53 protein-coding genes and 5 pseudogenes (1 of these 58 cut by a window edge) are annotated in these 56,866 nt (G+C 70.1%); 27 read left to right on the forward strand and 31 right to left on the reverse strand.

Annotated features, from left to right (window positions below):
- Nucleotides 1-135 precede the first annotated feature (135 nt).
- Nucleotides 136-1,620: a glycosyltransferase family 87 protein gene (locus tag I3F54_RS25330; protein WP_240121221.1), complete on the forward strand. Its 1,485-nt coding sequence runs from the start codon at nt 136-138 to the stop codon at nt 1,618-1,620.
- Nucleotides 1,621-2,092: 472 nt separating this feature from the next.
- On the opposite strand, the gene I3F54_RS25335 is transcribed toward I3F54_RS25330, so the two are convergent.
- Complete coding sequence (locus I3F54_RS25335) at nt 2,093-2,266, reverse strand: hypothetical protein (RefSeq protein ID WP_240121222.1); 174 nt, start codon at nt 2,264-2,266, stop codon at nt 2,093-2,095.
- A gap of 484 nt (nt 2,267-2,750) precedes the next feature.
- Between I3F54_RS25335 and I3F54_RS25340 the strand changes: the two are divergent.
- A pseudogene (locus tag I3F54_RS25340) lies at nt 2,751-3,119 on the forward strand (isocitrate lyase/phosphoenolpyruvate mutase family protein).
- A gap of 106 nt (nt 3,120-3,225) precedes the next feature.
- On the opposite strand, the gene I3F54_RS25345 reads toward I3F54_RS25340, so the two are convergent.
- The 7 genes and pseudogenes from I3F54_RS25345 to I3F54_RS25370 all read right to left on the reverse strand — a co-directional run bounded on the left by I3F54_RS25345 (nt 3,226) and on the right by I3F54_RS25370 (nt 6,973).
- Nucleotides 3,226-3,402, reverse strand: coding sequence for a hypothetical protein (locus tag I3F54_RS25345; protein WP_240121223.1), 177 nt, complete (start codon nt 3,400-3,402; stop codon nt 3,226-3,228).
- A gap of 157 nt (nt 3,403-3,559) precedes the next feature.
- The gene (locus tag I3F54_RS32595) at nt 3,560-4,180 is read right to left on the reverse strand and encodes a transposase family protein (protein ID WP_374205964.1); all 621 of its coding nucleotides are present in this window, start codon (nt 4,178-4,180) and stop codon (nt 3,560-3,562) included.
- Between the two features lie 378 nt (nt 4,181-4,558).
- Complete coding sequence (locus I3F54_RS25350) at nt 4,559-5,089, reverse strand: GNAT family N-acetyltransferase (protein ID WP_240121224.1); 531 nt, start codon at nt 5,087-5,089, stop codon at nt 4,559-4,561.
- Between the two features lie 120 nt (nt 5,090-5,209).
- Nucleotides 5,210-5,317 (reverse strand): annotated as a pseudogene (locus I3F54_RS32600) (IS5/IS1182 family transposase); the annotation flags it as partial.
- Nucleotides 5,318-5,483: 166 nt separating this feature from the next.
- Nucleotides 5,484-5,657 (reverse strand): hypothetical protein, encoded by a 174-nt coding sequence (locus tag I3F54_RS25360; protein WP_240121225.1) that lies wholly within the window; start codon nt 5,655-5,657, stop codon nt 5,484-5,486.
- A 104-nt stretch (nt 5,658-5,761) separates the two neighbouring features.
- A complete protein-coding gene (locus tag I3F54_RS25365) occupies nt 5,762-5,935 on the reverse strand; it encodes a hypothetical protein (protein WP_240121222.1) in 174 nt (57 codons plus the stop codon).
- A 357-nt stretch (nt 5,936-6,292) separates the two neighbouring features.
- The gene (locus I3F54_RS25370) at nt 6,293-6,973 is read right to left on the reverse strand and encodes a hypothetical protein (protein ID WP_240121226.1); all 681 of its coding nucleotides are present in this window, start codon (nt 6,971-6,973) and stop codon (nt 6,293-6,295) included.
- Nucleotides 6,974-7,247: 274 nt separating this feature from the next.
- Between I3F54_RS25370 and I3F54_RS25375 the strand changes: the two genes are divergently transcribed.
- Genes I3F54_RS25375 through I3F54_RS25385 form a run of 3 tightly spaced genes read left to right on the forward strand, consistent with a single transcriptional unit; the run spans nt 7,248 to nt 8,655 of the window.
- Nucleotides 7,248-7,631, forward strand: a complete 384-nt coding sequence (locus tag I3F54_RS25375; protein ID WP_240121227.1) for a hypothetical protein — start codon at nt 7,248-7,250, stop codon at nt 7,629-7,631.
- 17 nt (nt 7,632-7,648) lie between these two features.
- Complete coding sequence (locus I3F54_RS32435; protein WP_240121287.1) at nt 7,649-8,173, forward strand: helix-turn-helix domain-containing protein; 525 nt, start codon at nt 7,649-7,651, stop codon at nt 8,171-8,173.
- Nucleotides 8,119-8,655: an integrase core domain-containing protein gene (locus tag I3F54_RS25385; protein WP_240121278.1), complete on the forward strand. Its 537-nt coding sequence runs from the start codon at nt 8,119-8,121 to the stop codon at nt 8,653-8,655. Before I3F54_RS32435 ends, I3F54_RS25385 begins: the two co-directional genes overlap by 55 nt.
- Here I3F54_RS25385 and I3F54_RS25390 read toward each other — a convergent pair.
- Nucleotides 8,650-8,880, reverse strand: a complete 231-nt coding sequence (locus I3F54_RS25390; protein WP_240121228.1) for an RICIN domain-containing protein — start codon at nt 8,878-8,880, stop codon at nt 8,650-8,652. The two genes, I3F54_RS25385 and I3F54_RS25390, sit on opposite strands and share 6 nt — an antisense overlap.
- A gap of 61 nt (nt 8,881-8,941) precedes the next feature.
- On the opposite strand from I3F54_RS25390, the gene I3F54_RS25395 reads away from it, so the two are divergent.
- Together I3F54_RS25395 and I3F54_RS25400 are read left to right on the forward strand one after the other, a co-directional pair.
- Entirely contained in the window at nt 8,942-11,368 is a 2,427-nt protein-coding gene (locus I3F54_RS25395) for a helix-turn-helix domain-containing protein (protein ID WP_240121279.1), read from the forward strand.
- Nucleotides 11,369-11,773: 405 nt separating this feature from the next.
- Nucleotides 11,774-12,823, forward strand: coding sequence for an alpha/beta hydrolase-fold protein (locus tag I3F54_RS25400; RefSeq protein ID WP_240121280.1), 1,050 nt, complete (start codon nt 11,774-11,776; stop codon nt 12,821-12,823).
- Nucleotides 12,824-13,362: 539 nt separating this feature from the next.
- On the opposite strand, the gene I3F54_RS25405 is transcribed toward I3F54_RS25400, so the two are convergent.
- From I3F54_RS25405 to I3F54_RS25425, 5 genes are all read right to left on the reverse strand, one after another.
- On the reverse strand, nt 13,363-13,536 hold the full coding sequence (locus tag I3F54_RS25405) for a hypothetical protein (RefSeq protein WP_240121222.1): 174 nt from the start codon (nt 13,534-13,536) through the stop codon (nt 13,363-13,365).
- 448 nt (nt 13,537-13,984) lie between these two features.
- Nucleotides 13,985-14,746 carry a trans-aconitate 2-methyltransferase gene (locus I3F54_RS25410; RefSeq protein WP_240121229.1) on the reverse strand — a complete coding sequence of 254 codons (762 nt, stop codon included), beginning with the start codon at nt 14,744-14,746 and terminating at the stop codon, nt 13,985-13,987.
- Nucleotides 14,747-15,169: 423 nt separating this feature from the next.
- Complete coding sequence (locus I3F54_RS32440; protein ID WP_240121230.1) at nt 15,170-16,438, reverse strand: sensor histidine kinase; 1,269 nt, start codon at nt 16,436-16,438, stop codon at nt 15,170-15,172.
- A gap of 23 nt (nt 16,439-16,461) precedes the next feature.
- Complete coding sequence (locus I3F54_RS25420; protein WP_240121231.1) at nt 16,462-17,109, reverse strand: response regulator transcription factor; 648 nt, start codon at nt 17,107-17,109, stop codon at nt 16,462-16,464.
- A gap of 259 nt (nt 17,110-17,368) precedes the next feature.
- Nucleotides 17,369-19,159: an ABC transporter ATP-binding protein gene (locus I3F54_RS25425; RefSeq protein WP_374205962.1), complete on the reverse strand. Its 1,791-nt coding sequence runs from the start codon at nt 19,157-19,159 to the stop codon at nt 17,369-17,371.
- 513 nt (nt 19,160-19,672) lie between these two features.
- Between I3F54_RS25425 and I3F54_RS25430 the strand changes: the two genes are divergently transcribed.
- From I3F54_RS25430 to I3F54_RS25445, 4 genes are all read left to right on the forward strand, one after another.
- Nucleotides 19,673-21,598, forward strand: a complete 1,926-nt coding sequence (locus tag I3F54_RS25430) for an alpha/beta fold hydrolase (protein WP_240121232.1) — start codon at nt 19,673-19,675, stop codon at nt 21,596-21,598.
- Between the two features lie 13 nt (nt 21,599-21,611).
- Nucleotides 21,612-22,223, forward strand: coding sequence for a hypothetical protein (locus I3F54_RS25435; protein WP_240121233.1), 612 nt, complete (start codon nt 21,612-21,614; stop codon nt 22,221-22,223).
- 629 nt (nt 22,224-22,852) lie between these two features.
- Nucleotides 22,853-23,035, forward strand: a complete 183-nt coding sequence (locus I3F54_RS25440) for a hypothetical protein (protein WP_240121234.1) — start codon at nt 22,853-22,855, stop codon at nt 23,033-23,035.
- A 724-nt stretch (nt 23,036-23,759) separates the two neighbouring features.
- Nucleotides 23,760-25,229 (forward strand): NAD(P)/FAD-dependent oxidoreductase, encoded by a 1,470-nt coding sequence (locus tag I3F54_RS25445; protein WP_308373916.1) that lies wholly within the window; start codon nt 23,760-23,762, stop codon nt 25,227-25,229.
- A gap of 324 nt (nt 25,230-25,553) precedes the next feature.
- Here the strand turns inward: I3F54_RS25445 and I3F54_RS25450 are convergent, their stop codons facing one another.
- Together I3F54_RS25450 and I3F54_RS25455 are read right to left on the reverse strand one after the other, a co-directional pair.
- On the reverse strand, nt 25,554-25,733 hold the full coding sequence (locus I3F54_RS25450) for a hypothetical protein (protein ID WP_240121235.1): 180 nt from the start codon (nt 25,731-25,733) through the stop codon (nt 25,554-25,556).
- 222 nt (nt 25,734-25,955) lie between these two features.
- Complete coding sequence (locus I3F54_RS25455; RefSeq protein WP_240121236.1) at nt 25,956-26,789, reverse strand: helix-turn-helix transcriptional regulator; 834 nt, start codon at nt 26,787-26,789, stop codon at nt 25,956-25,958.
- A 110-nt stretch (nt 26,790-26,899) separates the two neighbouring features.
- Here I3F54_RS25455 and I3F54_RS25460 point away from each other — a divergent pair.
- Together I3F54_RS25460 and I3F54_RS25465 are read left to right on the forward strand one after the other, a co-directional pair.
- Nucleotides 26,900-27,189: pseudogene (locus tag I3F54_RS25460) on the forward strand (Atu4866 domain-containing protein).
- Nucleotides 27,186-27,920 carry an SDR family oxidoreductase gene (locus I3F54_RS25465; RefSeq protein ID WP_240121237.1) on the forward strand — a complete coding sequence of 245 codons (735 nt, stop codon included), beginning with the start codon at nt 27,186-27,188 and terminating at the stop codon, nt 27,918-27,920. Before I3F54_RS25460 ends, I3F54_RS25465 begins: the two are co-directional and overlap by 4 nt.
- Nucleotides 27,921-28,209: 289 nt before the next feature.
- On the opposite strand, the gene I3F54_RS25470 is transcribed toward I3F54_RS25465, so the two are convergent.
- The 7 genes from I3F54_RS25470 to I3F54_RS25500 form a co-directional block, all read right to left on the reverse strand.
- A complete protein-coding gene (locus tag I3F54_RS25470; protein WP_240121238.1) occupies nt 28,210-29,133 on the reverse strand; it encodes a carbamate kinase in 924 nt (307 codons plus the stop codon).
- A 4-nt stretch (nt 29,134-29,137) separates the two neighbouring features.
- Complete coding sequence (gene argF, locus I3F54_RS25475; protein WP_240121239.1) at nt 29,138-30,139, reverse strand: ornithine carbamoyltransferase; 1,002 nt, start codon at nt 30,137-30,139, stop codon at nt 29,138-29,140.
- 120 nt (nt 30,140-30,259) lie between these two features.
- Nucleotides 30,260-31,474: an arginine deiminase gene (locus I3F54_RS25480; RefSeq protein ID WP_240121240.1), complete on the reverse strand. Its 1,215-nt coding sequence runs from the start codon at nt 31,472-31,474 to the stop codon at nt 30,260-30,262.
- A gap of 29 nt (nt 31,475-31,503) precedes the next feature.
- Nucleotides 31,504-32,919: an amino acid permease gene (locus tag I3F54_RS25485; RefSeq protein ID WP_240121283.1), complete on the reverse strand. Its 1,416-nt coding sequence runs from the start codon at nt 32,917-32,919 to the stop codon at nt 31,504-31,506.
- A 609-nt stretch (nt 32,920-33,528) separates the two neighbouring features.
- The gene (locus tag I3F54_RS25490; protein WP_240121241.1) at nt 33,529-34,191 is read right to left on the reverse strand and encodes a hypothetical protein; all 663 of its coding nucleotides are present in this window, start codon (nt 34,189-34,191) and stop codon (nt 33,529-33,531) included.
- The gene (locus I3F54_RS25495) at nt 34,188-34,826 is read right to left on the reverse strand and encodes an RNA polymerase sigma factor (RefSeq protein ID WP_240121242.1); all 639 of its coding nucleotides are present in this window, start codon (nt 34,824-34,826) and stop codon (nt 34,188-34,190) included. Before I3F54_RS25495 ends, I3F54_RS25490 begins: the two co-directional genes overlap by 4 nt.
- Nucleotides 34,827-34,887: 61 nt before the next feature.
- Nucleotides 34,888-35,043 (reverse strand): hypothetical protein, encoded by a 156-nt coding sequence (locus tag I3F54_RS25500; protein WP_240121243.1) that lies wholly within the window; start codon nt 35,041-35,043, stop codon nt 34,888-34,890.
- Here I3F54_RS25500 and I3F54_RS25505 point away from each other — a divergent pair.
- Nucleotides 35,040-35,297 (forward strand): annotated as a pseudogene (locus I3F54_RS25505) (cupin domain-containing protein); the annotation flags it as partial. The gene I3F54_RS25500 and the pseudogene I3F54_RS25505 overlap by 4 nt on opposite strands.
- A 95-nt stretch (nt 35,298-35,392) precedes the next feature.
- Nucleotides 35,393-35,546 (forward strand): annotated as a pseudogene (locus tag I3F54_RS25510) (trans-aconitate 2-methyltransferase); the annotation flags it as partial.
- 324 nt (nt 35,547-35,870) lie between these two features.
- On the opposite strand, the gene I3F54_RS25515 reads toward I3F54_RS25510, so the two are convergent.
- From I3F54_RS25515 to I3F54_RS25525, 3 genes are read right to left on the reverse strand one after another with little or no spacing between them, the layout of a single operon-like run.
- Nucleotides 35,871-36,497, reverse strand: coding sequence for a hypothetical protein (locus I3F54_RS25515; protein ID WP_240121244.1), 627 nt, complete (start codon nt 36,495-36,497; stop codon nt 35,871-35,873).
- Nucleotides 36,494-37,996, reverse strand: a complete 1,503-nt coding sequence (locus tag I3F54_RS25520; protein WP_240121245.1) for an ATP-binding protein — start codon at nt 37,994-37,996, stop codon at nt 36,494-36,496. Before I3F54_RS25520 ends, I3F54_RS25515 begins: the two co-directional genes overlap by 4 nt.
- Entirely contained in the window at nt 37,993-38,685 is a 693-nt protein-coding gene (locus I3F54_RS25525; RefSeq protein ID WP_240121246.1) for a response regulator transcription factor, read from the reverse strand. Before I3F54_RS25525 ends, I3F54_RS25520 begins: the two co-directional genes overlap by 4 nt.
- Nucleotides 38,686-38,812: 127 nt before the next feature.
- Between I3F54_RS25525 and I3F54_RS25530 the strand changes: the two genes are divergently transcribed.
- A complete protein-coding gene (locus I3F54_RS25530) occupies nt 38,813-39,709 on the forward strand; it encodes a DUF3152 domain-containing protein (protein ID WP_240121247.1) in 897 nt (298 codons plus the stop codon).
- A gap of 511 nt (nt 39,710-40,220) precedes the next feature.
- Here the strand turns inward: I3F54_RS25530 and I3F54_RS25535 are convergent.
- On the reverse strand, nt 40,221-40,658 hold the full coding sequence (locus tag I3F54_RS25535) for a helix-turn-helix domain-containing protein (RefSeq protein ID WP_275676812.1): 438 nt from the start codon (nt 40,656-40,658) through the stop codon (nt 40,221-40,223).
- Between the two features lie 140 nt (nt 40,659-40,798).
- On the opposite strand from I3F54_RS25535, the gene I3F54_RS25540 reads away from it, so the two are divergent.
- Nucleotides 40,799-41,671: an aldo/keto reductase family oxidoreductase gene (locus tag I3F54_RS25540; protein ID WP_240121249.1), complete on the forward strand. Its 873-nt coding sequence runs from the start codon at nt 40,799-40,801 to the stop codon at nt 41,669-41,671.
- Between the two features lie 434 nt (nt 41,672-42,105).
- Here I3F54_RS25540 and I3F54_RS25545 read toward each other — a convergent pair whose 3' ends face one another.
- The 3 genes from I3F54_RS25545 to I3F54_RS25555 form a co-directional block, all read right to left on the reverse strand.
- Complete coding sequence (locus tag I3F54_RS25545) at nt 42,106-43,245, reverse strand: NAD(P)/FAD-dependent oxidoreductase (protein ID WP_240121250.1); 1,140 nt, start codon at nt 43,243-43,245, stop codon at nt 42,106-42,108.
- Nucleotides 43,246-43,493: 248 nt separating this feature from the next.
- Nucleotides 43,494-44,189: a TetR/AcrR family transcriptional regulator gene (locus tag I3F54_RS25550; protein ID WP_240121251.1), complete on the reverse strand. Its 696-nt coding sequence runs from the start codon at nt 44,187-44,189 to the stop codon at nt 43,494-43,496.
- A gap of 149 nt (nt 44,190-44,338) precedes the next feature.
- Nucleotides 44,339-44,545: a YozE family protein gene (locus tag I3F54_RS25555; RefSeq protein ID WP_240121252.1), complete on the reverse strand. Its 207-nt coding sequence runs from the start codon at nt 44,543-44,545 to the stop codon at nt 44,339-44,341.
- A 280-nt stretch (nt 44,546-44,825) separates the two neighbouring features.
- Here I3F54_RS25555 and I3F54_RS25560 point away from each other — a divergent pair, with 280 nt between their 5' ends.
- From I3F54_RS25560 to I3F54_RS25595, 8 genes are all read left to right on the forward strand, one after another.
- Entirely contained in the window at nt 44,826-45,041 is a 216-nt protein-coding gene (locus I3F54_RS25560) for a three-helix bundle dimerization domain-containing protein (protein WP_240121253.1), read from the forward strand.
- A 338-nt stretch (nt 45,042-45,379) separates the two neighbouring features.
- A complete protein-coding gene (locus I3F54_RS25565; RefSeq protein WP_240121254.1) occupies nt 45,380-46,135 on the forward strand; it encodes a GntR family transcriptional regulator in 756 nt (251 codons plus the stop codon).
- A gap of 130 nt (nt 46,136-46,265) precedes the next feature.
- On the forward strand, nt 46,266-47,390 hold the full coding sequence (locus I3F54_RS25570; protein WP_240121255.1) for a TIGR03364 family FAD-dependent oxidoreductase: 1,125 nt from the start codon (nt 46,266-46,268) through the stop codon (nt 47,388-47,390).
- Complete coding sequence (locus I3F54_RS25575) at nt 47,387-48,094, forward strand: HAD family hydrolase (protein WP_374205963.1); 708 nt, start codon at nt 47,387-47,389, stop codon at nt 48,092-48,094. Before I3F54_RS25570 ends, I3F54_RS25575 begins: the two co-directional genes overlap by 4 nt.
- A gap of 1 nt (nt 48,095) precedes the next feature.
- The gene (locus tag I3F54_RS25580) at nt 48,096-49,142 is read left to right on the forward strand and encodes an ABC transporter ATP-binding protein (RefSeq protein WP_240121256.1); all 1,047 of its coding nucleotides are present in this window, start codon (nt 48,096-48,098) and stop codon (nt 49,140-49,142) included.
- Complete coding sequence (locus I3F54_RS25585) at nt 49,135-49,953, forward strand: 2-aminoethylphosphonate ABC transporter permease subunit (protein ID WP_240121257.1); 819 nt, start codon at nt 49,135-49,137, stop codon at nt 49,951-49,953. Before I3F54_RS25580 ends, I3F54_RS25585 begins: the two co-directional genes overlap by 8 nt.
- A complete protein-coding gene (locus tag I3F54_RS25590; RefSeq protein ID WP_240121258.1) occupies nt 49,940-50,737 on the forward strand; it encodes an ABC transporter permease in 798 nt (265 codons plus the stop codon). Before I3F54_RS25585 ends, I3F54_RS25590 begins: the two co-directional genes overlap by 14 nt.
- 81 nt (nt 50,738-50,818) lie before the next feature.
- Nucleotides 50,819-51,874 carry a 2-aminoethylphosphonate ABC transporter substrate-binding protein gene (locus I3F54_RS25595; protein WP_240121259.1) on the forward strand — a complete coding sequence of 352 codons (1,056 nt, stop codon included), beginning with the start codon at nt 50,819-50,821 and terminating at the stop codon, nt 51,872-51,874.
- Between the two features lie 210 nt (nt 51,875-52,084).
- On the opposite strand, the gene I3F54_RS25600 is transcribed toward I3F54_RS25595, so the two are convergent.
- Nucleotides 52,085-52,657, reverse strand: coding sequence for an HD domain-containing protein (locus I3F54_RS25600; RefSeq protein ID WP_240121260.1), 573 nt, complete (start codon nt 52,655-52,657; stop codon nt 52,085-52,087).
- 610 nt (nt 52,658-53,267) lie between these two features.
- Between I3F54_RS25600 and I3F54_RS25605 the strand changes: the two genes are divergently transcribed.
- Nucleotides 53,268-56,033, forward strand: coding sequence for a phosphoenolpyruvate synthase (locus tag I3F54_RS25605; RefSeq protein WP_275676815.1), 2,766 nt, complete (start codon nt 53,268-53,270; stop codon nt 56,031-56,033).
- A protein-coding gene (locus I3F54_RS25610; protein WP_240121261.1) for a hypothetical protein crosses the window boundary here: on the forward strand, nt 56,030-56,866 show its 5' portion. It continues 816 nt past the right edge of the window; 837 of the gene's 1,653 nt are visible here — the first part of the coding sequence; the start codon lies at nt 56,030-56,032; the stop codon falls past the right edge of the window. The genes I3F54_RS25605 and I3F54_RS25610 overlap by 4 nt, the downstream gene beginning before the upstream one ends.

Consider the following 56,866-nt stretch of genomic DNA (forward strand, 5'->3'; position numbering starts at 1 on the left):
CTCGTTGATCACTAACTGCCTTGGGAAGCCGTCAATAAACGCTGTCCCCAGACATCAACGAAGCCACCCGGACCGAGGGCAGCCCCCCAGGACACACGAAGAGCACCTCACGGCCCACAGAAGGCCCACACACCCATGACCGACACCGCATCCCCTCACCGACAGGACTCCGGACCTTCCGCGCCGCCGCCTCCTCCTCGACCCGCCACTCCGGCGAAGCGCCGCCGGTCCCGGATCGCCGCCACCGCGACCGCGGTGCTCCTGACCGCGCTCACCGCCGTCGTCGTCGACACCCTCAGGGCAGGCGACAACCTGAGCAACCCCGGCCGCCTGCTGGCCGGATACGCCGCCGCCTGGGCGCTGTTCGCCGCCGCCGCGTGGACCGTACGGCGGGTTCCGGCCCGCGCCGCGAGCGTCCTGGTGCTGCTCGGCGCGGCGGCCGTGGCGCTGGCCGGGCTGGCCACGCAGCCCCGTACCAGCAACGACATGTACCGCTACGCCTGGGACGGTCGCGTCCAGGCCGCCGGTATCTCCCCCTACGCCTACCCACCCGCCGCCCCCGAACTGGCCCCCTTGCGCGACGACTGGCTGTTCCCCAGCGGCCCGGCCTGCGAGGGCTGGAGGCTGACGCACACCGACAGTGGCCTGTGCGTCAGCATCAACCGGCCCACCGTCCCCACCATCTACCCGCCCGTCGCGGAAGGCTGGTACCTGGCCGTCCACGCCGTCTCCCCGCCTGACAGCCGCCACAAGCCACTCCAAGTCGGCGGCGCAGTCCTGGCGTTCGGCACGACCATGGCCCTGCTCGCCGTCCTGCGCCGGCGCGGGGACCCGGAGCGGGCACCGGCCCGGGCCGCTCTGTGGGCGTGGTGCCCGGCCGTGGCCTTCGAAGCGGTCAACAACGCCCACATCGACACGCTCGGCGTCCTGTTCGCCGTACTCGCGCTCGGTACCACGACCGCGGGAGCCCGCCGCGGCGCGCTGCTCGGCGCCGCCATCGCCGTGAAGATCCTGCCGGTCCTCGCGCTGCCGGGCGCCCTGTCCGGGCAGCGCGGTCCGGCACGCGTGCTACGCGTCCTCGTATCCACCGTCACGGCGGTCGCGGTCGCCTACCTGCCCTACGTCCTCGCCTCCGGCACGGGCGTCCTGGGCTACCTACCCGGATACCTCCACGAGGAGGGATACGACCAGGGCCACGTACGTCGCTTCGCCCTGCTGCGACTCCTGCTGCCGAACGCCGCCGCGGGCGCCACGGCAGCCGTACTGCTCGCCCTGACCGCCCTGTACGTGTGGCGGCGCGGCGACCCGGCCCGCCCATGGCGCGGCGCCCTGCTGCTGACCGGTACGGCGCTGCTCCTCTTCTCGCCCAGCTACCCCTGGTACTCCCTGCTCGTCATCGCTTTCGTCGCCCTGGACGGCCGTTGGGAGTGGCTGACCGTCACCCTCGCGGGGACCGTTCTGTACCTCGCGGGCCGGCTCCTTCCGGGCTTCCCCCTTCAGGCGTGGGCGTACGGGGTCGCCGCTCTGGTGGTCACAGCGGGCGCTTGGCTGCGGTCCGGCCGGACACCGCGACTGGTACGCGGTTTCGCGTCCGCGGGGCCGACGGCGCGCCTGCCGTGATCGCCTCGTGCCCGTGAACCGGACACCCTCACCCGGCACGTCCACTCCTTCGCGACGCTGCTCACCGAGCGCCAGGGCGAACGCCTGCCGGACTGGCTCGAAGGCGTCCGTCAAGACGACCTGCCCAGCTTCCGCGCCTCGGCGCAGGCATCGACCGCGACGCCGTCATCGCCGGCTTCACCCTGCCCTGGAGCTCGGACGCAATCGGAGATCATGTCAACGGGATCAAGAAGCGTCAGATGTACGGGTCGGCCGGATTCGACCTGCTGCGCAGGCGAGACGTCGGTGGCGCAGTGGCGCGCCGACCGGCAGGCGCACCGCCCCTGACCCGGCAAGCACGCAGAATGACCGGGCTGGGCGAGTACATCCACACCGGCTGGGACGTGCCGTTCAAAGGGATGGCGGCAAGGTGACAGGCCCGGCCGGGCCATGGAGGAAACGACGCCACGGCAGGCGTCCGGCCCGGCGGCGCTCAGCCTTCCGCCGCGGCGTAGGCGACACCGCACACGACCGCAACCGTGACCAGCACCACAGCACCTGCAGGGGTCGCCGCCACCGGGAGCTGAGCCGACTTGAACATTCCCTCGTGCTCCTCGTGCAGCTCACCCAGGTCCCTGGCCTGAACGTCGATCATGTTCTCCAGCATCGGTACCACCTCTCCTGATCTTCTCTGTTGGGGTCACCTCCCACCCTAGGGAAGACCATGATGCGCGACCGTCCTACGAACGCCTCGCGACCAGGACGAATGCCATGTCCCCCGACCGGCGGACACGCACGGACCACCCGGTGGTCCGCGGCAACGGCGTACCAGCCCCCCTGCCAGTGATCAGTACCCGACCCGGACCCGTTCCCAGCGGATGAAGCCCTGCGTGGCGTTGCGCCCGGGTCGACGGACGCTCCCGAGGCCGCGTACGACTTCGGGTCGGGGATGGCGTCCAGGTTGACGGATCATCGTGGTGGATCCAGCGGAGGGGCAGCCCTCCACCTGCCCATGCCAGATCTTGGTGGTCGGCGCCTGAAATCCTTCGGGGGTTGACTCCCGAACCGAGGCCCTGCCCATCAATGCAGGTGGGGCCGACGTATGGGTCGTCTTCTCGCCAGCGGGCAGCACTCGATGCCTGACTGCGCGCATGACCATCACACCTGCGGACAGCGCCCGCCTCGTCCGCTCCCTGCACACCCCAACCGAACCTCTGGCGCTCGCCAACGCGTGGGACGTTGCGGGCGCCAGGGGCATCGAAGCCGCGGATGCCTGCGCGATTGCCACGACCAGTGCCGGCGTCGCCTGGTCGCTGGGTTCTCCGGACGGTGACGCCCTGCCCCGCGACCGAGTGCTGTAACTGATCGCCCGGATCGTCGCTGCGCTCGCCATTCCGGTAACCGCTGACGTCGAAGGTTGGTACGCCAAGGACGCCGCCGACGCTGCGGAGACCGTCGCCGAGGTGCTCGCTGCGGGCGCCGTCCGAGTCGCCATCACCGGGACTCAGTCGACAGTGTGAACACAAATGCGACACCGTGACCACGAAGACCCTGGCGGCCCGACGGCCGCCAGGGTCGTTTCACACCACCTCGTCCAGAACGAGGACGTCGCTTTCATGCGCATCTTCAGCGTCGCTCGACAACACCTCCGGATCCGAAGAGGCCCGCGATGGTGAAGACAGTCGGGCAGAGCGTGACGTGACGAGGCCGGTTGTCGAACCAGCCGGCATAGTCCTCACGCAGAACGCCCAGACGGGCTGTCCGCTTGTTGATAGCAACTTCGAGAACTCGGTTCTCATTCATGGCGTCTCCCTTCTCTTTCGCCTCCGGTCGAGCTGAGGAGGTGTGGGGGCATTGGGCACTCTCAAGTGTGCGGGACGTTGTTCAGGCTTCGTGTCCTCCGAACGGTCCTCCATCCGGAGGACACCCCCAGCCTCCACCCGGCGGACAGCCAAACCTCTCAAGAGGGCATCCCCAGTGGGCAGATTGCCGTTGATGCGCTGAAGACATGGTCCGCCATCGAGGTTTGGGCGTGCTGGCACCCTGTCGGGTCGGCTGGTGCTGGATCAGCAGGCGGCCTGCCGAGCGAGCACGAGCTTGGTACTCGGCTTGCGGCGGGTCGGCCGGCGAGCCGAACGGTTCGAACCAATGAAGCGATCGCCTGGTGGAGCCGGAACTGCTCGGCGATGCGCTCGGTGCGCATCGCGGTGGTCGTGCATGCGGCCCGGGCGGCCCGCCCCCGAGCACAGCAGACGGCCCTGGCCCTCGCTGATGGTGGTGGTCTTGATGGTGTTCCGCCTCTTCTTGCCGGAGACGGAGCCCCGCCGTCCGGGCCTGCCTGCCTTCGGTCGGCGAACCTGGGTCTCGGCGCCATCCGTCCGCAACCGGAGCCCCGCGGCCTCCGCGTGGGCAACACGTCCGCCAGGGTCCGAAGTCGCACGCCGGAGTGGTCGGGAACTGCGAAGCCACGCACCGCCGGCAACGGGCGGATCTCCCCGATGGCGCGGGAGATCGTGGAGCAGGCAATGCCATACAGCTCGGCGAGCGCGGCATGCGGGAGCCCGGTGCGTAAGTGGACCAGAGGACGAGCAGGCGGTCGGTGACGACCAGGTCGCGCTTCGGGCCGGCATTGGCCTCTCGCTGCCGCTCGGCACCACTCCGCTCACGAAGCTCCGACTCGCGCCGGGGGAGCCACAGATCGGCCGACTCTGCGATCAAATCGCCGAGATGTGCATGCGAGACGCCGCAGAAGGCAGGATGGCCAAGGCCGCACGGGCCACTTCCTGGTCACGCTCGAAGAACCCGTGCAGCCATTGCCACGCCACGGCTGCCCGCCGGTGGCCAACGGGTGCGGCTCTTCTGCGGGAACCACCACCCGAGCTGAGCACTTCCGTGCAAGAGAGCAAACGCAGCCAGCGAGGCACCGGCCCGGGCCTCAGGGCCTCAGGGCCTCAGGGCCTCAGGGCCTCAGCAGTCCGCCTACCCACCAGTCGTGCGGCTTGCCGTCGTTGGCGATGCCGCGGCTACGCAGTGTCCCTTCGACAGTGAAGCCGAGTTTCCCGGCGACGGCACGCGAGCCGGTGTTCCCGGCCATGGCCCACCACTCGATGCGGTGGACGTCGAGGGTGGCCCAGCCCCAGTCGCACAGGGCCCGAGCGGCCTCCACTGAGTACCCGCGTCCGCGCTGCTCCTTGACCGCCCAGTAGCCGAGTTCCCAGACGCCGCGGCTGATGAAGGTCAGGCAGTACGAGCCGACCAGGGCACCGGTGTCCTTGCGGAACGCGCCGAGGGTGTAGTCCCTGTCCGCGGCCCACTGAGCGGGCAGCTTCTCGCCTACGAGGTGCTCCGCGTCCGCACGCCGGTACGGCACCGGCACCGGGGTGTAGAACTGGATGTCCTCGTCCTGGCAGGCTGCGTACACCGCATCCACGTCGGCAGGTGCGAAGGCCCGCAGCACCAGACGGTCGGTCTCAAGAGTCACCGGATCCATCGCGGCAGTATGACCACCGCCGCCATGCGGCGACCAGCGCATATCCCGGCCGAGCATCGCCCATCACAACGCGCCGGGCTGGTCAACGGTCGTCCCGACACCCCAGATCAGCTGCCCCGGGATGTCGTCGCGGATCTCCCACCGGATGCGCAGGCGGCGGAGCCAGTGCAGCAGCGCGAAGCTCTGCTCGACCACCCAGCGGTGTGTGCCGAGCCCTGAGCCGTACGTCGAGACACGCACCCGGATCAGGTGGGAGCCTGTACGCCACTGCCCAGGACGCGACCCGACGTCGCTCGAAGCGTCCCGAATGCGATCCAGTTCACCACCACGCTCGAAATCCGGGGCACTGGGTGATCGACCACGGGATGTCCGCACCGCGGAGTCGCCCTGAAGGTCAACCGGCGACCGTCACGACCAGCACACCAGCAGTGGTGACCGCGGCCACTGCGAGCACACCATGAATAAGCGTGGCGACTGGCGGAGACACCGGTGACACAGTTCCGGGAGCGTCTTCGCGCAGGTCCCCCACGTCGGCCAAAGCTCGATCGAACGCCTCGATGTATGTCATTCCTCCACCTCCCCGGTCCGCTGCCGCTGCAGTGCAGCGGCAGTTGGATTCGGATCTCCCCTCCCCCGGGATGTGCAGCGACCAGTCGTCCGGCCCGGCGGCGCTCAGCCTTCCGCCGCGGCGTAGGCGACACCGCACACGACCGCAACCGTGACCAGCACCACAGCACCTGCAGGGGTCGCCGCCACCGGGAGCTGAGCCGACTTGAACATTCCCTCGTGCTCCTCGTGCAGCTCACCCAGGTCCCTGGCCTGAACGTCGATCATGTTCTCCAGCATCGGTACCACCTCTCCTGATCTTCTCTGTTGGGGTCACCTCCCACCTTAGGGAAGACCATGATGCGCGACCGTCCTACGAACGCCTCGCGACCAGGACGAATGCCATGTCCCCCGACCGGCGGACACGCACGGACGGCATGGTCCGGGCGTTGAACCTCGATCCGTAGCCGTGGGCGAACTCGGCGACGTCGAACTGTCGGGCCGACCAGGCGGGGCGGCCACCGCGAGGGCCTCCAACGCTGTCCGCACGCTCTCTCCAGCCAGCCCCAGGCGATGTCCTCGGGTGCCGCTCGGCCGAGCATGGACATGGCGCCCCAGCGCTGGCCGGGCCACCATGTCCAGACTGTGCCGGCGCTGCTACGCGGTCCCGGCGCAGTTGGTGAACGACGTCCTGGCTCGTGCGCTGTAGATGCTCGCGCCGCCGTTGGGGTCGCACTTGAGGGGCACGGTGATGGTGTCCTCGGCGGTCCACGGAAAGCCTTGGGCATCGAAGGTCCAGGCGCCGGTGGCCTTCGTCGCGGGCTCCGGCAGCGTGACCCATCCGTACTGGCGTGGAGGTACGGACACGGTCAGCGTGTTGCCCAGTTCCTGTTGGAGGTTCACCGTGGTCTGGCCGGAGACCTCAGCGGTGACCTGGAGCTGGAGAGAAGCGATTTCGGCCTCGATTCCGGCGCTCAGGCTCGCCCCCATTTTGAAACCGATGCTGTTGGTCCGGCCCGTGGTGGTGGTCGGTGAGAACACCCACGGGATCGTGGAGGTGGTGTCGTTGTACCAGACCGGAGAGACGCACGCCTCGGGCAGGGTGAAGGCCGGCGTCTGGGTGGTCGTGGACCACGAGCAGGTGGAGGTGTCCTTGGCACACCGGGTGGCGGCGTAGTCCACGGCCATGTTCCACGCCGTCTGGTAGACGGCAGCGGGCAGCGTCCACTGCTGGTACTGCGTGCTGTCGCAGTGGTTGGTGTATGCCCAGTCGTCGTTTCCCGGAGGGATCTGCACGGTCGGGCAGCGGTTGTCGCTGACCTTGCGGACCCTGAACACCTTCTGAGCCGATCCGGCGACCGGCTGGAAGTACCTCTACTCGCTCGCACGTCCGCCGCAAGGCCGCTCCCGCATCGTGTAGCCGGGCGCGCCATCGTCCGGGCACTTGCCGGTGGTGACATCGGCGATGGAGAACCCCGAGCCGAAACCTGTGCCGGTGTTGATCCGCCACTCCGTGGCGGAGCCGGGCGGATGCCCTCTCTGTCAGCCTTGGGTGAGACGTCCCGCTTCGTCGTATCAGCCTGAGAGGGCACGACAGGAGAACCACCCCCTCATGACCAGCACCACCCCCGTCGGGTCCGACCCGGCTCCCCGGCCGAAGCGCCGCACCTTCAGCCCGGAGTACAAGCTGCGGATCGTCGCCGAATACGACGCCGCCCCGAAGAACGAGAAGGGCGCGGTCCTGCGCCGCGAGCGTCTGTACCACTCGCACGTCAAGGAATGGCGGGCCGCACGGGATGCCGGGGCACTGAAGGAAGTGGTCGACAAGCGCACCAGCCCGGCGAGGCCGAAGAAGCCGGCCGCTGAGGCGGAGAACGAGAAGCTGCGCCGCCAGGTGGAACGCCTGGAGAAGGAACTGGCCCGGAACAAGGCCGCGTTGGAAGTCATGGGAAAAGCTTCCGCGCTCTTGGAAATGATCTCCGAGGGCGCGGACTGAAGGCTGCCGTCGGCCCGGTGGCCGACGAGGCGTTCACCGGCATCGAGGCAGAGCTGGGCGTCACGGCAGCGTGTCGGCTGACCGGCCGCTCCAGGGCCACCCACTACCGCCAGCTGCGGCCCCCATCGGAGCGAAAGCCCAGGAAACCGCAGGTCCAGCCCTCGGCCCTCACGCCCGAGGAGCGGGCCGCAGTGCTGGAGCTGATGAACAGCGACGAGTACGCCGAACTGCCGCCCGCGCAGATCTGGGCCCGCGAGCTGGATGCCGGGCGCTACCACTGCTCCATCTCCACGATGTACCGGATCCTGCGCGAGAAGGGGCAGTCCGGCGAACGCCGACGACAGGCCACCCACCCGGCGAAGACGGTGCCCGAGCTGGTCGCCACCGCACCGTCGCAGGTCTTCACCTGGGACATCACCAAGGCGGCCGGACCGGTCAAGGGGTCTGGTATCACGCCTACGTCATCATCGACATCTTCAGCCGCTACATCGTCGGCCACACCGTCGAGCGGGCCGAATCAGCGGTACGCGCCGAGGAATTGATCCGCGAGACCATCATCCGCAACGGCATCGTGCCCGAGACCGTGCATGCCGACCGCGGCACCTCGATGACCTCCAAGAAGGTCTCGCAGCTGCTGACCGACCTCGGCGTCACCCGGTCGCACTCGCGGCCGAAGACCTCCAACGACAACCCCTACATCGAGGCCCACTTCAAGACCACGAAGTACATGTCCGACTACCCCGAACGCTTCGACTCGCTGGCCCATGCCCGTGAGTGGTTCGAGGCGTTCATCGCGTACTACAACCACGAGCACCGGCACTCGGGCATCGGCTGGCACACGCCCGCCGGCGTGCACTTCGGCACCGCCGAGGAGGTCCGCGATCAGCGTGCCGTCACCCTCGCCGAGGCATACGCCCGCCACCCCGAACGCTTCGGCTGCCGCCCCCGACCACCCCGGATACCCCAGCAGGCATGGATCAACGACCCGGCCAAGCGCAGGGAACCCGCACCACAAACCTCATAGCGTCACGACCGTCTCACTGGACTTGAAATCTTCCGACCCCACCGGGCTCCCCGAAAGCGCCCCCGCACTCCCCAACACCCCGAACGCGCCCACCGATTGATCCCCTACACCACCACGCGGGACACCATCGCCGGGCGCCGCGCTGACGGAAACCGGCGCATTGTCGGCGGTGGAACCGTTCTGGACATCCAGGAGCTTGCCGTTCTGGACGGACGTGAACGTCACCTATCACCATGGCCATACTGGCGAGTAGTGAAATGGGGGGACCGTGGCGGATCCGCTCGGTGTGCTGTTACGACGGCTGCGTCGGCAGGCGGGGCTGACGCAGGAGGAGGCGGCGGAACGGTCCGGGGTGAGTGTGCGCACCATTCGCCGTCTGGAGACCGGTACGTCTGCCGATCACCGGGTGGGAACGGTCAACCTGCTCGCTGACGCGCTCGGCATCGGGCTCGAGGACCGCAGGACCTTGGCGGCCATTCTCACGAAAGCACAGAACGCCACAGCTTCACCTCCGCCGCCCGGAGCAGATCCTGATCCCGAGCCCGGCGAATGGGCTGTCAAGTCACCTGGGCGGGCCCACGAGCCGCCTGCCGCGCATTCCTTCCCGACGCCCGGACCACCGCTGCCGGTACACGACGTCCTTGCCGTGGCCGCACAGGAACTGGCGAGAGAGGTCAGCCGCAGCTGGCGGCACGAGGAGGAGCAGCGCCAGGTCCACGATCCGTATCCGCTGCCGGTTCGGTGGCAGCAGGCCCCCGCACATCTGGTGGACCGCTGGGAGAACATCCGGCGCCTCGGACCGGGGGCCGTGTCACCTCCTCTGGACCTGAGCGGTGACGTGCGCAGCGTGGCGGAGGTCTACCAGCGGATACCGTCGGGACGGCTGGTGATCCTCGGGCAGGCAGGCTCAGGCAAGTCGATCCTCACCATCAGGTTCGTCCTGGACCACCTCGAGCACCCGGGCGTTGATGGCCGGGTACCGGTCATCTTCGGTCTCAGCGACTGGGACCCGACGGCCACTGCGCTGCACGACTGGCTGACCGGCCGGCTGCTGCGCGACCACCCGCATCTGTCCCGCACCGTCCCCAGCGGCTCAACCCTGGCCGCCGCACTCGTCGACGCCGGCCTCATCCTCCCCGTCCTGGACGGGTTCGACGAGATCGCACAAGGGCTGCGAGCCGAGGCGCTCAAGGCGCTCAACGCCTCGTCACTGCCGCTCGTCCTCACCAGCCGACGGGGTGAGTTCACCGAGGCCGTCCGCGCGGTACACGCACCGCTCGTCTGGGCCGCCGGCATCGAACTCACCGCCCTGACCCCCGACGATCTCGCCGCATACCTGCCCCGGGCCACCCGAACCGTCACCCCCGGCAACGGCAAAGGTGACCGCGGCGCCGGCGGACGGAAGACGGCATCGGTGTGGGACGCGGTCCTCGAGGCGCTGCGCACCCGGGAAACCCCAGCGAGCACCAACCTCGCCGAGGTGCTGACCACCCCGCTGATGGTCGTCCTGGCGCGCACCATGTACAGCCAGACGCCCGACCCGAGTCCGGCAGAGCTGCTGGACTTCGCACGTTTTCCCACCAGAACGGCCCTTGAGGAGCACCTGTTGTCGGGGTTCGTGCCGGCGGTCTACCGGCGTCGCGCCCCTCGGCAGTGCGTCCCCGGCCATCGACGCCGGCAACGGAACTGTGGCCCCGAGCGTGCCGAGCAGTGGCTCGGCTACCTCGCCCATCACCTGACCCGCCCTGGCCATGGCCGGCAGGATCTCGCCTGGTGGCAGATCGGCGACTGCCTGCGGCGCCCGGCCCGGGTCACGGCCGTGGTACTGGCGACCGCGCTGTGCATCACCACGGCTGACTGGCTCGTCAGCCCGTTCTTCCCCCTGCCCGACATCGGCTCGACGCTCCTGATGGCAGCCTTCGCGGGGCCCGTCGCAGGCATGGCTTTCGGATCCATCTACGCGGTCCTCATGTCCTTCCGTGACTGGGCCGCGATCGAACCTGCCCGCGCAGTACTGCGGCTGCTCGCCACACACCACCGCGAAGGCCGCAGGCTGCTCCCCGTGTTCATCTCGCGGTTCGGACACGGCCTACTCGGCGGGTTCCTTCTGGGCATCGGGTACGCGTGCGCCCTCGCCCTGGCGCGCAAACTCTATGGGGGGACCCCGCTCACCAGCCCCCACGCCATCGAAAGCACCCTGATCAACATGCTGCTCTTCGGGCTGCTCTTCGGCTCAGCCGCAGGACTCGCCTTCGGTCTCGTCGCCGCACTGGAAATGCCCCTGGACGTCAGCACCGCAGCCACCCCGGCCACCCTCCTGTCCTCGAACCGCTCGACGGTGGCCCGGCAGACCCTCCTCCTCGCACCCTTCCTCACCCTCACCATCACCCTCGGCGGGCACCTGGCCGCCGAACTGCTCGACGGCTTGCTCGGTCCACTGCAATGGGGAATGTGGGACGGGCTCCTCATCGGCTCGGTCGCAGGGATCGGCGGTGGGGTCTCCTACGCACTCGCCTTCACCGCCTGGGGCCAGTGGTTCCTCCTCAGCGGCATCTGGCTGCCGCTGACCGGCAAGCTGCCCTGGAACACGCTCGCCTTCCTCGATGACGCCCACCACCGCGGAGTCCTGCGCCAGACCGGCGCCGTCTACCAATTCCGCCACATCCGACTCCAGCACCACCTCGCCGACGCCTACCGGCACCGGTCCACCTGACGCACTCCTTCCCGGGAGCGGAGGCATCCGGCCGTGGCTTTCCCCTGAGGTCCAGGAGTGCTGTTGTCTCGGTGACGGCACGTCACGTGCACAGCAGCCAGAGGGAGGCCGGCGAGGAACCCCACCGGCCACGAATGACCGGCGCCATGGCCTGTCCGCCCCGCAACACGAACACCACCATCAAAGGTGCGCGACCGGTACCGCCGTCCCGGGAGACAGCTCGCGGTATACCGGCGGCGAACAGGCCGGCTCACGTCTTCCCCCGGTCGGCGGGAAGAACTTCGCGCCGCCAAGCATGTGTTCGACGGGAATGCAGTCCCGTCCTGTCCGGATCCGAGGTATCGAGTGTTCACCCTGCTACGCAAAGCCCTGACCGCCGGCACTGTCAGCGCCGCAGCGCTGGCGATGTTGTCCGCCACGCCGTCGGCCGCGCACGCCGACACCGACGCCCCGCCGCCGCTGACCGACGGGAACGGCCTGACCCAGGTACCCACCGAGAGGGCGATCGCCGACAACAACACCGGTACCGCCTTCGTCATCACCGTGACCACGCCGCAGGTCGCCAACGACCCCGGCACGACCGGGCACCACATCAAGATCCTGCTGCCCGCCGACTACGCGGCCAACCCCACCAAACGCTACCCGGTGCTCTACCTCCTGCACGGCGTGGGAGGCAACCCCATCGAGGCGAGTTCCTACGCCGCCCTGCAGAACCCCACCTCGATGATCGAGGTGATTCCGGACGGCGGAACCCGGGGCTGGTACACCAACTGGCTCTACCAGACGACCGCCGCGGGCGCGCAGAACTGGGAGAACTTCCACATCAACCAGGTGATCCCGTTCATCGACGCCAACCTGCGCACCATCCCCGACAGAGCCCACCGGGCCATCGCCGGCATATCGATGGGCGGCTTCGGCGCGTTCCACTACGCCCAGAACCATCAGGGACTGTTCAGCCAGACCGCCTCGCTGTCGGGTGCCATCGACCTGTCCCGCGACGCGATGGACGTGCGTATGGCCGCTGTCGGCACCCTGACCAACGTGGGCGGAGTCTGCGGCTCGAGCTCCCCCGTCTGCCAACTCTCCTTCGGCCCCACGGTATCGAGCGACGCGCTGTTCGGCACCCCGTACCTCTTCTCGATCTACTACCCCTATTCCGACACCCTGTGGAACAGCGCCGACCCCTCCACCCACATGGCCAAGATGGCCGGCATGGGGATCTCGATCTACGTCGGCAACGGCAACGGCGACCCGAGCAGCATGGAATTCTGGGCCGAAAGCGCCTCCAAGCACGTCAAGGACCACCTCGACGCCCTCAAAATGCCCTACCACTACGTGGACTACGGCAACGGTGCGGGCTGGGGCAGCTGCGACGGCGGCCACGACGGACTGTGCTGGGCACAGGACCTCCAGGACTGGATCCCCCGCCTTGAGCAGGCGTTCGCTGCCGCCTGACAGGGGCTGCATGCGCCGGCTGCTGCGAGCGTGCGGTCGCTGGACAAGGGCGGGGCAAGCCATGGCGTAGTCCGCCGGGCACCAGGGCGGCTGGAGGGGGCCGGACGACGGCCGACCCCCTCCCCACGTCTCGGACCAGGAGCATCCGCCGACCCGTAACCCGGGCGGATGCCGAGCCGCTGCCCCGTTGCGGCCGCGACGACCTCACGCCGGGCCGGGCGATCACACTGATCGAGCCCGTGACGTGGAACAACGCCAAGCAGGCTCGATCGTGTCCGTCGTCGTGGTGTTGGCGATCAGCGGCTGGGAGTGCGCGGGTGTCTGCCCGGGGCGCACTTCCACGGGTAAGTACCGCTCCCTGAACAGGGGGTGGGCCATCGACACTGTCGCCGACCGGGTGGCGCTTCCCCCCAGGCGCCGCTGTATGGGGAGCGTCCACCTCCCTCCCCGGTCCGCTGCCGCTGCAGTGCAGCGGCAGTTGGATTCGGATCTCCCCTCCCCCGGGATGTGCAGCGACCAGTCGTCCGGCCCGGCGGCGCTCAGCCTTCCGCCGCGGCGTAGGCGACACCGCACACGACCGCAACCGTGACCAGCACCACAGCACCTGCAGGGGTCGCCGCCACCGGGAGCTGAGCCGACTTGAACATTCCCTCGTGCTCCTCGTGCAGCTCACCCAGGTCCCTGGCCTGAACGTCGATCATGTTCTCCAGCATCGGTACCACCTCTCCTGATCTTCTCTGTTGGGGTCACCTCCCACCTTAGGGAAGACCATGATGCGCGACCGTCCTACGAACGCCTCGCGACCAGGACGAATGCCATGTCCCCCGACCGGCGGACACGCACGGACCACCCGGTGGTCCGCGGCAACGGCGTACCAGCCCCCCTGCCAGTGATCAGTACCCGACCCGGACCCGGCTGCCGCCCGACCCACCTGCCGCTGCCAGATCGGCGAATCGCCTCGACGGCAGCCTCCGCGCGGCGATCACTCGCAAGTACCCGGCCACCATGGCCAGCACCGGCGGGCGGACGCCCTGCCCGGAACCCGACGGAACACGCACCGACGCGAACCACAGACCGCGGCGGCCCAGCTCGCCGAGGTGATACGCGGTCCAGGATTCTCAAGGCGCCGAAATCGGTGAGGGAGCGGTGGGGACCGCCCGCTCACCGGCTCTTGGTGTAGCGGACAACGAACATGCTCGCGGAGTCCGTCAGCGGGTCGTCCTCCCAGCCGGTGGTCCGCAGGCCCGGGGAAAGGCCCGCCGCCACGGCATCGGCATCGACCTCCTCCGGGGTGGTCAGCCTGCAGGTCTCGCTGAAGAGCGTCGCGGTGCCGTTTTCGAACCACACGTGTGTGGCCTGCCAGACGGTTTGGTCCGGACCCAGGTTCGAGAAGCCGAGCAGTCCGGTGTTCTGTCCCGGATACGGGACGAGGTAGGAGGCCTGTGGCTCCCCTCGGTGCAAGGCGAGGATGTTGTCGCGATGTACGTTCTCGATGACCAGCACGCCGCCGGGAGCCAGCGCCTCGGCCGCGTGCCGGATGACCTGCCTCTGCTCGTCGCGGTCCAGGAGGAGCGACAGGGTGTTGCACACGCAGTACACCAGACCGTAGGCCTGTTCGTCCCGGTAGGTTCTGATGTCATCGAGGACCGGCGTGACGTCCGCACTGCTCGTGTGTACCGCGGACTGCAGCACCTCCAGCATCGCGGGCGACGCGTCGACGCCGGTGATCGGGCCCACCCGGGCGGAGAGGGGCAGTGCTATCCGCCCGGTGCCGACGCCGAGCTCCAACGTCGGCAGCCCTCCTCCGGGGTGCAGGCCGGCAAGTTCGTCAACGACCCGCCGAACCTCCTCGCCCCGTGGCAACACGTGGTCATAGACGGACGCGAACGCCGCTCCGTATGCGGCGTCGGGTGGTTCGAACATGACGGTATTCCTCCTGCAACGGCCGATCAGAGCGACGGCCGGGGCGGCAGCCCGGGTGTGTCGCTACCATTGCGTGCCCTCCTGCACGGGGCGGCCGGTCGTAGGCGCGACCGCGCCATATCCCGTACCCGACCCGCAGGGTGCACCTCACCCTGCCACCGCCTTCAGCCGCTGGGCGCCGCGGCTCGGGCCGAACTCAGCCCTTCGCGCTTGCCCGCCACGTCTCCGGAGGACGGAGAACCGAGATACACGCGGGCCCCCGATTCACCCGGGCAGCAAGGCCATCACGTGGTCTCGCCCCAGCCATTGTGCTTCTTTTCCCTCTTCCTCGCCTTCCGAGGCGTCACAGCTGTGCCGGGCAGCGAGGGCCGGAAGGGTCCGGCGCTGTCCGCGCAGTCCCGACTACGCTGAATGACCCGGTTGCTAGAGGGCTTGGCGGCGGACCGGATCGTGTTCGGTGCTGTCGGGCCCGAGTGGCAGCTGGACCAGGGCGGTGGTGCCTGTGGGGTGACGGGGTTGCACGGTGAAGCTGCCACCCGCTGTCTCGACGCGGACACGCAAGGCGGCGAGGCCGATGTGCCCACGGCGGACGCTGGCCTCCAGCACGCCGGGCTGCATACCGCGTCCGTCGTCGTCGATCCGCAGGTGCAGTCGGCCGTCCCGGACACGAAGGTCGATGCGGCATTCACGGGCACCCGAGTGCTGGACGATGTTGTTCAGCAGCTCGCGGGTGGCACTGAAAGCGATCCCTTCGGCGGCGAACCGGGGGATGTCGCCGTACTCGCCATGCATCCGGATGCCGTCTCGTTCCCCGATGTTCTCCACAAGCCGGCGTACCGCCTGTGCCAGGCCGAGATATTCGAGCACCACCGGGTGGAGTTCGGTGAGGATCGACCGCATCTGGCGAACGGTCTCGGCGAGCGTGCGGTCGGCGCGGGTGAACGCCTCCTCACGATGGGACTCGCGGGCTTCCGCCAGGTCGTGGCGAGCGGCGAGAATGTTCTGCAGGGTCTCGTTGTGGAGCGTCTCGGCCAGGTTCCGCCGTTCGCGTTCCTCTGCGTCCATGGCCTGTCCCAGCAGGTCGCGGCTCTGCGTCATCAGAGTGCCGACGCTGCGTGACCGGTCCCTCTGCACGCGGGAGAGCAGGGTGCAGATGCACCCCAGGAGCAGCAGGTTCAGCACGTGGACCACGGTCGGCCACCAGTAGGGGACGCTCCAGCGGCCCAGTGCGGCGGCCGTGGAATAGGCCAGGGCGCTGGCACCGGTCATCAGCGCCGTCACCTTGGGGTCGAGCTGGAACGCGGCCAGGACGGGGATGAGGAAGAAGGCGTCGCCGACCGGCGGATGGACGCCGACGGGCGCCTCGAAGCCCCCGGACACTGCCAGCAGTGCGCCGAGGATCGCCAGGTCGAGCAGCAGGAGTCGCCAGGTCCAGCGGGACGGGCTGCCCCGGTGCCATATGTACCACAGCAGCAGGACCGCCCATACGGCGTAGCAGACGACCAGGGCACCGCACAGGAACTCGTGGCGCCGGGGTGGGAACAGCAGCAGCTGGAGGGCGACGAGCACGACGATCAGCAGGCGCAGAACGCTCTGGATGCGCTCTCCGGTGCGGGCCTGGGCCGCGGCCTGGGAGGCCGGCAGGCCGTCGGCGTCCGGCGCGGCGTGGCGGTTCTGCAGGGGGATGGTCACTGCCCGTACCCGTTCCGTGCGCGTCATTCGAGGAGACCGCGGCGCATCGCCTCGGCGACGGCGGCGGCCCGGTCACTCACACCCAGCTTCTCGTAGAGGCGCTGGGTGTGCGTCTTGACGGTGCTGGGTGCGAGGTAGAGCTCCTCGGCGATCTGGGGGATGCTCTGGCCGGCGGCGAAGGCACAAAGCACCTGCGTCTCCCGTTCGCTGAGCGTCACACGATCGGCAGCGGCGTGCCGCCGGACCTGGTCCATCAGTGCGGTGGTGAGGTTGTCGGGAAGCACAGTGCCACCCCGGTGCACCCGGGCCACGGAGTCGACGATCTCGTTGACCGACGCGTCCTTGCCCAGATAGCCTGCCGCCCCTTCCTGTACGGCGTTGAAGATCAGTGCGTCGTCGGTGTACGCCGAGAGCAGCAGCGCCCGGGTGGGCAGGCGGTCGCGGACGACTGCTCTGACCACGGCGATGCCGTCGAGCTTCGGCAGTTGGTAGTCCACGACCGCGACGTCCGGTTCGTGGGCACGGATCAGGTCCAGGGCCTCCGCGCCGTCGGCCGCCTCCGCCACCACCTGTGCCTGACCGCTCTGGTTCAGTGCCCGGGTGACGCCTGCACGGTAGAGCGGGTGGTCGTCGGCCACCACCACGCGTATGCGCTGACCGCTGGTCTGCATCGGCTCATCCTTCACCGCTGGGGCAGTCTCCCCCTCCCTTTACACCACTCTGTACTATTATCCGCCCCTTTCGGGTTCGTGCGGTCGTCCTACTCGGCGCCGGGGTCCCGCCCCTGGAGGTCCCTGTGCCGGAGCCGGGGGCCGTCAGGGTGTGCTCCTCGGAGCCCGGGCGCCGAGGAGGGCCCCTCCGCCACGGGGCGGAGGGGCCTGGAAGCCAGCCGGTGCCGGTTTCATCGGTCACCGCTCCGTACACCGGATCTCATCGGGCGGGGCGGAGCGGGGACGGCCGGCCGTGATGTTCGCCGAGCTGGGTGCTCGCCAGCTGCCGGTAGAGGGCGTCGGTCCGGAGAAGTTCGTCGTGCGTGCCCGTGGCGCGGACACGGCCGTCACTGAGCACGATGATGTGGTCCGCGTCGGCGACGGTGGACAGGCGGTGAGCGATGGCGACGATCGCGCACCTGCGGGAGAGGTCGTGCAGGACCTGTCTCAGGGCGTGTTCGGACCGTGCGTCCAGTTGCGACGTCGCCTCGTCCAGAAGGAGGACGGAGGGGTTGGGCAGCAGAGCACGCGCGATGCTCAGGCGCTGGCGTTCCCCGCCGGAGAGGCCGGTTCCCTGGTCGCCGAGTTGCGTGTCCAGGCCGGCGGGGAGCAACGCGACGACGTCGGCGAGTTGTGCCATCCGGACGGCTTCACCGATCTGGTCCTCCGTGGCGTCGGGCTGTGCGTAGACGAGGTTCTCCCGGACGGTGCCGCGCATCGTGGGGATGTCCTGCTGCACGTAGCCCACGTGGGCACGCAGGCTGTCCAGGGTGAGCGACTCGAGTGCACGACCCGCTAGTTCGATGTGTCCGCCGGTTGGCCGGTAGAAGCCCTCGATGAGGTGGAACACGGTCGATTTGCCGGCACCGGACGGGCCGACGATGGCGGTCAGACCGCGAGCCGGCACGGTGAAGGTGGCGCCGGAGAGAGCCGGGGGGCCCTGCGGTCCGTAGCTGAAGTACACGTCCTGGAAACGGACGGCCGACTTGTGTCCGTGGTCGGGCCGCACGGGCCGGGCACCGTGCTGGGGCAGGGCGTCTTCCTGGGGGAGGCCGGCCAGTTCGTCCACACGCTGGACGGCCGCCCGCCCCTGCTGGAACTGGCCTATGGCTACGAAGACCATGACCAGCGGGGAGACCATGTAGAACAAGTACATGACGAACGCGGTCAGGTCGGCGAGTGCGATCCCCCCGTTGGCGACCCGGGTCATCCCCACGCCGACCGTGATGGCCAGCGATGCCTGAAGTCCCACGTTCATGGCCGGAGTCATCAGGGCGTTGAGGGCGCTGACATGGACACCAGAGTCCCTGGCCCGGCTGGCCAGCGCGGTGAGCCGTCGTTGTTCGCGGTCCTCGGCCCGTGCGGCTTTGACGGTTGGCAGGGCACTCAGGACACGCTGGAGGTCGGCGCCGAAGCTACCGGTGTCCTCCCGGTTCTGGAGGGCAGTCCGACGGAGTCGGCGGGCGATCATGAGTGCCAGGCAACTGGCCACCGTCAGGCATCCGAGCGTGATGAGCATCAGCCAGACGTCGATCAGGAACATCAGGACCACGCCGCCGACGACCATGAAGCCGTTGATGGTCAACTGGGCCAGACTCTGGGACAGAGTGATCCGGACCAGTGACGTGTCCGTCACCATACGGGTCTGGATGTCCCCCTGCGGGTGGCTGGCGAAGGCCGCAAGCCGGGCGTGCAGGAGCCGGCCTGCCAGCAGTCCGCGGACGTCGCGGACGATGTTCTCGCCCGCTCGTCCTACGAGGTAGGCCTGGAGGGAGGTGAAGACCGCGTCTGCCAGGAAGAGCAGGCACAGCACGGCGATCGGCCCGCCCAACGGTTCGTCCAGACCTGCTGCGCGGACGAGCCGGCCGATGACATAGGGCTGGGCGAGACTGGCTGCCACGCCGATGACCCCGAGGATCGTGCCGGTGATGAGGGCGGCGCGGTGCCGCCCTGCCAGGCGCCACAGGGTGGACTTCCGGGTCGTCTGCTGTGCGGTCGGGGAGCCGGACACCGTCTCACTCCGTCCCGTAGGTGTCAGGGGGGCAGGGTGGGGCGGCCGGCGCCGACGGCGGCACCCTGGTGGGGCGGCGGTCCGGGTACGGGGGCGTGGGCGCCGCTCTCCCTCCGGCGGCGGGCTCATGCCTGCCCGCGGGCGACGGGCCGCCGAGTCCGAAGAAGGCGCCGTTCGCCGGGCGGCGAGCACCTGTGCGGGCGGGTACGGGGCGCGGTACGGGACCTGGACCGAGCCGCACGATCGGCACTGAAGGTGCCCATGCCATGACGTCCTCCCGGTCCCCCTTCGGCCTCAGCGCCGTCGGATGCCGGGACAGCGCGCACTGCCCGCATTCCCCCCGCGCCTCGGAAACGCAGTCACCGATATCAACACAGTAGTCGACATAGGGCACATATCGCCCAATTGGCCCCTTACTATTCATCCAGTTAGCATTGTGGCAGCGCATCAACGGCTCCGCCACGGTGACCGGCGTTGCGGTCCGGGGCGGTGCCCTGACAACGGGAGCGCGGCATGTCGAGGTCTCGTGGTCGCACGGCGAAGGCACTGTCCACCGTCTTCGGGCCGATACCCGTCACCAGGGAGCGGGCGATGGCCGTGTCCGAGCGTCTTGCCGCCATGACCACGGTCGTTGCCAGCCTCGAGTACCTGCGCCGCAAGGAGGACCGGGAGCCGGGCGGGCTGAACGACTGGAGGATCGGGCGGGACACGTACATCACGCTGTCACCGCTCAGGCGCCGGATCCTGGACGTGATCGGCGACGAGCGGGCCACCAATGCGCTGTTCTGCGCGCAGGCGGCCGCCGGTGGTGCCCTGCTTCTGCCGTCCCGGGGACGCTGGCGGGGCGCAGCCAGCATGTTCCTGGGGCTCAGCAACCTCGCGCTGTACGCGCGGCGCCGGTACGGCACGGACGGGTCGGACCAGGTGGCGATGCTGGTGCAGACGGCGGTGGGGGCGGCACGGATGTCCCGCACGCCTCAGGTCCAGGACGCCCTCCTGTGGTACATCGCGCTCCAGTCGAACCTCTCGTACGCCGTCTCCGGCTGGGTCAAACTCCTGGGCGCCGAGTGGCGCCAGGGGACGGCGCTGGCGGGCATCATGCGGACCCGGACGTACGGCCACGAGCGCATGTGGCGCTGGGCCGACGGGCATCCCAGGACCGCGCGGTGGCTGGCGCACGGCGTGCTCGCGATGGAGTGCCTGTTCCCCTTGGTGTACCTGCCTGGTGGGCTGCTGGCGCGGCCGATGATCGCCAGCGCGGCGGCCTTCCACACGGCCAACGGTTACTTCATGGGCCTGGGGCGGTTCGCAACGGCGTTCGCGTCGATGCACCCGATGGTCGCCTACACCACCACCCCGCGGTCCCGCCCCGAGGTGGCCGACCGCGACGACACCATGGCGAAGGCGATGGGTCTGGCTCTGGCCGGTGCGGCGGCGTTCGGTGCGCTGCGGGCCGTCGACCGCCGGCAGTGGGCCCGGGACAGCTGGCCCGGCAGCCTGAGCGTGGCCACCAGGCACGGCAACAAGATCAGCTACTACCGCATGAGCGGCTCGGCGAAGGGCGAGAAGCCGGTCGTCGTCATGTGCTGCGGACTCGCCTCGTCGCCGGAGATCTTCGGGTGGGTCCTGCAGACGCTGCGGGAGGACGGGGCATGCGACGTGATCACCTACAGCCGGGCCGGCGTCGGTCCGAGTACCTACGCGGGTGATGAACCGTTCAGCCTGCAGGAATCCGTGGACGACCTGGTCGACCTCGTCACCGAGGTCGCTCCCGAGGGTCGCCCCGTGGTCCTGGTCGGCCACTCCCTGGGAGGAGAGATCGCCCGCCGCGCCGCGCTGGACCTCGGTGACCGGGTGACCGGCGTGGTGTACCTGGACAGCTCCCACCCGGAGGAGCTGCAGCGCTCGGAGAAGCAGAGCGAGACGGCTGAAGCGCTGGACCACTCGCTCGGCATCATCGCGGCCAGCCTGCGCAGTGGCATGGGCGTGCTGATGCCGCACCCGGCCTGGGTGAAAGACCTCCCCGCCGACGTCCGGCGCCGGGCTTTCGCCCAGTTCGCCGACAGCCGGATCTGGTGGACGGGACGACGGGAGTGGCGAGCCGCGGAAGAGGACTTCCGATCCTTCGAGGGCCCGCTGCCGCCGATCGCCTCGCATGCCCTGGTGCTGTCCGCCCAGAAGACGTTGGACATGGATCCCGCACACGGCGCGATGAGTGAGGATCTGGGCCATGCCCACCAGGGTGACGGCCGGGTCGTGCGGTCCGTCACAGTCCCGCGGGCCGGTCATGAATCCATCCTGACCGATCCGGGCTTCGGCCAGCAGACGGCGCGGCACATCCTCGCCTTCCTGCAGGACATCGACGCCGTTCCGCGGACCGACGGCGATTCCGGGGAAGCGGGACGCGGCGGTACCGATCGAGGACAGCCAAGCAGGTGAGGTGACCGACCCCATGACCCCGACCTCCGTGGTGACCCGTGCCTTCACCGGGCCTGGCGGCCTGACCAGGCTGGCATGCGGCGGAATGCTCGTGGGAACGGTGGCGACGCAGCACCCGAACCAGCTCTTCAACCGCGTACAGCAACTCGACAGCATGGCCGTGCTGTTCCCGAACTGGCGCTTCTTCGCCCCCACTCCGGCCCGCCACGACTACCAGTTCCTGTACCGCACGCTGAGCGTCGACCGCGAGACGTCGCCCTGGAGGACGGTCGAGGTGATCGTCGGCCGCAGGGTGTGGCAGATCGTGTGGTTCCCGGGGCGACGCGCGGAGAAGGCCATCTTCGACGCCTGCCAGGAAGTCATCCTGATCCTCGACGACGGCTTCTCGGTGGCGGAGCACCACCCGGCGTACCGCATGCTCCGCGAGTTCATCCGGAACCGGATCAACCAGTCCGGCGCAGCGGGGATCAAAGGGTTCCAGTTCGCGCTCGCACGAGCGGCCGGATACGACACCTCGGAGGAGCCCGAGATCGTCTTCGTCTCCCCCTACGTCCCGCTCCGGCCGACTCCGGCAGACGCACGGGGCGGGCGAGCGCCCACGGCACCGGACGGCGCTCCTTCCTGACCCTGCGACGCGCAGCCGGGGCACGAACGGTGAGGTGGCCACCAGCCACCGCCGTGGCCTGGTCCAGTCGCACCGCCGCTCGCGGGACCACGGTCACGCGCTGCCCGCCGGGCAGCGCGCGAGAACAGCAGGCGGCCGTCCGAGCACCCGGGGTCGCACCGCCCCCACGGCCTGCAGCACCTGCCCGCCGGCGCAACACGGGATCCCGGCGCCCCCGGTGCCGGCCTGCGGGTCGGCCGATGACACGAAGCGGCCAGGGCCTGCGGATTCCCTGCTGTTCGCTGAGTGCTCTGCTCCGGCATACGCGAGTACCCTCCCGTCTCGGACAGCGCACCGGCCAGAGGCACGAACCGTCCCCGACAGCCTGGAAGTCAGCGTCGATCGGTGATGGGCCGGGCCACAGCCCGTTGCGCATCACTTCCGGTGCCGTGTGGCCGCAGCTGACGTGCAGATTCAGTGAGGGCGCTGGGAAGTCCTGCGGGCAGGCCTTCGTCCGGTGGACAGCCGGGTCCCCCGATCGGGGAACGACGCGTCGTCCGTGGTGGGGGCCGAGCAGCGGACGGGTGAAGAAGGCGCCGGCGCTCATCCTGGTGGGACACGACCCCACGGCAAAGGGAGGCGGGCACGCCATGACAGTGCAGCACATGATCGAGCAGTTCACCGTCGAGAATCTGGGCGACCTGAACGAGGACAGCACCGGGACGTTCCCCCACGGGCCCGGGGCTGTGGCCTCCGCCGGTCTGACGATGGCCGCGGTCGCCGTCGTGATCTCCGTCAGTGTCGGGACAGCGGTCGCCGCCGCGTACGGCTGAACCGGGACACGACACGACGCAAGAGCACCCGGACAACCGACGCACCCAGGGAGCACATCGTGGTGGGGTCCTCACGGCCGCGAGGACCCCACCACGCACGACCTCACCGAACCCCTCGCTACCTCCCGGCTCAGCGGGACGTGCCTTCAGCCACTGATGGAGCCGGACCGGAAGAGCTCCAGCCCCGACACCGCCACCCTGTGGCGGGGCCGGCGGTCGGCGACGAACAGGAAGCGTTCGGGAGCCGCAGGGAAACGGCTGTGGGCTCGGGCAGCCTCTCCCCCAGGGCACCTGGGAACCTGGGGGACATCACCTTCTTCCTCGCACGGACGGAGACCTATGTCTCGGTCTCTCGACGCTGCCGAAGCGCTTCGGTCGCAACATGCCGGGCCGGTCGATCGCCGGCAGCGTCTGTTGATCTCGTTCATGGGAATGCCTTTCGACGAGTCGGGGCGCCTCCGTCGACAGTCACATTCTTCGTGCGGACTTAGACTGAGAACACCTGCAACGCCAAATCGGGACGACCTGCGTTCGGCGTCCACCGCATGACCGAAATCCCGGATGAACCGTGGCCCCCCAACCGGTGGACGCCCACATCGAGCCTGTGGAATCGGCAGCCCGTGACGGATTGTGACGTCTGTCGTCAGGTTCCACAACCGGGTCGAAGGTCCGCTCCGGCCATACGAACCCTGGGGCCGGGCCATCAGAGGAAGCGGGGAAGGACGTGGCAACAGACGTCGTGGTGGTGGGCAGCGGGCCGAACGGCCTGGCCGCCGCAGTCACCATGGCGCGCGCGGGCCTGTCCGTCGCCGTCTACGAGGCGGCGGCGGACATCGGCGGCGGGCTTCGCACTCAGTCACTCTTCCGTGACGACGTGGTTCACGACATCTGCTCGGCCGTCCACCCCATGGCGCCGGCGTCCGCGTTCTTCCGGGAGTTCGACCTGGCAGCCCGGAACGTCGAGCTCCTCCAGCCAGAGATCAGCTACGCACACCCGCTCGACAACGGCCAGGCGGCACTCGCCCACCACGCCCTGGACGCCACCTGTGCGGGCCTGGGCCGTGACGGCCGGGCCTGGCGAGCACTGATGGAACCCCTGCTGGCGCGCAGTCAGGCCGTGGTCGATTTCGCACTCGGCGGACAGCGCAGTCTCCCGAGAGACCCCCACGCCCCGCTCCTCCTGGGGCTGGGCATGCTGCGTCACGGCACACCGCTCGCCCGGCACGCGTTCACCGGGCAGAAGGCAGCGGCACTGCTCGCCGGAGTGGCCGCCCATGCACTCGGCCGCATGCCGACTCCCTCCTCGGCTGCGGTGGCCCTGCTGCTGGGCCATCTCGCCCACGGCACCGGCTGGCCGCTCCCCCGCGGCGGGAGCAGGCGGATCGCCGAAGCCATGGTGTCCGACCTGAGGACCCACGGCGCGACTCTCAGCACCGGACAACGCATCGACGACCTGCGAGACACCTGCGACGCACGGGCCGTGCTCCTCGACCTCGGCCCGAAGGAATTCCTCAGGATCGCCGGCCCGCTGCTGCCACGGACCTACCGCATGGGGCTGCACGCCTTCCGGTACGGGCCGGCCGCCGCCAAGGTCGACTTCCTCACCTCAGGACCGATCCCCTGGGCCGCCCCGGAAGTGGGACCCGCGGGCACAGTCCACCTCGGAGGCCTGCAGAAGGACGTGTTCCGGCAAGAGTCACTGGTGGCCCGCGGCAGACCGGGCGGCGAACCGTTCGTCCTGGTCGTGGACCCGGCCACGACCGACCCCGGACGTATCGGCGCCGGCGGGCATCGACCGGTATGGGCCTACGCCCACGTCCCCCATGCGGACCCCACCGACCCTGCGGACGTCGTCACCGCCCGCATCGAACGATACGCACCAGGGTTCGCCGATACCGTCCTGGCACGCCGCTCCCTGACCGCACTCGACCTGGAGCAGTACAACCCGAACTACGTGGGAGGCGACATCGCCGCGGGGGCCATGACCCTTCGCCAGACACTGCTGCGCCCCCTCCCCCGCTGGAACCCGTACCGCACCCCGCTACCCGGCGTGTACCTCTGCTCCGCCTCCACACCGCCGGGGCCCGGGGTCCACGGCATGGCCGGCCACCTGGCCGCCATCTGCGCGCTGCACCGCGAATTCGGAATCCGAACACCACCTTCTCTGTCTCCCGACACCCCGCCCACACCCTGAGCTTGACTCCGCACGGGGATCTCGGATGGCCCTGCCTCGGCTGCCGAGGGTTCACCAGGTCTTCGACCGGGGGGAACCCGTTCTGGTCCGGGAGGGTCTCGAAGGTGGTCGGCGGTCTCGGCGAGGGTGGAGCATCGCCGGCGCCGCACGGTACCGCTGGCACGCGAACGCGACCCCTGTTCGTGATCAAAGGCTTCGAAAACCTTGATCATCAGAGGTCGCGTCACTCTCTGCCGAAGCGGGCAGGCGACGAGCAGCGGCGCTACACGTCTCGCCAGCTGAAAACGGTTCAGCCTTGACTCGGGTACGAGCCGGTACGCTTCCTCACCATCCCTCTGCAGCGGCGTAGGCGCCAGCGGACACGGCTACCACGGAAACCAGGACCGTGGCAGTCGCGATGATGAGAGATGCCACCGCGCCCCGGGACGGATTGACCATCCCCTCGTGCTCCTCGTGCAGTTCTCCAAGGCTTTGAGTCTGAAGGGCAATCTTGTCCTCGAGCATGGTCCCGGTCTCCAATCTGTACGGTTCATCCGATCTGTCTCCAAGGTATGAGGCATTCGGTGCGCCGGCTTCCGCCGCACGGCCCTTGCCGGGGAGGACACGGTGTCCCACGATCGGGGGACAACACTGGCTGCGCGGGCATCCGGGTGTCGAGGTCGTGTGCCGCGACGGCACCGAGTGCCGGCCACCTGCCACCGCACTCACGAGGTGCGCACCTTCCGACTACGTGGCTGTCTGGTGCGAGGTGGCGTGGACGGAGCCGAGCAGGTTGAGGGCCCCGGCGCTGGGGCTTCCGGGTTCGGCCTGGTAGACGACGAGTTGCTGGCCTGGAGCATCGCGTACGTCGAAGGCCTGGTAGGTAAGTGCCAGGGCACCGATATCGGGGTGGAGGAAGTGCTTGTCGTCCTGGGTCTTCCCACGCACGGCGTGGGTGGTCCACAGGCGGGTGAAGTCCATGCTGTGCTCGGTGAGGACGCGAACGAGTTCCCGCAGCCGCGGGTTGTCCGGGTCGAGGCCGGCCGCCTGGCGCAGGTGGCCCACGGTGGCCTGTGCCGTGGAACTCCACCGGGTGTAGAACTGTCGGCCTGCCGGATCGAGGAAGGTCATGCGGGCCAGGTTGTCGGCCTGCTCGAACGGTGAGTGCAGAGCCTCGGCCAGGGCGTTCGTCGCCAGGATGTCCAAGGTCCGGTTGATGACGAACGCCGGGGCACCCGGGTAGCCGTCCAGCAGCTGGCGAAGGGCGGGAGCGATCCGGTCCGTGCTGTGGGTGAACCGGTTGCCCGGCGCTGTCCCGGCCAGCTGGTGCAGATGGGCGTGAGCGTCGGGGTCCAGTCGCAGGGCTCGGCCGAGCGCGTCGAGTACCTGGGCCGAGGGGTGGCGTTCGCGTCCCTGTTCCAGGCGGGTGTAGTAATCCGCGTTCACCCCGGCCAGGACAGCGACCTCTTCACGGCGCAGTCCGGTGACCCTGCGCACGCCGTAGCTCGCCATGCCGACGTCCTCCGGCCGCAGTGCCGCTCTGCGTGCGCGCAGGAACTCTCCCAGACGGTTGTCGGTCATGTCCCCAGGCTAGGCCGCAGAGGCGGTGTGTTGCCCGGGTGCGGTGCACCCGGGCAACACACGTCCTGGTCGGCGTCCTTCGATCTGACCAGACTCGGTCGGGCAGACAGATCCGCACCCACGGCCGAAGGCAGTCCGTCACGACAGGGAACACGGAGGAGGGCAATACCGACGTGGTCGCCGTGTGGGTGACCGCAGACGGTCGCATCCGCCAGGAGTTGCGGACGCCGCTCCGACGACGCGAGCGGCGACCGGAGCCGCGCGTACACGGGCCGCTGCACCGTGACGGGCAGCCACATCCATGACGTCGACGACTCCGGGTTCACCGGCGGGCGACAGCCGCGACGGTGTGCCCGACCCCGAGCACCTGGTGCTCTACAGAGAGGGAATACAGGTATGACAGAGGCAGCCAAGGCCGTAACGATCACCGGAGCGAGCAGCGGGATCGGCGAGGCGACCGCCCGCCGGCTTGCCGCCGATGGCCACAGCCTGTTCCTCGGGGCACGACGCGTCGATCGTCTCGATGCGCTGACCAAGGAGATCACAGACGCGGGCGGCACCGCGGCGTTCCGTCGACTGGATGTCACGGATGCCGCCGACGTCCGGGCCTTCATGTCCGCCGCCCGCGAGCGCTACGGCCGAGTGGACGTGGTCGTCAACAACGCCGGGGTGATGCCGCTCTCGCCGCTGGAAGCGCTCAGGACCGACGAGTGGGACCGGATGATCGACGTGAACGTACGGGGCGTCCTGCACGGTATCGCCGCCGCCCTGCCCGCGATGCGCGCCCAGGGCGGCGGGCACTTCGTGAACATCGCCTCCGTCGGCGCATACGAGGTCTCTCCCACCGCCGCCGTCTACTGCGCGACCAAGTTCGCCGTACGCGCGATCACCGACGGACTGCGTCAGGAGTCCGCTGGGAACATCAGGGTCACTCTCGTCTCCCCGGGCGTGACCGAGTCCGAACTCGCCGACGGCATCTCCGACCCTGCTGCCAGGGAGGCCATGAGGACCTACCGCGCCGTGGCTCTGCCGGCCTCCGCCATAGCGGAGGCCATCGCCTACGCCATCTGCCAGCCTTCGCAGGTCGACGTCAGCGAAATCGTCGTCCGTCCCGCAGCAAGCGACCGATGACCCACGGCAGTCGACCGAACGGCGCATGAAGTCTGCCGCGCCGGGCAGGGCCAGGAGTACGCCGCTGCTCAGCTTCACGTGCCGGGAGTCCCGCGGCCGCCGCCGGCTGCGCCCGCGGGACTCCCGGCACGTCCGCTGGAGTGGCGTATCGACGGCGGTCACTCGGTGATCTCGTGTTGGGACCAAGGCTTGCAGATCGACAACACGGGGAGAGCGACATCACCGCTCTCGACGGGGTCGACGACCTGCGCCGCGCGCTCACCCGCCGCGGCAGGAGCCCGAACGCCCCTCAGCCGACCATGGGGGCGGGCCGGACGAGTGTGCCGGAACGGCCTTGGACGATCTCGTACGCCGCGTCCAGGGCTCCGATGGCGGCCAGCCCGCCCGTGCGTTCGACGAACCGGGCGACGGCCTCGGTCTTGGGCCCCATGGAGCCGTCCGGGAACCCCCCGCGGCGCAGTCCGCCGGGCGTGGCCCCGGAGACGGGCCGCTGGCCCGGGGTTCCGTAGTGCTCGTACACGCAGGGCACGTCGGTGAGGATGAGGAGGAAGTCCGCCTTGAGGTCCTCGGCGAGCAGGGCGGCGGTGAGGTCCTTGTCGATGACGGCCTCGACACCGTCGAGGAAGCCCGTCTCGGGGTGCGCTGTGACCGGGACTCCTCCCCCGCCGGCGCAGATCACCAGGGTGCCGCCGCCGAGCAGCTCGTCGATGGTCACGGTTTCGAGGACCCGTTCCGGCTCCGGGGAGGGTACGACGCGGCGCCAGCCCCCGGTGTCCCGGCCGATGCGCCAGCCGTGCCGGTGGGCGAGGTCCTCGGCCAGATCCTGGGAGTACACCTGGCCGACGAACTTCGTGGGCCTCATGAACGCGGGGTCGTCGGCCCGTACGAGGGTGTGGGTGACCAGGGCGGCGATCCGGCGCTTGGGCAGGGCGTGTTGCAGGCTGCGGGCGAGCAGCGAACCGATCATGCCCTGGGTCTGCGCGCCGAGCAGATCCAGTGGGTAGGGGGCGCTGAGCGCGGGATCGGACTCGCTCTCCATGGCGAGCAGGCCGATCTGCGGTCCGTTGCCGTGGGTGATGACGAGTTCGTGTTCCTGGGCGAGGGCGGCCAGGGCGGTGGTGACCCGGTCGATGTTGTTCTGCTGGACGGCGGCGTCAGGGTGTTCGCCTCGGTGCAGCAGGGCGTTGCCGCCGAGGGCGACGACGATGCGCATCGTCTCAGTCCTCCATGGTGGCGACGAGCACGGCCTTGATGGTGTGCAGCCGGTTCTCCGCCTGGTCGAAGACGATCGAGGCGGGCGAGGAGAAGACCCCGTCGGTGACCTCCAGGCCGTCGAGACCGTAGGAGTCGAAGAGGTTCTGGCCGAGGTCGGTGCGGCGGTCGTGCAGGGACGGCAGGCAGTGCATGAACTTCACGTCCGGGTTGCCGGTGAGTGCGAGTGTCTTGTCGTTGACCTGGTACGGGAGCAGCAGCTCTATGCGCCGGCGCCAGGTGTCGGCGGGCTCGCCCATGGAGACCCAGACGTCGGTGTGCAGGAAGTCGGCGCCGCGTACGGCGGTCTCGACGTCCTCGGTCAGCGTGATGCGCGCACCGCTGCGTTCGCCCAGGGCGCGGCAGGCGGCGACCAGCGCGGGATCGGGCCACAGTGCCTTGGGGGCGGCGATGCGCACGTCCATGCCGAGGAGCGCACCCATGGACAGCAGGGAGTTGCCCATGTTGTTGCGAGCGTCGCCGAGATAGCAGTAGGCGATGTCCTGAAGCGGTTTGGTGCTGTGTTCCCGCATGGTGAGCATGTCGCACAGGCTCTGTGTGGGGTGTGCGGTGTCGGTCAGTCCGTTGAAGACGGGGACGCCGGCGTGGGCCGCGAGTTCGGTGACGATCGGCTGGGCGGAGCCCCGGTACTCGATGCCGTCGAACATGCGGCCGAGGACACGGGCGGTGTCAGCGATGGACTCCTTGTGGCCGATGTGGGTGTCGCCCGGTCCCAGGTAGCTGGTAGCGGCTCCCTGGTCGGTGGCGGCGACCTCGAAGGCGCAGCGGGTTCGGGTGGAGGTCTTCTCGAAGATGAGGGCGAGGTGCTTGCCGGTGAGCCTGGGTTGCTCGGTGCCGGCGCGGCGGGCCGCTTTGAGGTCGGCGGCGAGGTCGAGGAGGTGGTGGACCTCGGCCGGGGTGAAGTCGAGTTCGCTCAGGTAGGAGCGGCCTCGCAGGTCGACGGTCATGGTGGTGTCCTTGTGGGTCAGCAATCCGGTCGCCTGACGGCGACACCCTGTATGCGTGAAAATCGGTGTGCGGTCGTCCGGCGGACGTCGTGTCGCCTTGGCGCGTTCCGAGCCCGTGGGTCAGGCGGCCGGGTCGCGTTCGATGGGGCAGCTCATGCAGCGGGGACCGCCACGGCCGCGGCCGAGTTCGGCGCCGGCGATGGTGACGATCTCGATGCCCTGCTTGCGGAGGTAGGTGTTGGTGGTGACGTTGCGTTCGTAGCCGACGACGACGCCGGGGGCGACGGCGAGGAAGTTGCTGCCGTCGTCCCACTGCTCGCGCTCGGCGTTCCGGGCGTCCTGCGGGGCGGAGAGCATGCGGACCTTGTCCACGTCCAGTGCCTCGGCGAGCGCGGTCGCCAGGTCGGAGTTCGGGATCACGTCGAAGCCTGCGTCACGGGCCTGGCTGGGAACCAGGGTCCAGGAGCGCAGGGAGTCGGCGAGGCCCGGGTAGATGGCGAACGCGTCACGGTCGACCATGGTGAGCACCGTGTCGAGGTGCATGTAGGCGCGGGCAGCGGGAAGCTGGACCGCGATCAGCCGACTCGCCGTGCCGTTCGCGAAGAGCCGGGCGGCCAGGCTCTCCACCGCCTGCGCGGTGGTGCGCTCGCCCATGCCGACCATGACCGCGCCGTTGCCGAGGACATGTACGTCACCGCCCTCCAGGGTGCCCGCGGCGGAGTCGAGGAGGGGTTCGGGCGCGGCGGCGGCGAACATCGGGTGGAAGCGGTAGATGGCCTCCGCGTGCAGGCTCTCGCGGCGCCGGGCGGGTTTCGCCATCGGGTTCACGGAGAGTCTGTCGTACAGCCAGCAGGAGTTGTCGCGTGGGAAGAGGTGGTTGGGCAGCGGGGGGAGCGCGAAGTCGTCCGCGCCGAGGGCGTTCCACAACAGGCTGTGCGGGCTGCGCAGCGGCAGGTCGCTCTTGAGCAGGCCGCCGATGAGGTGGCCCGCGAGGGTCTCTCCGTCGAGTTCGGCGCACAGTTCGCGCACCGGGTCGATGAGGGCGGGGCCCAGGACGGCGGGAGTGGCGACGCGGTCGAGGAGCCAGTCACGGGCCGCCGGGACGTCAAGGGTCTGGGCCAGCAGTTCCGCGAAGTAGTGGACACGGACTCCGTGGTCGCGCAGCACCTGGGCGAACGCGTCGTGCTCCTCGCGGGCGCGCTTCGCCCACAGGATGTCGTCGAAGAGCAGGGCGTCGACGTTGCGCGGGGTCAGGCGGGAGAGTTCGAGGCCGGGGCGGTGCAGCACGACCTGGCGCAGAGGCCCGGCTTCGGAGTCGACGTGGAAGGTGTTCATGGGGGGGAGTTCCTCTGGACGGGGGGCGGTCAGTCGCGGTGGCGGAGGTCGTCGCGCCCGGGGGTCCGGCCAGCGCGCTTGGTGCGCGGGCCGTGGAGGAACCGCCCGGTGGGCGGGGGCGTTTCGGGCGCCCGCGTTCGCTGGGCCGGGATCGCCGCGGCCTCCGGCTCCGGGGTCTGGCCGTCGACGGCCTCGCCCCGCTTGAGCCAGACGTAGACCGGCACGCCCAGGAGCAGCACGAACAGGCCGTAGTAGACGGTCTGGTAGCCACTGCCCTGGATCGACCAGTACGAGAAGGCGAGGGCGAGCGCGGCAACGGTGACGTCGCGGGTCAGCCGACCGCGACTGGTCTTCTCCCCGCCCGGCGTGAGCAGCCAGTACAGCTGGGCGGCGGCCGAGAAGAGGTAGGGGATCACGGCGGTCAGCACGCTCAGCAGAACAATCTTGGTGAAGACGTCCTGGAAGCTGGTGTAGCTGAACACGGTGATCAGCGAGGCCAGTACAGTCGAGGCGATGATGCCGAAGGCAGGGACCTCGTTCCTTCCACGCAGTCGCGCGAAAGCCCGCGGGAAGAGTCCGTCGCGGGCGGCGGCGTAGGGCATCTCGGCGCACAGCATGGTCCAGCCGTTGAGGGCGCCGATACCGGAGATGATTGCGGCGGCGGCGACGATGTCACCGGCCCAGGTACCGCCGAAGATGTTGTTGGCGGCATCGGTGAAGGGGGCCGTCGAACCGCCCAGCTTGCCGTGCGAGACGGTGCCGAAGACCGCGAGCGTGCCCAGGATGTAGATCACCGCGCAGACCAGCGTGCCGTAGACCGTGGCCCGCGGAACGTTGCGTCCGGGCTTCCGGACCCGCCCGGCGACCACTGCGGCGGCCTCCAGGCCGAGGTAGCTGAAGAGGGCGATGGCTCCCGCGGCCGAAATCGCGCCGAGGGCCGACTGGTCGCTGGCGTTGAAGGGACCGAACTTGTCCGCGTCGATGAACAGCAGCCCGACCGTGGCCATGAAGACCAGCGGGACGAACTTGAGCACGGTCGTGATCACCTGGAACGCACCCGTGTTGCGGACTCCGGTGAGATTGATCGCGGCGGGGATCCACAGACCGGCTACCGCGAGGAGCACCGAGATCCATTTCTGGTGCCCGGTGTTGACGAACACCTCGACATAGCCGACCCAGGCCACCGCGATGGCGGCGTTGCCGGCCCAGGCGGTGATCCAGTACGACCAGGCGTTGAGGAACCCTGCGAACTCGCCGAACGCCTCACGGGCGTAGACGTACGGGCCGCCACTGGCCGAGACACGCTTCGACAGCGCCCCGAAGGTCAGCGCCAGCGCGAGCGCGCCGAGGGTCACGACGCCGAACGCGACGAGGGAGATGGGACCGTAGGGGGCGAGCGCGGAGGGCAACGCGAAGACTCCGGTGCCGATGATGCTGCCGATCACGAGCGCGGATGCGGCGGGCAGACCGAGCGCCTTCGGCGCTGTCCCTCTTTCGTCTGGTGTGGGGCTGGACACGGGGGCTCCTCGCAGAGTTCGTCACGGGTGATTCGATCCGTGGTCGATCTTCGTGCGCTGTGCGGGACGAGGTCAGGAACCACACGGCCCGATCAGCGGCCCCGATGGTCCCGCGTCCTGCCGCCCGGCGAGCCCGGACGGCAGGACGGCCGGCCTCGAGGCAGGGTCTTTGGGCCCATGACACCAGACCCCCCTCGGCGGCACGGCAGGGTTCCCTGCCCGGATACGGATCCTCGGCGCATCCGCCGTGATCGCCTCGGCCTGGCGCGGCCCTGCCGCCTTCGACGTACCGCCGGACAGGCACTCACCCGGCGGTGTGAGCGGCGTCCGCACGTCGTCCGGGTCGCCTTCCGCGGAGTACGGGACCAGTGGTCCCCCGCCACACGACCGGCTCCGTGCCCCGCATGAGGAGCGGTCTCCCGCACCGGCCGAAGGGCGGACTGGCCCATGTACTCGGACGATGGCTTCCGTGAACTCGACCGGCATGAGTGCATGCGCCTGCTGGCCAGGGCGTCCGTCGGCCGCGTCGTCTCTCCGTCACTTGGCGGAGCCCTTGGGCCAGGCGGGGACGCATGCGGGCGCGGTGCCGTCGATCCTGCCGGCTGTGATGGCGTACGCGGCGTGGGCGGGGTCGGTGCGAAGGAGAGGGAAGGCGACCAGGAGATGCTGTCCAGCGGGAATCCTGTCGGGCCGCACGGAGAGCACGGGCTTGCCCCCCTTCGTCAGTTCGATGTGCCAGATCTTGTTCGATGAGTCATCGCCAGGGCTGGTCGGCATGTCGGTGCACTCGGGGTCTCCGGCGTAGACGACGGCCGGGACGCCGAGGCGGTTGAGGTCGCGTTGGAGTCGGCCGATGTCGAGCAGCTTGCCCGCCGGGTCGCTGATCGCGACCCTGACCCGGCCGTCGTCTTCCCGCTGCAGGGTGTACGCAGCGGTTGTGATCTTCTGCGGCGGCCGCACGGCGTCCTTCTGAGCGGTCCGGGCCGGGGTGGTCGGGTGGTGGACGGCCACAGTGGTGATGCCGGCGCCGACCGCGGCGAGTCCCGCGATGGCCAGCGACAGCCGGTGGCGCATGGCCCAGGGCCGCGGTCGTGGGGCCGGGGTGGGCGCGTCGCCGGGAGCCGTGGCCGGTTCGGCGGCGAGGACGGTGAGCTGGTTGCCGAGGCGCTGCTGGAAGCCGTCGGGCGTGGGCGAGGTCATGACGCGTTCTCCTGGGCGGTGTCGAGCAGTTGGGCACGAACGGCGGGTTGCTGGGGGGCACCGGGTTCCAGGTGGGCGGCGGGCCCCTGGCGGGCGGCGCGCAGTGCGCGGCGGGCCCGGTGCAGGCGGACCCGCACGGTGGCCTGGCTGACGCCGAGGGCCTGGGCGGCCTCACGGGGGGTCAGCCCGTCCACGGCCACCAGGTCGAGCACCGCCCGCAACGGCTCGCTGAGGGCCCCGTGCCGTGCGGCGAGTTCGCGGACAGCCCGTTCGGCGTCGATCCGCTCCTCCAGCGCCGCGATGTCCTCGGTGTCGAGCAGCCGTCGTCCGTTCAGCCGGGCCACGGCTCTGAGTTCGCGGACCGTGCCGCGGCCGTGGGAGGCCACCACATGGCGCGCGATGCCGTACAGCCAGGCGATCGGTGGTCCCTGCCGTGCGTCGAAGCGGGTGGCGGCCTCCAGGGCGGCGACGAATACATCGGCCGTGAGGTCGGCAGCCACGTGGGGGTCGGCGGTGCGGCGCGTCACGAACGTGAGTACGGCCTCGAAGTTCTCCTCGTAGAAGGCCGAGAATCCGGCCGGATCGCGTCTGGGCGGTGCGGGTCGTCGTCGGCCGCCGCGGTCGGGTATGCGCACCCGTTCCTCCAAAGGAGTCGGTCATCCCTGCATCCGTACTTGGCTTCAGCACGGCGGAGCGTTACATCGCGCCGGCGGGACGGTTCTCCCGCGGGGCGGGACGGTTCTTGGGACCGCGGGCCAGGACGAAGAGGAACAGGGCGGCCATGACCGCGACACCGGCCCACATGGCCTGCTGCCAGCCGTCGACGAAGGACTGCCGGGCGGCGTGGACCACCGCGCATGCGCGCCCACCCGGGGCGTGAATGGCTCGTGGTCCTGTCCGGCACCGCTGTCCTGATGCTGGGCCATCGCCGCTTGCGCATCGAGACCAACCAGGCCGCCGAGTTCCCCACCATGCTGCCCCATGCCATCGGCGCCGAAGGCGGCCCCTGCGAGATCCTGGGCATCTTCGACCGGGACGCCCGCCGCGGACACCGACAGCACGCCGGGGAGAACCGCGACGGCGAAGGCGACCGTGCCTGCCGTTGACGTGTACTCCCTCCCGGAGGAGGGAGATCCGGCCGTCCCGCTCTCAGCCGGTATCGGCACGACGCGGGGGCCCTCCGCGCCACTTGGTGCAAACCATCGCCGAGATCACGAACTGGCTGCCCCTCGACGAACCCCCGCGCCAGACCGTGGATCTGGCCTGCGGCACCGGAGCGGGAACGTTCGCCCTCCTGGGGCGCTTGCCCGAGGCAGGTCACCGCGGTCGACTCCTCGGCCGGACGCCTTCAGCGGTCGCACGCGCCGTTGTCGGTGAGGCAGCGGCGGATCGGTGTGATGCCGTGGGCGACGAAGAGGGCAACGGCCTGTGCGCCCTCGCGAGTCCGCTGGGCGAACCGGCGCCGGGTGATGCGACAGCTCGCCGGACACGGGCAGGCGGCCCTCGCGGTCGCGCTGGCACAGGCCGATGTCGAATGCGTCCAGAACGGGTTGGGCGTCCTTCGGCATGGAGAGGAGGGCGAGCGGGGGCGGGGTAGCCGTCCTCGATGAACAGGCGGACCGGTTACAGCCGACGCTGCCCCGGCCCGGGTCGAGGGAAAGCTGCCTCGGCCGTGGTGGTCACAGGTCGGGCGACCGCTCGGGCAGTGCCGAGGGCGTGGCGCTCGGGCCGGCAGGGGTGGCGCGCCCGGGACAGGTGGTGCTCGATCCCTCGGTGCGCCAGCGGCCGGTTCGGGTGTGGCCCGTCACCGTCACCCGCGCCGAGTCGAGGTCCGGGTCGGCGATGAGGTGAGCAGCGGCGGCCGTGCAGATCAGCTGGTCGGCGGCGGTGCGGGGCAAAGGGCTCTTGAGGTTCTGGGGCAGTTCGATGGCCACCGTGTCGGCTCGTGTCCCCACTCTCACCCCGAGCGGTGCCCGGGTGGGAGCCGGAGTCTGCCGGTGCGGTTCCACCGCCAACTGCGGCAGCTCGGTGGTCAGGCCGTGGAGGTGCTCCGGGCTGGTCGGGCCTCTGAGCAGCATCGCCACGGCAGTCTCGGCATCGACCGGACCGGTGGCCGTGCGGGGGACGACGGCCAGCATGCCGTCCCTGACGAAGTAGAGCTGTACGGTCGGCGTGACGCCGGTGGCGGCTGTTCCCGCCCCCACCACGCCGGTCGGAGCGATACCGCAGGCGGAAAGCGCCAACAGTGCCGCTGGGAGGAGCGAGCGGCGCAGGAGCGGGGTGGCGGCACGGCGAGCGGGTCTCATCGGGGGCCTCCCGCGGACCGGTCGCCATGACGTCGCAGGGGAAGGGCCACGGTGAAGAGGGCGCCGCCCGCGGCGTGGTTCGCCGCCCGGATGGTGCCGCCGTGCACGTGGACGTTCTCGGCGGTGATCGCGAGTCCCAGCCCGCTGCCCTCGGTGCGGGTCCTGGCCGTGTCCGACTTGTAGAAGCGCTCGAAGACATGGGGAAGGACGCTGTCGGGGATGCCGGGACCGCTGTCCCGTACCTCGATGACCGCGTGCGTCTCCTGCCCTGTCCGTTCGGCGGACAGACGCAGCTCCACAGGGCGGGCACCGTGCCGCAGCGCGTTGCCGACCAGGTTCGCGACGATCACGTCGAGGCGGCGTGGATCGACACGGCCGCGCAGTACGTCGGGCTCGGGCAGCCGGGCATCCACCTCCTGCGACCAGGCGCGGGAGGCGAGCGTGCGGCGCACGGACTCGGCGAGATCGATCTCGTCGAGGTGCAGGACGGCCGCGCCCGCGTCGAAACGGGCGATCTCCATGAGGTCGTCCACCAGACGAGTCAGTTTCACGGTCTCCGTGCTGATCAGTTGTACAGCCGTGGCGGTTTCGGGGTCCAGCCGGGCCGCCCCCTCGTCGAGTACGTCGGTGATCACGGACATGGCGGCCAGGGGGGTACGCAGTTCGTGCGAGACGTCGGCGGCGAAGCGGCGGGCACGTGCTTCCATGTCGCGCAGCTCGGCCACCGATGTCTCCAGCGCGGCGGCGGTCTCGTTGAAGGTGCGGGACAGATCGGCCAGTTCGTCCGAGCCCTCGGCGGTGAGCCGGGTGTCGAGGCGGCCTTCGGCGATGCTGCGGGTGGCGTGCCGCAGTGCGCGTACCGGCCGCAGCACTCCACGGGCGGCCAGCAGGGCGAGCAGGACGGCGAGAGCGAGGGCGGGTACGGTGGCCCGCTCGACGGCGGTGACCAGGGCGTCGACGTACACCTGCTCGTTCGCCAGAGGCACCGTCAGGAAGACCTGGACACCGGATGCGTGAGGACCTTGTTCGGCCGGATACGCGAACGTCACCGGCAGGCCGACGACGAGTGAGGCACGCTCGCCGTCGCGCACCCGCTGGAAAGCCGCGAAGGGGCGGGAACGCACGGTCTCACGCAGGGTGGGCTCCAGTTCCTCGAAGGGGTCACCGGGGACGGAGGTGACGCTCAGGTCGCGGTAGACGGCGAGTACGCGCCAGGCGGGGGACTGCTCGCCGGCCGCGATGTCGACCGCGAAGCGCCGCAGTCCGGACTCGGACGGGGGGAAGGCGAGGGCGGGGGCGAGCCGGTCGACGCGGGCGCGCAACTGCTTGATCACGGCGTCCTGGCTCTGCTGGAGGATGCCGGTACGGGCCTCGCGGAAGGTCAGGGTTCCGGTGGCGGCGGCGGCGAGTACGGCGACCAGGCCGAAGGCGATGACCAGGCGAACACGGAGGCCACGCAGGTGAGGCGGTCTGATCCGGCCCCTGATCGGAGCCTTCACCGAGGCCCGAACCGGTAACCGAAGCCGCGCACGGTCTGGACGTATCGGGGCCGGCCCGCCGGTTCTCCCATCTTCGACCGCAGCCGTTTGACACAGGCGTCCACGAGGCGCGCGTCACCGTGGTAGCTGTGCTCCCAGACCGTCTCCAGGAGTTGCTGGCGGCTGAACACCTGGCCGGGCGAGGCGGACAGGGTCAGCAGCAGCCGCAGTTCGGACGGCGCGAGGGCGATCGGCACGCCCTGCCGGGTGACGGACATCCCGGCCCGGTCGACGGACAGGTCTCCATGGGTCTCGATCCTGGGTATGCCGTCGGCAGCCGGTGCGGCGGTCGCGCGGCGCAGGACGGCGCGGATACGCGCCTCCAGCACACGTGCCTGGACGGGCTTGACGACGTAGTCGTCGGCTCCCGCTTCCAGACCGACGACGATGTCCACCTCGTCGCCCCGTGCCGTCGCCATGATGATCGGCATCGCCTGGTCGACGCCGCGGATCTCACGGCACACCTCCAGGCCGGTCATCCCGGGCAGCATCAGATCGAGTACGACGACATCCGGCCGGAACGAACGCAGCCGGGTCATCCCGTCCTCCCCGGTCCCGGCGGCCGCGACCTCGTGGCCCTGGTGTCGCAGTGCGAGTCCGACGGCCAGTCGGACGGCGCGGTCGTCTTCGATCAGAAGAACACGTGGCATGGGCTCAGTATCGACTCGGGAACGAACAACAGAGGACACCGTTACAGGATGATCACATAGGCTTCGTTATCGCTTCGTGATCACTCGGGCCAGGTGCGCGCACATCCCCCGCCCAGCCTGAAGGGCCATGAACGCGCACAAGGCAACCCGCTCACGTTCCCGTCGCCGCAGGCCCGGCCGCACACATGCCACCGCGCGCAGAGGCGGGAAAGGGACCTGGCCGGTGGGCTTGACCGCAGTGGCCGTACTGGTACTCGCGGGTTCAGCCGTCACAGGGTGGACCTCGTTCTCGTCCACCACGGAAGGGAACGCCGCCTCAGGCCGCTCCGGCCGCACCGCAGGCCCGCCCACCCCGGGCCCGCCTTCCGTTCCCTCCAAGAGCCCGTCCCGGCGGCAGCCGGGTCACCGTGCGACGCCGGGCTCCGCCGCCTCCACCTCCCGGCCGTCGGTGCCTGCCCTCCCCGTGTCCGGTCCCGGCACATTCACCACCGCCCCCGGAACGAGCACGAAGGCGGGGCGGGGCAAGACCCTGCGCTACCGCGTCGACATCGAGGACGGTCTCTCCCTGTCCGCCGCCGACGTCGCCGCCCAGGTCGAGAGCATCCTCGCCGATCGCCGGGGCTGGACGGCGAACGGCACGTCGGCCTTTCAGCGCGTCTCCAGCGGCCCGACGGACTTCGCCGTACGCGTCGCCACCCCGAGAACCGTGGACGAGATCTGCGGACGGTACGGCCTGGACACCGGTGGCGAGCTCAACTGCGACGTGGGCCGACAGGTCATGGTCAACCTCAAGCGCTGGCTCCTGGCAACTCCCGTCTACGCGAAGGACGTCACCGCCTACCGCGCGCTGATCATCAACCACGAGGTCGGCCACTTCCTCGGCCACGGCCACGTCGGCTGCCCCGGCGGGGGCGAACCGGCCCCGGTGATGATGCAGCAGATCAAGGGCATGCACGGCTGCACCCCCAACGTCTGGCCGTATGACACCCACGGGCGGTACATCACCGGCCCCGCCTCCCCCTGACCCCGGCGTCCGGACAGACCCCGTTCCGGCACCTGGGGGGTGGACACGGTGCGGCGGGCAGCAAGCCGGCCGGGTCGCGACCGTCCAGGAAACGGATGCCGAATTCCTGGGCTCCGCACCCGGCGGGCCGGCACCTCGGTGCTCAGGAGTCGGTCTCAGGGTCCGGAGCCGGAACCCGGAAGCACACCAGGATCGAGCACCGCGCACCGCGCACCGCCGCCAGCGCGGCGTGGATCGCGTCCACCCTCATGCGGAAACGCGATGCCCGGCATGCCGGATCGCCGTCGGCAGTCCGGAGCCGACCTCGCCCAGCATCGCCGCATGACGAGTTCCGCCCTTCCGGCAGCTGGTTGAGCCAAGGGATCCAGCCGGTCGGATATACCGTTCCGGACGGCCGCCCCGCGTTCGAAACGGCCACAAGGGAAGCAGGCGTCCGGTGGTGCCCCGGCTCTTCGCGGTTGAGGGTGCGGCGCCGAGAATGCGGAGCTGTTGGATGGTTGGACGTGAGTCGTCAGGAGGTACGAGCCTCATGGTTCTCGCGGTTCGCGAGGACCTCAGCCATGTGCGTCTGCGCCCAGTTTCTGAGCCCGCGCGTCATGTGGTGGAGCGAGAGGCCGAGGTCGGTCAGCTCGTAGGAGACGGTGACAGGGACGGTCGGCGTCACGGTACGGGTGAGCAGACCATCGTGCTCCAGCGACCGTAGCGTCTGGGTCAGCATCTTCTGGCTGACCCCGGCCAGAAGACGGGAGATCTCGGAGTAGCGCATCGCCTTCGGAGCGTCTGCGCGTGCTGCGCCGGGCTGGCCAGCGCTGTTGTCGCCGCCCAGCGCACACAGGATCAGAACGACCCACTTGTCCGAGATTCGGTCGAGCAGCTGCCGGCTGGGGCACCCCGCCAGGAACGCGTTGTACTCCGCCTTGGCCTGAGCCCTCTTCTGGGCCGCCTTCATCGTCGTCACTGATCGCACCTCTCACCAACGGGTGGGTTACGCACTCCGAAGTACCTACTTCCCGACAGGAAGTTTCTCTCCAATGCTGATGCAGGAAGGCGGCAGGCACCACCCCCAAGTGCACGACGAAGGGCAACAAGATGAGCACACCCCCTCTCTCCCTTCCCGGCGGCACCTGGGCGCTGGGCGACCTCACCGTCACCCGGTTCGGCTACGGCGCCATGCAACTGGCCGGCCCGTGGGTCATGGGGCCGCCCGCAGATCGCGAGGGCGCCCTGACCGTTCTACGTGAAGCGGTCGACCTCGGTATCACCCACATCGACACCAGCGAGGCCTACGGGCCGCGCGTCACCAACGAGTTGATCCGCGAGGCACTGCACCCCTACCCCGAGTCGCTGCACATCGTGACCAAGGTGGGCGCGACCCGCGACGAACGGGGCGGCTGGCCTGCGGCCCGGCGACCCGAAGACCTGCGCCGCCAGGTCCGCGACAACCTCACCTCCCTCCGGCTCGACGTACTCGACCTGGTCGACCTCCGACTCGGCAACGCCGAAGGCCCCCAGCCCGGCTCGCTCGCCGAGGCGTTCGAGACGCTCGTCGAACTCCAGCAGCAGGGCCTGATCCGCCACCTCGGGGTCAGCAACGCCACCGAGGAGCAGGTCACTGAGGCACAGAGCATCGCGCCGATCGTGTGCGTGCAGAACATGTACAACCTCGCCCACCGCCTCGACGACAAGCTCGTCGACCGGCTCGCCCCCGACGGCGTCGCCTACGTGCCCTTCTTCCCCCTCGGGGGCTTCACCCCGCTTCAGTCCTCGGCACTCTCGGCGGTCGCCGCTCGACGGGAAGCGACGCCGATGTCCGTCGCACTGGCCTGGCTACTGCAGCGATCACCGAACATCCTGCTCATCCCCGGCACGTCATCGACGGCACACCTGCGCGAGAACATCGCCGGCGCGAACCTCTCCCTCTCTCATGAGGACTTGACCGAGCTGGACGACATCGGCCGCTGAACGCCCCGGAGCTGAACGGTTCACAAGCCACGACCGAAGCCACCATTCAGGTTGCGGCCCCGGTCACCTTCGCGCGACCGAGGCCAAAGCGGGCCGATTCGCCCTCGGCTGGATGACTTCCGATCATCAACGGTCAGGAACGTGTGTCACACCGACGTGGCAGCTCACCCCGCGTCAGCGGCCGGGTAGGCGTCGAGGTCTCCCGGGGAAGGGGGATCCCACACCAAGCCCATCCGGAAGACCTCGGCCCCGCACGACGCTACCGCTGAGGCGGGCTTCGCCCGCGCTGACATGATGACGCTCTGCCGCCTTGACGAGCTCGGGCTCGAAGTCACCGGTCAGCGACTTGCCCCGGACAGTGTCCGGTGACGGTGCGCAGGACGGGTGCGGTCACGCCTTCCGCTGGATCGCGTCGGTGGCCCTGTCCGCGGCGGTCACTCGGCCGCCGGTCCGGAAGTGAAGAACCGGATCATCCGCTCAAGCCCCCGGTCGCCGAACATCGTCTCCAGGCTGGCGGCTGATTCGGCGGCGGACGCCTCGCTGCGCGGGAAGAGGGCCTTCTCATAGGCGGTCAGCGCGGCCCCGGTGTCGCCGCGGTGGGCGGCGATCGCCTCGGCGAGTTCGGCACCGTCGAGCATGGCCAGGTTGGCCCCCTCTCCGGCGAAGGGGGACATCACGTGGGCGGCGTCTCCGAGGAGCGTCACGCCCGGGATCCGCTCCCAGCGGTGTCCGACCGGCAGGGCGTGGATGCGGCGTGGGGTGATGGTGTCGGCGTCGGCGATCAGGGCGCGCAGGTCCTCGTGCCAGCCCTCGAAGTGGGTGAGAACGGTGGTCTTGGCGGCGGCGAGATCCGTGAAGTCGATGGTGTCGAGCCAGCCCTCCTCCGCCTTCAGCGCGGCGTAGACATGGAGGCTGCCGTCGGTCTCGCGATGCGCGAGGAAGCCGCGCTGGCCGCCCAGGCCGATGAAGAACCCGCCCCCGACGACGGCGGCGCTGCGCGGGTGACGGACATCGGCGTCGTACAGGTCGGCCTCGGCGAAGGAGATGCCGGTGTAGGCGGGCATGGCATCCGAGAGCAGCGGCCTCACGCGGGACCAGGCTCCGTCGGCGCCGACCAGAAGGTCGGTGGTGATGGCGGAGCCGTCGGCGAAGGCCACCTCGTGCCGGCCGTCGCCCAGAGCGCGGGCGCCGGTGACCTTCCTGCCCCAGTGGACCGTGCCGTCGGGCAGCGAGTTCAGCAGCAGGTCCCGCAGGTCGCCGCGGTCCACCTCCGGGCGGCCGCCGGTGCCGTCGTCCTTCTCCGAGACGTGGACGGTAGCGTCCGGGCCGACCAGGCGCATCGTCTGACCGCCCTCGTGGACGATCTTCAGGAAATCGTCGTGGAGGCCGGCGGTGTGCAGTGCCTTCTGGCCGTTCTCCTCGTGGATGTCGAGCATGCCGCCCTGAACGCGGGCCACGGCGGACGCCTCCCGTTCGAAGACGGCGGCCTGGATGCCGTTGACGTGCAGGACGCGGGCGGCGGTGAGGCCGCCGACACCTCCGCCGATGATCGCGATGGGGTGGTGGGTGCTCATGGGGGCCTCCAGACGGCCGGCCGAGTGCGCACGAAGCGCGCAGCCCGGGAAGGGGTTCGGAGCCGGCATGGGCCGTTCCGCCGCAGGGCGGCGGACGGCTCGGTCACGAGGTGACACGGCCGGACGCCCCCAAGCTAGCGAACATGTTCGTTACGAACAAGTTCGCAATGGCTCGCGAGACAGACGGGGCGCGCACCACGGCGGAGCCGCCCCGGCAGCGGGCGGGCCGGGCTGCCGACGAGGCGGCCTCAGCCCTTCGCGCCGGGGACGGGTGTGTGCGTGATGCCGTTGACCAGAACGTCGAAGCCCCAGCTCATGCGGTCGCCGGGCGAGCCGCTGACCAGGGCGGGCATGTGCGCCTTGATGGCCGGGTGGGCCGTCTCGTCCACGGACTGCAGGGCCCGGTTGGTGGCCTTCCAGTCGTCCTCGGCCAGGGGGTCGTGTTCCTGCGTCGACTGCTCGGCGGCCGTGGCGGTGGCGTCCTGGAGCAGCTTGTCCACGCCCCAGGCGACCTGCTCACGGGAGGCTCCGCTGCGGGACAGCAGGTCCAGGACGCACTCCACCAGCCGCAGGTAGTTCTCGCCACTGGGGCGCGCCACGAGAGCCGACCGGGCGAGCTGTGGGTGGTCGAACAGCACGGCGGTGTAGGAAGCCAGTACGGCGCGGAGCCGCTCGCGCCAGCTTTGCCCGGCGCTACCGCCGGTCAGGTCGACCTCGCCCAGGAGGGCGTCCAGCACGGCCGCATGCAGTTCGGCGGTGCTGGCCACGTAGACGTACAGCGACGCCGGACCGGTGTCCAGTTCCTTGGCCAGACGGCGCATGGTGACCTTCTCCAGCCCCTCGGCGCGCATGACCCGCACGGCGGCGTCCACGATCAACCGCCGTGAAAGGGCGGGCTTCGCCGGACGCTCCCGGCGGCTGATCGGCTCTCTCCTCGCAGTCATTCCCCGATCGTAACGAACATGTTCGCGCAGCTGTCGTGTGCGCGCCTCGAGGAAGACCACGCGAGGACGGCGTGGAAAGGCGTGAGCAATCGCTTCTGCTTCACCCTTCCGCCACCTCCGTTCCCGGTGTCCGGGAGAGTGGGACGCCCTCATCGGGACGCATAGCGAACCCAGGCATCCGTGAGGTTCTGGAGTGCCGCGCGAGTGGCCCCGCTGCTCTCCAGGTGACGCGTGAAGGTCTGCAGCCGGTCGGGGCCCCGGGGCCAGTCCGGATCGGCGGCAGCCATCCTGGCGAACTCGCCGATCGCGTCCTCATCCGTCAGGTGCCTCAGCAACCACGCTGTGAACCCGCTCATGGAGCCATCCCTGATTCCGGCATCACCAGCCTCAGCACACGGCGCCGAGCGACCGCGTGCCCACACGGCCGGTGAGCACCCCGCAGGCAGCCCTCGACCGCCGAGTGTCGTGACGCACGGTACTCGGTCGTCAGGACCACCGGAACGGGCTCGGCAGGTTCCGGCCAGCGGGTCCGGCGATCGGCCGCGCCACCTCGGCGCAAGATCGACTACCTGGCCGGGGACGGCTCCGCGAGACTGGGGACACGCGATCCCTGACGAAAGGTCGAGGTGCCCGGTGGTGGAATCGGAAGACGACGCCCTCACTATCCGCCAGGTGGCCGAGCGGCTGGTGAAGGCACACCCCCAGCTCGACGTCGGTCTGGTCGAGGACTCGGTACAGACCGCGTACGAGGAGCTCAGGTACGCACGTGTGCGCACCTATCTGCCGGTCCTGATGGAACGCCGGGCCAAGGACCTGCTCCCCTCCGGCGAATGCACCGATCCCGATACCTGAACCTCCGCGTACGGACGGACCGACCGGACCGGAGGAAGGGGAAGTGATACCCCGTGAGGCGCTCTGGCGGCCCCCACGGCTCCGGGTGCCGCTCGGCACCGGGGCGGGAGGGGGACGCCCGCCCCGCGAGCCGGAAGTGCTCCGGCAGATCGCCCAGGGGTTGTCGAACGCGGAGATCGCCGCGAAGCTCATCCCCCGAGACCGTCAAGACCTGTGTGTCACGCATCCTGACGAAGCCCGGTCTGCGCGACCGCGTCCAAGCCGTCGTCCTCGCCCGGCGTCCTTGTCGGGGCCGGGCCGCGTCCCGGCCCCGGCTCTCCGTCTGCGACGATTCGTGTGTGGACCACTCGAACGATCATGTCCCCGGTGCCCCGGTCCGCTCCGGCGTTCCCGAGCACGGGCGCATCCCCAAGTACTACGCGGTCAAGGTGCGGATCGCCTCGCTGGTGGAGGAGCTGGGGCATGGCAGCACGATCCCCACCGAGCGCGATCTGGCCGAGCGGTACGGAGTCGCCCGCGAGACCGTGCGGCAGGCGGTGCGCGAGCTGGTGCTGGAGGGGCGGCTGAGGCGGCAGGGCCGGGGTACCGTCGTCGCGGGGCCCAAGCTGGAGCAGCCGCTGTCCCTCGCCAGCTACACGGAAGGGGTACGGCGGCAGGGGCGCACCCCTGGCCGTACGCTCGTCTCCCTCGACCGCTTCCCCTGTCCGCCCGCCCTCGCCACCGAGATCGGCCTCGCTCTCGGCGAACCGGTCTGGCACCTGGAGCGCGTGCTGCTTGCCGACGACGAGCGGGTCGGCCTGGAGAGCACCTACGTCGCCGTGGCCCGGGTGCCGCGGCTGGACACCGAGTTCGACCCGGACTCCTCCTTCTACGTCTATCTGAGGGCCCGGGGCATCGAGTTCGGCGACGCCGACGAACGGGTCGAGACCGTGCTCGCCACACCCCGCGAGGCACTCCTCATCGGCACGCCGCCGGCGCTGCCGATGCTGCTGATCCACCGCGTCTCCCGGGACACCGAAGGACGCCCTCTGGAGCGGGTGCGGGGCCTCTACCGGGGGGACCGGTTCTCGTTCACCGCGCGCCTGCGCGGCTGAAAGCCACCACCTCCCCACCTATCAGACATCACGGAAAGATAACGGGTCTAGCCCAAACGTGATGGGTCGTTCACACTCTCGCCGTCATCCGGACCCTTCCGGTTACCGATCCCCGAGGAGCGTTTCCGTCGTGAGAGTGACAGTCGTCGGAGCAGGCGTGGTGGGCACCATGCACGCCTGGCACGCAGTGGAACGTGGCCATGAGGTCGTGCAGATCGAGCGCGAGGCAGAGGCGCGCGGCGCCTCGGTGCGCAACTTCGGGCAGATCTGGGTCAGTGGTCGCGCCGGTGGAGAAGAGCTGGAGACCGCGCTACGGGCGCGGAAGTCGTGGGAAGACATTGGCGGACGCGTACCCGGGCTCGGCTTCCGGGCCAACGGGTCGCTCACCCCCGTGCGCGGCCCCCTCGCGCTCGCCGTCGCCGAGGCGGCGGTGGCACGCGAGGACGCCGCCGCCCGGGGCCGCAGGCTACTCACCGCCGACGAGGCGCGCGTCCTCAACCCCGCACTGCGCGGCGCCTTCGACGCGGCCCTGTACTGCGAGCGCGACGCCGCGGTCGAGCCGCGCACCGCCCAACTGGCGCTGCGTGAAGAGCTGCTGAAGTCCCCGAACTACACGTTCCTGCCGGGACGTGAGGTGCGCGAGGTGACCGGTGCGGGAACCGTCCGCGACGACCACGGCGAGGTGCATCGCGGCGACGTGGTCGTGCTGTGCACGGGCGCCTGGCTGGGCGGGCTGGTGCGGGAGCTGGCCGGGCCCGAACTGCCGGTGCGCCGGGTGCGTTTGCAGATGCTGCAGACCGACCCGCTGGGCGAGAAGCTCACCACCTCGGTCGCGGACGCCGACAGTTTCCGGTACTACCCGGCCTACGCCTCCCCGGCGCTGGACGCGTTCAACGCCGGCCGGCCGCAGTCGGCGACCGCCGCCGAGCACAGGATGCAGCTGCTCATGGTGCAGCGCGCCGACGGCGGTCTGACCATCGGGGACACCCACGAGTACGAGCACCCTTTCGCCTTCGACACCCTCGAAGACCCCTACGAGCACCTGACCGGCGTGGTCGAGTCCCTCCTTGGCCGGCCGCTGCCGAGGATCCGGCGCCGCTGGGCGGGCGTGTACGCACAGTGCACCGATACCAGCCGGGTCGTGCACCGGCAGCGGGTCAGCGACGGGGTGTGGCTGGTCACCGGGCCCGGCGGGCGCGGCATGACCTGCGCGCCCGCGATAGCCGAGACGACCGCCGACGAGCTGGGCTGGTGAGACGGTTGACCACGCAAGACACCGACACACGACTCGTCGTGCTCGACATGGCCGGGACCACCGTCGCCGACGGCGGTCTGGTCGAGCGCGCCTTCGAGGCCGCGGCCGCCGAGCTGGGTGTCGAGCCCGGCTCGGCCGACCACGCGGAGAAGCTGGACTACGTCCGGGCCACCATGGGTGAATCCAAGATCTCCGTCTTCCGGCACCTGTTCGGGGACGAGGGCCTCGCCCAGCGTGCCAACACCGCCTTCGAGAAGGCATACGGTGGCCTCGTCGACGCGGGCTTGATCGCCCCGGTCCCCGGTGCCCGCGAGGCGATCGAGGAAATCGCCGGCAGCGGCCGGGCCGTCGTCCTGACCACCGGCTTCGCCCGTGTCACCCAGGATGCCGTCCTGTCCGCGCTCGGCTGGCGGGACCTCGTGCCGCTGACCCTGTGCCCGGCCGACGCGGGCGGGCGCGGGCGGCCCTTCCCGGACATGGTCCTGGAGGCGTTCGTGCGGACCAAGGCAGCGGAGGACGTCCGGCAGGTCGCCGTGGTCGGGGACACCTCCTACGACGTGCTGAGCGGCCTGCGGGCCGGGGCGGGAGTGGTGGCCGGCGTGCGTACCGGGGCGCACGGGGACGCCGAGCTCCGGGCCGCCGGCGCCACCCACGTCCTCGACTCCGTCGCCGCCCTGCCCGCCCTGCTCACGGGAGCCCGGTGAGATGGGCATCCGCTTCGACTCCGTGACGGTCGCCTACGACGGCGACGTCGTCCTCGACTCCCTCGACCTGACCGTCGAACCCGGCGAGGTCATGGCGCTGCTCGGGCCGTCCGGCTCCGGCAAGACCACTGCGCTCCGGGCGGTCGCCGGGTTCGTACGTCCCCTCTCCGGGCGGGTGTTCCTCGGCGACCGGGACGTGACGGACCTCCCGCCCCACCGGCGGGGCATCGGCATGGTCGTGCAGCAGTACGCCCTCTTCCCGCACATGCGGGTGGACGAGAACGTGGCCTTCGGCCTCAAGGCCCGCAAGACCCCCAGGGGTGAGATACGGGAGCGGGTCGCCGGGGCACTGGAGATGACCGGCATGGCCGGCTACGCCCGCCGCCTCCCCCGGGAGTTGTCCGGTGGGCAGCAGCAGCGCGTCGCCATCGCCCGCGCGCTCGCCATCCGCCCGGACGTACTGCTCCTGGACGAGCCGCTGTCCGCTCTGGACGCCCGGCTGCGGTCCGGGATGCTGACCGAACTCTCCCGGCTGCACCGGGAGTTGCCGGGCGTGTCGATGCTGTACGTCACTCACGACCAGGTGGAGGCGCTGACCCTGGCCGACCGGATCGCCGTGATGGACGCTGCGCGGCTTCAGCAGTGCGGGACTCCTCGTGAGCTGTACCGGACGCCGAAGAGTGAGTTCACGGCGTCCTTCGTGGGCGGCGCGAATCTGCTGCCGGTGACCGTGGGCTCGGGGGGAGTCGACTTCGCCGGCGCGGAGCTGAAGGCAGGCACGGGGGGTGCGGTCGTGGGTTCCCGGGCCACGCTGTGCGTACGGCCGCATCTGGTCGGGCTCGGGGAGGGACCCAACCGGATCGTCGGCACGGTCACCGAGATCCAGTGGCGCGGGGCCACACACCGGCTGTACGTGGAGATCAGCGGGCACACCCTCATGGCCGACCTCCGCGAGCTGAAGGAACCGCCCGCCCTCGGGGACCGTGTGACGCTGCACTTCGCTCCCGACGACGCGGTGTTGCTGCCCGCCGGAGTCACCCGTGCGTAGGCGCCTGTCGTGGGCTCTGCCTCCGGTGGCGCTGCTCGTCCTCTTCTTCCTCTACCCCCTCGCCCTGGTCGTCCGGCAGTCCTTCCGACCCGACAGCGGTGGTACCTCCGTCCACCCGTACGCCGACGTCTTCGCCTCGGAGGCGTTCCGGCACGCGCTGTGGACCACCGTGTGGCTGGCGCTGGCCTCCACGGCCGGCTGCATGGCCCTCGGGTTCCTGCTGGCGCTGGTCATCGCGTTCGTGCCGTTCCCCGGGGCGAAGGCGGTCGCCAGGTTCGTGGACGTCTTCCTGTCCTTCCCGTCCTTCCTGATCACGCTGGCGCTGCTGTTCGTCTACGGCAGCGCCGGCATGGCCAACGGCCTGTGGACGGACGTCACGGGCGCGGCGGACGGGCCCTTCCGGTTCCTGACCACGCCCTGGGGCGTGCTGCTGGCGGAGGTCACCTACTTCACGCCGTTCGTGATGCGGCCCCTGCTCGCCGCCTTCTCCCAACTCGACACCGCTCAACTGGAGGCAGCCGGTTCGCTCGGCGCCCGCGCGCCCCGCATCGTGCGGCAGGTGATCCTGCCGGAGGCGCTGCCCGCGCTCGCGTCCGGCGGGAGCCTCGTCCTGGTGCTGTGCCTCAACGAGTTCGGGATCGTGCTGTTCACCGGCGCGAAAGGGGTCACGACCCTCCCGATGCTCGTCTACAGCAAGGCGATCCTGGAGTCCGACTATCCGGGCGCGTGTGTGGTGGCCGTCGTCAACGTCCTGATCTCCGTGGGCCTCTACGGTCTCTACCGGGTGGTGAGTCGCCGTGCTGGTGCATAGCCGCAAGGGCAGGTGGGCCGTGTGGGTGGTGTTCCTCGTCCTCTTCGTCCCCCTGTTCGCCCTCCCCCTCCTCGTCGTCCTCGGCGCCTCCTTCGCGACCCACTGGTCCGGCGTCCTGCCCTCGGACCTGACGACGGCCAACTACCGGAGCGCTACCCGCGGCGAGGCCCTCCAGGCGCTGGCCACCAGCCTGGCCACCGCCGGCACCGCGAGCCTGCTCGCCCTGGCCACCGGCACCTGGGCCGCGCTGGCCGGGGCGGCCCTGGGCAGGCGCCACCGCCGTATCCTCGACGCGCTGTTCGTCATGCCGCTCGCCGTACCGTCCGTGGTGGTCGGACTGTCGGTCCTGGTGGCCTTCTCCCAGCCACCGATGCTGCTCAACGGCACCCCGTGGATCGTGATCCTCGCCCACACGGTGCTGGTGACCGCCTTCGCCCACCAGTCCGTGTCGGCGGCGATCACCCGCCTCGATCCGGCGTACGAGCAGGTCGCCGCCTCCCTCGGAGCCCAACCCGGCTACGTGCTGTGGCGGGTGAGGCTGCCGCTCCTGCTGCCCTCGCTCACCGCAGCCGCCGGTCTCTGCTTCGCCCTGTCCATGGGCGAGCTGAGCGCCACGATGATGCTCTACCCGCCCGACTGGACCCCGCTTCCGGTACTGATCTACGCGGCCACCGACCGCGGCTCCCTGTTCACGGGCTCCGCCCTGGCGGTGGTCCTCATGGCGGCGACCCTGATCGCCCTGTTCGCCGTCTCGCGCATCCGCACCAAGGCCTCCTACCGCTGATCCCGTACCGGCTGCCTCGCCCGCTCACTCCGTAACCCCCGCCTCGTACAACGCCTTTGCCCGCAAGGAGTTCACCCCACCATGCCCAGAAACACCCTCAAGCTCGCCCTCGCCGTCTCTCTCATGGTCACCCCGCTGCTGTCCGCCTGCGACGGCTCCTCGGCCGCCTCCGACGAGAAGGCCGTCACCGTCTACAGCGCCGACGGACTCAAGGGCGAGAACAACGACGGCTGGTACGACCAGGTCTTCAAGGACTTCGAGAAGGAGACCGGCATCAAGGTCAGGTACGTCGAGGGCGGCTCCGGCGAGGTGGTGCAGCGCGCCGTTCGCGAGAAGAGCAATCCGCAGGCCGACGTGCTGGTCACCCTCCCGCCGTTCATCCAGCAGGCCGACGGCAAGGGCCTGCTGCAGAAGTACGAGCCGAAGGGCTCCGTGCAGGTCAGCGGAGGCGACAAGGCCGCCGACGGCACCTGGACCTCCGTCGTCAACAACTACTTCGGCTTCGTCTACAACAAGAAGGAGCTCAAGCAGGCCCCCACCACCTGGGAACAGCTGTTGGACAGCACGTACAAGAACAAGCTCCAGTACTCCACGCCGGGTGTCGCCGGTGACGGCACGGCCGTCCTGATCAAGGCGATCAACGACTTCGGCGGCAAGGACGCGGCCCTCGCCTACCTGAAGAAGCTCCAGGCCAACAACGTCGGCCCGTCCGCCTCCACCGGCAAGCTCGCCCCGAAGGTCGACAAGGGCGAACTGCTGGTCGCCAACGGAGACGTGCAGATGAACTACGCCCAGTCCAAGGACATGCCCAACCTCGGCATCTGGTTCCCGGCAAAGCAGGGCGGCAGGCCCACCACGTTCGCACTGCCCTACGCAGCCGGTCTGGTCACCAGGGCCCCGCACAGCGAGAACGGCAGGAAGCTCCTCGACTACATGCTCAGCCAGAAGGCGCAGAAGCAGGTCAGCGAGATCGGCGGTGGCTTCAGCGCCCGCACGGACGTCCAGGCCGCCGACGCCGACGCCGTCGCGCTCGCCAAGCTGATGAACGGCGTGGACATCTTCGCGCCCGACTGGAACGACATCGACAAGAACCTCACATCGTACGTCGAGGACTGGAAGTCCGCCACCGGCAGCTGACCGCCCCCGCGCCTTCCCCGTCACACGCGGCGCCCCCGGCACCACCGGGGGCGCCACCATGCCCGCGCGCGTTCACCCTTTCCCGCGCGGGTCTCCGTGTCGTCCACCTTGTCCCGCCGCACGCTCCTCGTCTCCGCCGCCCGAACCGCGGGCCGGCCCGCTCACCAGCGCCGCCCCGTTGACGAGGGCGGGAGCTGAGCCCGTTCCTGATCAGGTACGGTTCCCGGCCGTGGACGCGGCCACGGCGCTCACCACGGGCCGCCAGCGGTCCAGTCCCGGTACGCACGAGCCGACGGCCTTGCCCGCATCGTCGGCGCGGCGGAGCGCCACCGCCGCGGCGAAGTCGGGATCGGCTTCAAAGGCGGCCGCTTCCCCCGGTGTCATGGCCCCGCCCTGGCAGCCCAGCGTCCGGGCACTCTCCGGCGAGAGCGCGAGGTCCGGGTCGGTTGCCGCGAGATAGCGCTTGGCGGGGATGTGGAGGGCGACGAGGCGTGCGACTCGCTGCCCGAGCAGGGTGGCGACGGCCGCGGCGGCGTGTTCGCCGTGGCCGGCCTCGTCACCGGGCCGCAGGCGGTGCCCGATGTCGTGGACGAGCCCGGCGACCTGGAGCTCCTCGTCGTCCGGGTGGCGCGCGGCCAGGACAGCGGCGACCTGGAGGCCGTGGTCGAGGATGTCCACCGGATCGCCGGTACGGTCCGGCGTGTCCCAGGCGCCCCCGCAGTCCGCCAGCAGGGACAGGAGCCCGTCGACGGACTCGATGGCCACAGGGGGGTTCAGGTTCATGCCTCCAGGCTGCCGCTTCCGGCCGAACGGCGGGTGTACGGAGACCGGCTTCGCAGGGGTCGAAACGCCTGCCCCGCCAGTCGGCGACGGGCCGGGTCCGTGCGGCCAACGGTGGGTCGTCGAAGCGGACATGACGGATGGTATGCCCGGGGTGGCTGGCAGGCGGTGAGGCGATTGCGGTGGAGTCCGAGGCCGCGTGAACCGCAGGTGAGACACACGGCGTGCGCCTGCGAAACGCGCCGGGCTCCTTCCACCCCGCACGGCGTGGCAGCCGGCCGCTCAGCTTCGGCCGGGTAGCGCACCACTGCCTCGGCACCCTCCTCGCCCGGCTGGAGGCGAACCGTTGCTTTCGGTCGGTTGCCGGCCCGCTTTCCCGGCCCCCACGCGCGCTCCGGACGTCGTCCCGATCCGCCGCGACCGGATCATCCTGCATGGCTGTCAGTCCCTGCCGGTTGTCCTCAAAGGCTCGGAGGCGGCCGGAATTTGAAAATGCTACGACGACCGAAACACCACCATCGTGAGCCGGTGGAATGTATTGGCCGGCCGTGCTGTGAAACATTCGGGCGAGGTTGAGTAACATCTTCGGAAGGACAGCGAGTTGTCGCTCACCATGGGATCCACGCACCGGTCCCCGCACGTCCTCACGCCATCCAGTGACCCATCCCTGGTCGCCCGACAGGCAGGCGGAAAAGGAAGAAACCTCCACACCCTCACGGCGTCCGGATTCGACGTGCCGACGTGGTCGATCCTCGGCCTGGACGTATTCGCGGAATTCTGCCGCGACAGCGGACTGGACGGGCACCTGGCGCGTCTCCTCGCCGACGGCTGGGACACGAACGCCGAGGAGGTCGGCGAGGAGGTCGCCCGCCTGATCGAGACCGCGCCGCTCGGGGAACACATCGCCGACGCCATCGCCCTCGCCTACCGGGAGGCCGGCGGCGGCGCGGTGGCCGTGCGCTCCTCCGGTGCCGAGGAGGACGGCGAACGGCACTCCTTCGCCGGCCAGTTCGACAGCTTCCTGAACGTCCGCGGTCAGGACGAGGTCACCGCCCGGGTCCGCCGCTGCTGGGCCTCGGCCTTCTCCGGGCGTTCCCTGCGCTACCGCGCCCAGCGCCGGCTCCCGCCCGACACCGGCGGTGTCGCCGTCGTCGTCCAGCGCATGGTCGCCGCCGAGCGCAGCGGTGTGCTGTTCACCGCCGACCCGACGACCGGCCGCACCGACCGCCACGTGGTCAGCGCGGTGTTCGGGCTGGGGGAAGGGCTGGTCTCGGGCGCGGTCGACGCGGACACCGTGGTCCTGGACGCGGCCACCGGTGACCCGCTGACCACGATCGTCGGGGACAAGCAGGAGCGCTACGACGCCGGATCGGGACCCGGCTGCCGTGTCTCACCCGTCGCCGACGCGGACCGCACCGCCCTGTCCCTGACCGGTGCCGACCTGGCCCGGCTGCACGAGGTCGGGATCCGCATATCCGACCGCTACGGCGCCCCCCAGGACATCGAGTGGGCCATGGCCGAGGGCAACCTGTGGATCCTGCAGAGCCGCCCCGTCACCACACCGGCCCCGCCCGCCGAACCCGCTCCCGAGCCCGAGCCCGAGCCCGACGGGCAACTGCGGATCTGGGACAACTCCAACATCATCGAGAGCTTCAGCGGCGTGGTCTTCCCGCTCACCTACACCTTTGCCGCCGATACCTACGCCAAGGTGTACGAGAGCTACGCCCGCGCCCTCGGAGTCCGCGGCGAGCAACTGCGCGAGGTGCGGGAGTGGACCCCGCACCTGCTCGGCCACATCCACGGACGCGTCTACTACAACCTCTTCCACTGGTACCGCATGGTGCGCATGGCCCCGCTCTACCGGCTCAACCGCCGCGTGCTGGAGAAATCCCTCGGCGTCGCGGAGAGCATTTCCGACGAACTGGCCGACACGCTCCATCCATTCACCCCCCGGCCAGGGCTGCGCGGCCGCCTCTCGCGGCTGACCCGCGCGATGGTCTTCGCCAGGCGATTCCTCACCGTCCGGAAGTCCGTGGAGACCTTCCACCGCGATTTCTACCGGGCGTACGCCGTCTTCAACAATGTCGACTACGACGCGCTGCCCGGCGACGACACCTACCGCCGCCTCCGGCGGCTGCAGCGGGAACTCATCGAGAAATGGGGCCCGATGCAGGTCCTTGACGCGACGATCCTGCTCTCCGTGGGCCTGCTGGCCCTGCTCACCCGCCGCTGGCTGCCCCAGGCTCCCGAGTGGTTCACGTGGGCCGCGGCCGCCCCCGGCGGCGCCGTCGAGTCCACCGAACCGGTACGGGCGCTGCGCGAGTTGGCCGCCCGGGCGCGCGCCGACTCCGATGTCATGGACCTGCTGGAGCGCACTCCGGACGACGAGGCGTACCAGGCACTCAGCGACGCCGGCCGCACCGGATTCCTGGCTGCCGTGGATGCCTACATCGCCGACTACGGCTACCGCAGCCCCGACGAACTCAAATTGGAGGTCCCCGACCTGCACGACGACCCTGCCGGGCTGTTCACGCTGCTGCGGGACGCGCTGCCGGAGACCGACGAAGCGACCCCCCGGGACCACGGCGGCGAGGCCGACGCCTACCTCGACGAGCACCTGCGCGGCCCCCGCCGCCTGGTGTACGAACGGGTCCGGGCCAAGGCCCGGGCGGCGCTCACCGACCGGGAACGCCTGAGGTTCTGCCGCACCCGCGCCTTCGGAGCGGCCAAACGCATGCTGCGCGCGCTGGGCCGCGACCTGGAGCGCGCCGGAGCCCTCGACGCCTGGGACGACGTGTTCCTGCTGCGACTGGACGAAGTCACGGGCGCCTACGAGGGCATGATCGTCCACACCGAGCTGCGGGAGCTGGTCGCGGTGCGCCGCAGGCAACTGGCCGCCGACGCAGCGCTGCACGCCCCGTCCCGCTTCACCACCCGTGGCGCTCCCTACTGGTCGGGCAACCTGGAGCGGGCCGGCTGGTCGAGCGGCCCGGCCGCCCGCAGCGGCGCCCGTGAGCTACGCGGCATCCCCTGCTGCCCCGGCGTCGCGGAGGGGCCCGCCGTGGTCACCGACACGCCGCGCGACACGGGCGGCGGCATCCTTCTCACCTACCGCACCGACCCGGGGTGGGTGGCCGCGCTGCCCTCGGCCGCCGCCCTGGTCATCGAACGCGGCAGCCCACTCACCCATGTCGCCGTGGTGGCCAGGGAGCTGGGCATCCCGACCGTCGTCCAGGTCGAGGGCGCGACCACCGAGATCCGCAGCGGCAGCCGGCTGCGCGTCGACGGCGCCGCCGGGACGGTCACCGTACTCGCCGACCCGCCCGTCGACGGCCCGACCGCCGCCGAGGACACCTCCCGAACGGAGACACACCCGTGATCCTCACCGAGGACCAGCTGCAGGACCTGCTGGACAAGTCGCTCGCCGAGCTGCCCCGCGGCACCGAATGGGCCGTGACCCTCGAGGGGTCCATCGCGGAGGGGTTCGGCAACCCCTCCTCCGATATCGACTTCCTGCTCGTCGGCCGCTCCGAGGACGAGCTGCCGACCATGCCGTCACTGCTGTTCGTGGACGGTCGACGGGTCGAGATCCGCACCCGGTCCGTGCGTCAACTCACCGAGCAGTTCCGGGCGGTGGAAAAAGGGGCCAAGCAGCCCGGCCGCCTCTCCGAGGACCTCCTCAACCGCTGCCAGCGGCTGCTGCACAGCCATCCGCTGCGCGGCCACGCCCTGATCGAGGAGGTCAAGGCGGTGCTGCCGGTCGAGCGGTTCCGCCGTATCACCGCCGACTGGTGGGCACACCGGGCCCGACAGTCCCTGCGGCACGCGACGGCGCTGCTGTGTCTGGGCGAGAGCGACGAGGCGGCCGACTGGACCCGGGCGGGACTCGTACAGACCGTCAAGTCCTGGGCGGCCGGGGTCGGCGAGACCTACCTGGAGCCCAAATGGCTGCCCATGCAGTTGGACCGTGCCGGCCGCGGCGACGTGCGCGACCGCTACTGGCGGCTGGAGGCAGCCGCCCCCGCACCCGGCGACACCGACGCCATCCAGGCGCACCTGGCCGACTGCCTCGGCTTCGCCGGGGACCTCGGTCTCACCGGCGTGCCCCGGCAGGCCGAGCGGGTCACCGTCGAGCGCGTCGCCGGGGTCACCACCTGGCAGACCGGCGACCGCGTCCACGTCCTGCGCGGCCGGCGCGACGTGTTCGCCCTG

The organism is Streptomyces sp. MUM 2J (assembly GCF_022414535.1).
Lineage (GTDB): Bacteria > Actinomycetota > Actinomycetes > Streptomycetales > Streptomycetaceae > Streptomyces.

Coding starts and splice junctions, on each gene's coding strand:
- I3F54_RS25330 (WP_240121221.1), top strand. CDS start 136: ATGACCGACACCGCATCCCCTCACCGACAGGACTCCGGACCTTCCGCG.
- I3F54_RS25335 (WP_240121222.1), bottom strand. CDS start 2,266: ATGCTGGAGAACATGATCGACGTTCAGGCCAGGGACCTGGGTGAGCTG.
- I3F54_RS25345 (WP_240121223.1), bottom strand. CDS start 3,402: ATGAATGAGAACCGAGTTCTCGAAGTTGCTATCAACAAGCGGACAGCC.
- I3F54_RS25350 (WP_240121224.1), bottom strand. CDS start 5,089: ATGGATCCGGTGACTCTTGAGACCGACCGTCTGGTGCTGCGGGCCTTC.
- I3F54_RS25360 (WP_240121225.1), bottom strand. CDS start 5,657: ATGACATACATCGAGGCGTTCGATCGAGCTTTGGCCGACGTGGGGGAC.
- I3F54_RS25365 (WP_240121222.1), bottom strand. CDS start 5,935: ATGCTGGAGAACATGATCGACGTTCAGGCCAGGGACCTGGGTGAGCTG.
- I3F54_RS25375 (WP_240121227.1), top strand. CDS start 7,248: ATGACCAGCACCACCCCCGTCGGGTCCGACCCGGCTCCCCGGCCGAAG.
- I3F54_RS25400 (WP_240121280.1), top strand. CDS start 11,774: ATGTTGTCCGCCACGCCGTCGGCCGCGCACGCCGACACCGACGCCCCG.
- I3F54_RS25405 (WP_240121222.1), bottom strand. CDS start 13,536: ATGCTGGAGAACATGATCGACGTTCAGGCCAGGGACCTGGGTGAGCTG.
- I3F54_RS25410 (WP_240121229.1), bottom strand. CDS start 14,746: ATGTTCGAACCACCCGACGCCGCATACGGAGCGGCGTTCGCGTCCGTC.
- I3F54_RS25420 (WP_240121231.1), bottom strand. CDS start 17,109: ATGCAGACCAGCGGTCAGCGCATACGCGTGGTGGTGGCCGACGACCAC.
- I3F54_RS25430 (WP_240121232.1), top strand. CDS start 19,673: ATGTCGAGGTCTCGTGGTCGCACGGCGAAGGCACTGTCCACCGTCTTC.
- I3F54_RS25435 (WP_240121233.1), top strand. CDS start 21,612: ATGACCCCGACCTCCGTGGTGACCCGTGCCTTCACCGGGCCTGGCGGC.
- I3F54_RS25440 (WP_240121234.1), top strand. CDS start 22,853: ATGACAGTGCAGCACATGATCGAGCAGTTCACCGTCGAGAATCTGGGC.
- I3F54_RS25450 (WP_240121235.1), bottom strand. CDS start 25,733: ATGCTCGAGGACAAGATTGCCCTTCAGACTCAAAGCCTTGGAGAACTG.
- I3F54_RS25455 (WP_240121236.1), bottom strand. CDS start 26,789: ATGACCGACAACCGTCTGGGAGAGTTCCTGCGCGCACGCAGAGCGGCA.
- I3F54_RS25465 (WP_240121237.1), top strand. CDS start 27,186: ATGACAGAGGCAGCCAAGGCCGTAACGATCACCGGAGCGAGCAGCGGG.
- I3F54_RS25470 (WP_240121238.1), bottom strand. CDS start 29,133: ATGCGCATCGTCGTCGCCCTCGGCGGCAACGCCCTGCTGCACCGAGGC.
- argF (WP_240121239.1), bottom strand. CDS start 30,139: ATGACCGTCGACCTGCGAGGCCGCTCCTACCTGAGCGAACTCGACTTC.
- I3F54_RS25480 (WP_240121240.1), bottom strand. CDS start 31,474: ATGAACACCTTCCACGTCGACTCCGAAGCCGGGCCTCTGCGCCAGGTC.
- I3F54_RS25490 (WP_240121241.1), bottom strand. CDS start 34,191: ATGACCTCGCCCACGCCCGACGGCTTCCAGCAGCGCCTCGGCAACCAG.
- I3F54_RS25515 (WP_240121244.1), bottom strand. CDS start 36,497: ATGAGACCCGCTCGCCGTGCCGCCACCCCGCTCCTGCGCCGCTCGCTC.
- I3F54_RS25525 (WP_240121246.1), bottom strand. CDS start 38,685: ATGCCACGTGTTCTTCTGATCGAAGACGACCGCGCCGTCCGACTGGCC.
- I3F54_RS25530 (WP_240121247.1), top strand. CDS start 38,813: ATGAACGCGCACAAGGCAACCCGCTCACGTTCCCGTCGCCGCAGGCCC.
- I3F54_RS25535 (WP_275676812.1), bottom strand. CDS start 40,658: ATGAAGGCGGCCCAGAAGAGGGCTCAGGCCAAGGCGGAGTACAACGCG.
- I3F54_RS25540 (WP_240121249.1), top strand. CDS start 40,799: ATGAGCACACCCCCTCTCTCCCTTCCCGGCGGCACCTGGGCGCTGGGC.
- I3F54_RS25545 (WP_240121250.1), bottom strand. CDS start 43,245: ATGAGCACCCACCACCCCATCGCGATCATCGGCGGAGGTGTCGGCGGC.
- I3F54_RS25550 (WP_240121251.1), bottom strand. CDS start 44,189: ATGACTGCGAGGAGAGAGCCGATCAGCCGCCGGGAGCGTCCGGCGAAG.
- I3F54_RS25555 (WP_240121252.1), bottom strand. CDS start 44,545: ATGAGCGGGTTCACAGCGTGGTTGCTGAGGCACCTGACGGATGAGGAC.
- I3F54_RS25580 (WP_240121256.1), top strand. CDS start 48,096: ATGGGCATCCGCTTCGACTCCGTGACGGTCGCCTACGACGGCGACGTC.
- I3F54_RS25595 (WP_240121259.1), top strand. CDS start 50,819: ATGCCCAGAAACACCCTCAAGCTCGCCCTCGCCGTCTCTCTCATGGTC.
- I3F54_RS25600 (WP_240121260.1), bottom strand. CDS start 52,657: ATGAACCTGAACCCCCCTGTGGCCATCGAGTCCGTCGACGGGCTCCTG.
- I3F54_RS25605 (WP_275676815.1), top strand. CDS start 53,268: ATGGGATCCACGCACCGGTCCCCGCACGTCCTCACGCCATCCAGTGAC.